Origin of the sequence: Litchfieldella qijiaojingensis, assembly GCF_014651875.1 — a bacterium.
Lineage (GTDB): Bacteria > Pseudomonadota > Gammaproteobacteria > Pseudomonadales > Halomonadaceae > Litchfieldella > Litchfieldella qijiaojingensis.
Genome location: NZ_BMXS01000009.1, coordinates 57,672 through 115,342 on the forward strand (window position 1 = coordinate 57,672; position 57,671 = coordinate 115,342).

The following is a 57,671-nucleotide window of genomic DNA, read 5'->3' on the forward strand; positions in this document are numbered from 1 at the left end:
AGAAAATCACGCAGCGCCTCGCGCTCTGTTTCCAGCGCATCGTCGATCAAGGCGCACACGTCACGTTCGGAAAGTTGGCCCTCACGGGCGGCACGCCGCTTGCGGCCACCACTGGGCTGGCGTTCGGCGGTACGGTAGCGCAGCAGGTAGGCGACGACTTCGCCCATCTCGGTCATGTTCATGAAGCAACATCCTGTGAAAAGCGTAGCGAAGGCGTCACCATTCCCTCGATGCGACGACCATCGTCGAGCGTGATCGCGAAAGGCTCGGCCTCGATGCCAACCGTCAGGCGCTCATCGAGCAGTTGGGTATCGACGTAGGTATTGAGCAATTGGGCCAGGCAATCGCCCTCCTCGAAGCGGTGCCAACCTTCGCTGAGGGCCTGAGGCAGTGACAACGGCGCTTCACTCAAGCGCTCGCGCAGGGCCGGACCGCGTGCTTCCAGGAAGCGCGCCAGCAGCGGATCCTCTGGGCTAGCGTCGTCGTGTTCGTCGAACACCAGTGCCGTTGCGCTTTTCTCGGCTCGTCGGGTCTCGATCAACGGAATCAACGGTTCGACACGGGGCATGGCGGCAGCCAGGCCAAACGGCATCATCCGCCCGACCAGGGCATCGCGCAGCGCGGCTTGCAGAGGCGTACCCAGCAAGCGCCGCGAGAGGTCGGCGAAATCGATCACACCCATCGATTGGATGCGCCCCTCCGCGATATCGGAAAGCAATTCGGAAAGCCGTCGCGAGAGGTTCTCGATGGCAGTGAGCACTCGCCCGATGGCGCCCGACAGCATGCGCAGGTCCCAGTCATCTTCCTGGTCTTCGCACCACCGCTCGAAACGCTTCGTTACCTCTGGAGTGGTCAGTTGCGAGCGCGCACCAAGCAAGGTGTTCTGAATCGTCGACAGCGCGTTGTGATAGTGGCGTTCATTATCTAGAAACCCGCTGAGCTTGCCTTCACGAGTAGGGTTCTCGCGGATCCGGCGCAGTTCCTGGGTCAAGGAACGAATCGCCATCAGGATCTGGTTGGTGATATCGGGTATGCGTGCGAAATCGCCACGCGCCAGTGCAGCAAGTACCTTGGCGGCGTCGTACTCCGAGTACAGCAGATCCTCGACCTGACTGGCCAGGGTCACCGCCTGGCGACCACTCGGTGTCAGGCGTACCTGGCCGGTCTGGCCCTGCTTCTCGATCAAGGCGGTACGCTTGGTACTACGAACTCCACGGCTGGCGTCACTCGCTTCCTGGTGACTATCCCCATGACGAAAATGCAACTCGCTGGGGGTTGAAAGCAGGTTGACCACGAAGGCCAGATCATCGGCCGGCAAAGCCGGATAATGCTCACGCAACTGGGCGAGACAGCGCGTCTGAGAGACGAACGCACTGTTGGTGGCAAAATCCACGTCGAGCAGATAGTCGAGCAGCAGGCAGCCGAGGTCCAGCCAATAGCCGTCACGCAGGCCGCGGCGCTGCTCCTGGCTGACCTGCACGAACGGCGACCCCGGCTCATGGGCGCTGTCGTGCAGGTCGATCAGCCGCGTGGTGGCGACAAGTAGCTTGCTCCAGGCGGTCATGGGTCATCCCTGAGGCCAAAACCGCCATTATGCCAAGGGAGATGCGACGGGTCATGGACGATTCTCGCCCACGCTCGCGCATACCCCGCTTATGGGCAGAGCGCTGCCCTCACCAGGACTCAGCGAACGGACGCACATCCAGCTCGAAGGTCCAGGCCGAGCGGTGCTGCCGAGTGAGAAACCAGATGCTATCGGCGATGGCGTCGGCATCGAGGAAAAACTCGTCGGGCTTGTCCGGCATCGCCTGACGGGTGCGAGGCAGGTCGATCACTCCATCGATCACCACGTAGGCGACATGGATGTTTTCGGGGCCAAGTTGGCGAGCCAGCGATTGTGCCAAACTACGCTGTGCCGCCTTTGCCGAAGCGAAGGGGGCCGTGGCTGCCCGACCGCGCCATGCCGCCGATGCCCCGGTGACGATAAGGCTCGCCTGGTCGTGCTCGCGCAACTGACCCAACACCGCCTGAGTAGCCACCAACAAGCCGTAGCAATTCACTCGCCATGTCGTCTCGAATTCATCCAGTGACACATCCTCGGCGCTCTTGAATACCCCGGCTCCAGCGTTGTAAAGCAACACCGAAACCGGCCCTAGTTCCTGGCGGATACGCGTGAAAACTTCCGTCGCCTGTTCGCTGTCGCTGGCGTCGTACTGGTAGGCATGAGTTCCGGGGTTCTCAGCTTCCCATTCCTTCAACCTGTCGAGATTTCGCGACAGCATGGCAACGTCATAACCTTCGCGGGTAAAGCGACGCGCTAGTGCGAGGCCGTTGCCTGGCCCGATGCCGATGATTGCACAGACCTTGTTCATACGGAGTCTCCTTGCGCTATGAGCCGGCGAGATGCTCGAGGAACCAGCGGCCGGCATGCTCCTGCACCTCCTCCAGCTTGCCTGGTTCTTCGAATAGGTGGGTGGCGCCGGGCACGATGACCAGCTCGCAAGGGGCTTGCATGCGCGCCCTCGCCTGCTCGTTGAGATCGATGACCGGCTCATCATGGCCGCCAACCAGCAATAGCGTCGGCGCTTCTACCCGTGGCAGATAGTCGCCAGCCAGGTCCGGCCGGCCACCCCGCGACACCACGGCTCTGACCTTGTCGGACCGCTGGGCAGCGGCAATCAGCGCGGCTGCCGCGCCGGTGCTGGCACCGAACAAGCCGATGTTCAGCCCATGTGTCCGAGAAGCCTGGGCAACCCAGTCGACGGCACCGGTCATGCGTTTGCCGATCAGCTCGATATCGAAGCGCAGTTCACGCGTGCGCTCGTCGATCACGTTTTCCTCGGCTGTCAGCAAGTCGAACAACAAGGTCGCCAACCCCTGCTCACTGAGGTAGCGCGCTACCATTTGATTGCGGGAGCTGAAGCGGCTGCTGCCGCTACCATGAGCGAATACCACGATGCCTGTCGCGACCTCGGGGACGATCAAGTCGCCTTCCAGGTCGACTCCGGCGGCCTGCAACACGATACTGAAACGAGAAGTCGCCATGACAGCTCCTCCTCTTTGGTGAAGTTGTGACAGAAAACTTGCACTGAAAAGTGTAGCGTCGCCCCCTGGCTCTCGCTCAAGGGCGGCTACGTTCTACCTGAACTTTCCCCCCTCCCGATTCCCCCGGCGATCAAATGCGCTGTGCGTAGGGGTTCGGGAATGGCACCGTTGATCGAGGTTTCGCGTATCACCTTGGCAGCCTCTTCACGGCTGAGCCCCATGCGTTGAACGTAAACGCCAGCCAGCGCTTCCATCGGGCCGAGCCGTTCGACCAGCGCCCACTTGCGGGCGCCGCCAGGAATACACTCGAGCAATGCCTGGCGCATGGCGTCACGGCGTGGTGCATGGCGGGCAACCACCAGCACCGGAAGGCCAAGCGCCGTGTGCAATCGTGGCACATCGACCACATTGAAGCCTGCCAGGGCAATTCCCTGCAGCAGCACTAGCTGAAGATGCTCGACGAACTTGGACTCGTGCACCAGGCGCGTCAGTTCCCGGGTGCTGTTCGCCCCATCGCGCCGCACCTTGCCTGACATCACCCCCTCCAATCGCAGGCCGGAGTAGACCACGCCGACGACGGGCACGTCGCCACGATGCTCGCGCGGAAACGGACAGTCGTCGAAGCCGACGATATGCGAAAAGGATCTGGGTCGTATGAACGTCATCGTCATGAATTGCCGGTGGCATTTTTGGAAGTGCTGAATAAATCGACGAGCGACCTCAAGCGCAAGGCGCACGGAGCACAGGAACCGGAGCATATGGGGTATATGTGAGGCTTCCGAGCACCGCGCAACGCAGCGATTGAGCCGCGCAGGCATTTATTCGGTACTTCCTTTTGGTATGCTGATGTTTCCATCATGGCAAGGGAGTGCCGCAGCATGATCCAACAGACACTACAACAGGTTTTCGGCTACGACGACTTCCGGCCCGGCCAGCGCGAAGTGATCGAGGCCGTGGTCGCCGAACGCTCGGCAGCAGCGATCTTTCCTACCGGTTCCGGCAAGTCGCTGTGCTATCAATTGCCGGCCCTGCATTTGCCGCACTTGACCCTAGTGGTTTCACCGCTGCTGGCATTGATGCAGGATCAGCTGACGTTCTTGGCCCGGCATGGCATCGCGGCGGCAAGCATTGACTCCAGCCAGAGTCGTGAAGAGGCCGCCGCGGTCATGGACGGCGTCAAACGCGGCGAGATCCGTATCCTGATGATCTCGGTGGAGCGCCTCAAGAACGAGCGCTTTCGTGCCTTCATCGAGCGCGTGCCGATTTCGCTGCTGGTAGTCGACGAGGCCCACTGTATCTCCGAGTGGGGCCACAACTTCCGCCCCGACTACCTTAAACTGCCCGACTATCAGCGCCAGTTCGCCATCCCCCAGGTGCTGTTGCTCACTGCGACGGCTACCTCGCGGGTGATCGCCGATATGCGCGAGCGTTTCGGGATCTCGGCGGAAGATGTCATCACCACTGGTTTCTATCGGCCCAATCTCGACCTGCAGGTAGCACCAGTCCCCGCCAAACAGCGCGCCAGTACTCTGGTCGATTGGCTGCGGCCGCGCCTCGATGCCGCCACACCCCAACCCACTATCGTCTACGTGACCCTGCAGAAGACCGCCGAACAGCTTACCGCCTATCTCGGCAAGGCCGGACTCCCGGCTTGCGCCTACCACGCCGGGCTGGGTAACGAAGAGCGCGAACGAATCCAGCGTGAGTTCATGGCTGGCCGGGTGAACTGCATCGTCGCCACCATCGCCTTCGGCATGGGCATCGACAAGGCAGACATCCGCAACGTGGTGCACTTCGACCTGCCCAAATCGGTCGAGAACTACAGCCAGGAGATCGGCCGCGCCGGGCGCGACGGCCAACGCGCCGAATGCCTGGTGTTGGGGGGTCGCGATACCCTTGGAGTGCTGGAGAACTTCATCTACGGTGACACTCCCGAACTCGCGGGTATTCGCCGTGTGATCGATGAATTGCAGGCCGTCGCCACGAACGAGCCCAATGGCCAATGGGAGCTGATGCTAGGCGCGCTCTCGCAGCAAGCCGATATCCGCCCGCTGCCACTCAAGACGTTGCTGGTACAACTCGAACTGCACGGCATCATCGCCCCACGCTATACCTACTTCGCCGAGTACCGCTTCAAGTTCCTGATCGATCCCGAGACCCTGATCGCCGGTTTCGACGGCGAGCGGCGCGACTTCGTGGCGGCTATCGTCGAAGCCAGCGTGCGAGCCAAGACCTGGTGCAGCCTGGATTTCGACGCTCTCTACCGACTTGGCCAGGACCGCGGCCTGGATACCCGGCGTGCCCGAGTAATCACGGCGCTGGAGTATTTCAACGACAAGAGCTGGATCCAACTGGAAAGCAAGCAGATGACCGAGGTCTACCAAGTGCTTGCGCCTGACGCTGATCCGGCACGGCTGGCCGACCGGCTTCATGGTTACTTCCAGGACAAGGAGCGTGCCGAGGTCGCCCGTATCCATGCCATGCTCGAGCTGTTCGAGAGCGACACCTGCCTGAGTCAGCGTCTGGCCTGCCACTTCGGCGATGAGCGTGCACCCGAACATTGCGGTCACTGTTCCGTGTGTCGCGGTCAGGTTGCCAGGCTGCCCGAAACCACCGACCTTCCACCGCTTGATTCGCACGCCCCGGATGCCTTGTGCCAGCCACTAATAGAGCGCTATCGCGAATGCCAGGGCTCCGAACCCTCGCCAGCGCTGTTGACCCGCTTCCTGTGCGGCATCACCACGCCATTACTCACCCGGCTCAAGGCCAGGCAGTTGCCCAGTTTCGCGGCGCTGGAAGCCTATTCCTATGCAGAGGTTCAGGATTGGTTGGAGATCAATCATCGGTAGGTGAAGTGAGGGTCTGAAGACTAGGCGGCAACTGCGATTCCCCCATCAGGTAGATATCGATATGGCGTGCGACGTCACGCCCTTCGCCGATCGCCCAGACCACTAGCGAGGCTCCGCGGCGGGCATCGCCACTGGCGAAGACGCCATCCAGATTGGTCATCATGGTCTCATCGGCGGCCAGCGTGCCGTTATCATCGAGCTTTAGCCCTTGGTCAACGAATGCCTGGGCCTGGGCGCCCTGAAAGCCAATAGCGATCAGCACCAGGTCGGCGGGAATACGGATATCCTCCTCGAGTACCGTCTTGTCCTTGCGCCGCCCTTGGGCGTCGAGGGTCCATTTGACGCGCTCGGTGATCAGCGCATCCACGACGCCATCGCCATCGTCGTCGACGAAAGCAGTGACATTGAGCGCGAACAGCGCCCGGCCACCCTCTTCCAGAGCATAGGTCTGCTCGTAGATGCGCGGCTGCCATGGCCAGGGATTGTCGGTGGGTCGGGTCGGCGGCGGTTGTTCGCGGACACTGATCTGCGCCACGTCAAGCGCACCCTGGCGATGCGCGGTGGCCACGCAGTCGGCACCGGTGTCGCCCCCGCCCAGTACCACCACTCGCTTGCCATGGGCGTCGATCGTTGGGTTGCCGCGACCTGCCTGGTGGCGATTCTCGGCGGTGAGATAAGGCATACCGTAGTGAATGCCTGCCAGTTCGCGCCCGGGTACCGTGACATCGCGATGCTGCTGGGCGCCAATCGCCAGGCACACCGCATCGAAACGTTCACGCAACTGTGCCAATGACATCGCAGGGCCGATTTCGACCCCAGTGCGGAACTCGATACCTTCTTTGCGCAGTTGGTCGAGCCGCCGCTCGACCTGATGCTTGGCGAACTTGAAGTCGGGGATACCCAGTGTCATCAACCCGCCAAGCGCTTCGTCGCGTTCGAATACCGTGACCCGGTGCCCGGCACGGTTGAGTTGCTGGGCGCACGCCAGCCCGGCCGGGCCGCTGCCGACCACCGCCACCCGCTTGCCGGTGCGTCGTAGCGGCGGTTCGGGGCGGATCCAACCCATCTCCCAACCACGGTCGACGATCGCCCGCTCGAGACTCTTGATGGCCACGGCATCGGCGTTATAGGCCAGCGTACAGGCCGGCTCGCATGGTGCCGGACAGGTATAGCCGGTGAACTCGGGAAAATTGTTGGTGGCATGCAGGCGTGCGAGGGCCTCGCGCCAGCGCCCACGCACCACCAGGTCGTTCCATTCCGGGATCAGGTTGCCGATCGGGCAGCCGCCCATGCAGGTCGGTACGCCGCAATCCATGCAGCGCTCGCCCTGCTGACGCAGGTGTTCTTCCCGCCAGCTCGGTGCATAGATCTCGCGGTAGTCACCGATACGCTCGTGCGGATCGCGCTTGCCGATCGGCTCGCGCGAATGCCTGAGAAAACCGTCGGGATGATTCTCGTCCATCAGGCTACCTCCCGGGCCGCCGCCGGAGGTGCGACACGGATGTCGCGCCCCCGCGCCAGTTCGCGGCCCACCACCTCGGCATAGGCCTCGGGCACGACCTTGACCAGCTTCGCCAAGCTTGCGGACCAGTCATCGAGCAGTTGCTTTGCGCGGCGGCTGCCGGTGTAGGCGTAGTGGTTTTCCAGCAGACGTTGCACCAAGGCAAAGTCACGCGCCTCTTTCACGGTTTGCAACCCCACCCGCTCGGCATTGACCCGTTCGGCCAAGTCGCCCTGCTCGTCGAACAGGTAGGCTTCGCCACCGCTCATGCCAGCAGCGAAGTTCTTGCCGCACGGACCGAGAATCAACGCCACGCCCCCGGTCATGTACTCGCAACCGTGATCGCCGACGCCCTCGACCACGGCCAGTGCACCGGAGTTGCGTACGCAGAAGCGCTCGCCGGCCAAGCCATTGATGTAGGCCTCGCCACTGGTGGCACCGAACAGTGCGACATTGCCGATGATGACGTTGTCAGCGGCGGAGTAACCAGCCTGCGGCGGGGTGCGCACGCTGATCCGGCCGCCCGACAGCCCCTTGCCAAGATAGTCGTTGGCATCGCCGGTCAAATGCAGGCTGATGCCCTGGGCGACGAAGGCCCCGAAGCTCTGGCCAGCAGAGCCTTGCAGATGAATGCAGGTAGTATCGTCGGCGGGCATGGCCGGTGCGTAGCGCTTGACCAGCGCCGAGGAAAGCAGGGTTCCGACAGTGCGATCGCGATTGCATACCTTGGTCTCGATACGCACCGGCTCACCACGCTCGAGTGCTGGCGCGGCTTGGGCGATCAGGCGTTGGTCGAGCTTGCCCTCAAGCTGGTGGTTCTGTTCGCGTGTCTTGTAAGGGGTATCGGTAGACTCCACCTGAGCCAGCAACTCACCGACATCCAACGCGATGCCTCGGGGATGCGTCACCTCGCGCGGACGCAGGCGATCGACACGTCCGATCATGTCCTGCAACGAAGCAAAGCCAAGCGCGGCCATGATCTCGCGTAGCTCCTCAGCAACGAAGCGCAGATAGGTGATGATGTGCTCGGCCTCGCCATCGAAGCGTTCGCGCAGCCTGGGATCCTGGGTCGCCACGCCCACCGAGCAGGTGTTGCAGTGGCACTTGCGCAGCAGCAGGCAGCCGACGACGACCATCGGCGCAGTGCCGAAACCGAACTCCTCGGCGCCCAACAGTGCCGCCATGGCCACGTCACGACCGGTCTTCATGCCACCGTCGGTACGCACGGTGATGCGCGAGCGCAGGTTGTTGGCCATCAGCACCCGGTGGGTTTCGGCCAGCCCCAGTTCCCACGGCGTGCCGGTATGCTTGATCGACGTTTTCTTGGCCGCCCCGGTGCCGCCGGCGTCGCCGGAGATCAGCACCGCATCGGCTCGCGCCTTGGCCACGCCGGCGGCAATGGTGCCGACATTGGCCTTGGAAACCAGCTTGACGTGGATCTCGGCCTCGGGATTGGCGCACTTGAGATCGTGGATCAACTGGGCCAGATCCTCGATCGAATAGATATCGTGATGCGGTGGTGGCGAAATCAGCCCGACCCCGGGCACCGTGAAGCGGACCTCGGCGATCGCCTCGTCGACCTTGCCTCCAGGCAATTCGCCGCCCTCACCCGGCTTGGCGCCCTGGGCCATCTTGATCTCGATCTGACGGGCACTGGCCAGGTAGTGCGCGGTGACCCCGAAGCGCCCCGAGGCACATTGCTTCATCGAGTTTTCGGCCTCGGTACCGAAGCGCTCGACCTGCTCTCCTCCCTCCCCACTGCCGGCCTTGCCTCCGATACGGTTCATGGCGATCGCCATAACTTCATGGGCCTCGCGAGACAGGGCACCGAACGACATCGAGCCAGTGCCGAAACGCTTGAGAATCGATTCGACCGGCTCGACCTCTTCGAGCGGAATCGAACGCTGCGGCTCGATATCGAAATCGAGCAGACCGCGCAACGTCTGCAAGCAGCGGCTCTGGTCGTTGATGGCTTCGGCGAAGCACCGGTAGCTCTCGGCATCGTTGTGGCGGGCCGCCTGCTGCAGGTAGCCGATGGTGCGCGGATTCCACTGATGCCATTCACCATCGCGCCGCCAGTAGAAATCGCCACCCTGCAACAACCGCAGGTTGCCGGCGATACGGTCGCTGTAGGCGACTGCATGGGCCTGCTCGGTTTCATCCTCGATCGTAGCGAGCCCGACACCAGGAATGTACGCCGGAGTCCCCGTGAAGCAGTCGTCGACCAATGATGGGGCCAGGCCGATGCATTCGAAGGTCTGCGCGCCTTTGTAGCTCTCCAGCGTGGAAATCCCCATCTTGGCCATGACCTTGAGCAGGCCGTCCTCAATGGCGAGACGATAGGTATGGCGTGCCGCGGCGCTGCTCTCGACGCCGGAGAGTGCGCCCTCGACCTGCAGATGTTCGAGGCTGCGATAGGCCAGCCACGGATAAATGGCATCTGCGCCATAACCAACCAGAGTACAGTAGTGATGCACCGCATAGGGCTCGCCACTGCACAGCACCAGTGAGGCTCGGGTGCGTTTGCCGGCCCGGATCAAGCCATGGTGGACGGCACCGACTGCCAGCAATGAGGGAACGGCAACCCGTTCGGGCCCCACCTGGCGATCGTCGAGAACCAATAGGGTAGCGCTGGCATCGACGGCGGCCTCGGCGTCGCGGCGCAGGCGTTCGATCACTGCGGCTAAGCCCTGGCCCGGTGGATAGGTGATGTCGATCGTTTGTGCGCGCAGACCCTCGCGATCGAGTCTGGCAAGGGTCGCGAACTCCCGATCATCGAGGATTGGGCTCTCGAGCCGTAACCTTCGGCAATGCTCCGGGGTCTCGCCCAGCAGGTTGCTCTGATAGCCGAGGTGACCGCTCAGCGAGGTGACCAGCGCCTCGCGCAGGTAATCCAGTGGCGGGTTGGTAACCTGGGCGAAGAGTTGATGGAAGTAGGCGAACAGCGGCTTGCGCTGGGCCGACAAGGCGGCCAACGGGGTATCGTTACCCATCGCGCCCAGTGGGTCCTTGCCGGATTCGGCCATCGGCGCCATCAGCACACGAAGCCCCTCGAGCGTGTAGCCGAAAGCGCATTGATAGGCGGCGAGTGTCGCCGGGTCGAGTGCATCGATGACGGGCTCGGGGGCACCGTCGAGGAGATCGGCGAGCCTGACCCGATGCCTGGCCAACCACTCGGCATAGGGAGCGGCGTGGGCCAAGTGATGGAAGACCTCATCCTCGGGAATGATGCGTCCTTCACGGGTATCGGCCAGGAATAGTTGGCCCGGACGCAGCCGCCCTTGCATCACGATCTCGCCGAACTCGGTGTCTAGCGTACCGCTCTCGCTGGCCATGATCAGCTTGTCGTCACGGGTCAGACAGTATCGGCAGGGGCGCAGGCCATTACGGTCGATGACCGCCCCAAGCACATCGCCATCCGTGGCCACGACGAGCGCTGGCCCATCCCACGGCTCCATGAGGGAAGCATGGTAGTCATAGAAAGCCCGACGTTCCGGGGCCATCGCCGGGTCCTTCTCCCAGGCCTCGGGAATCAGCATGCGCAACGCATGAGGTAGAGAACGACCACCGGCCAGCAGCAGTTCCAGTACGTGATCGAATTCGGCGGAATCGCTCTGGCCGTCTTCGGCCAGAACCGGCTTGATCCGCGCAATATCGGTGCCAAAACGCGGGCTCTCCAGCAACGCCTCGCGTGCGCGCATCCAGTTGACATTACCGCGCAAGGTGTTGAACTCGCCATTATGCACGAGGGCGCGATAGGGATGAGCGAGTTCCCAGGCCCCTAGGGTATTGGTAGAAAATCTCGAGTGCACCAGTACCAGCGAGCTTTCCACCCGTGCATCGCACAGGTCCGCATAGTAGCCAGCCAACTGGGCACAGGTCAGCAAGCCCTTGTAGACGATACGCCGCCGATCCAGGCTGCAGATATAGAACAGGTTGGCTCCCTCGCCACTCAGGCCTCGCTGGCGGACACGATTCTGGATCTCGCAGCGCAACACATAAAGGCCGACATCCAATGCCTCGGGCGACATGGGTTTCTCGGGCGCGATGAAACACTGTTCCACCACGGGTTCGGAATCCAGCGCGGTGCGCCCCAGCCCTCGGTGGTTGGTGGGAACGTGACGCCAGGCCAGGAGCCGATAGCCCTGCGACTTGATGACTGATTCCATCAGTCGCTTGATAGCGGAGCATCGCGCTTTGTCCTGGGGAAGGAAAAGCTGGCCTACACCATAGCTACCGGCGCTGGGTAGGCCGGGGATGGCTGCGGCGAAAAAGCGGTGCGGCACCTGCAACAGTATTCCAGCGCCGTCACCGGTATTTTCCTCGGCGCCACGCGCCCCACGGTGATCGAGATTACGCAGCATGCGCAATCCATCCTCGATCAGGTCATGCGTGGCCTGGCCACGCACGTTGACCAGCGCACCAACACCGCAGTTGGCATAACCGGCGCGAGGGTCGAAGGACGCCTTGCGGGTCTTGCCTGCCGGGTATCGCATGAATGTCGCTACCCCCGCCTAATGGCTTCGCATTTTTTCCATACTAGGACATCTGGCGCCAACGCTGCAGGCCGAACACCAACAGGTGTACCGGCAGGTAGATGGCCACCGGCCACAACAGCATCAGCCCGATCAGGTAGAGCAGCGGGTCGAGGCTATCTTGGGGCTGACCGAAAGGACCATGCACCCAGTTGATATTGCGTTCTGGATCGGTGAAGAGATAAGTCAGGGGGATCGCAATCCAGGTCAGGGCGGTCTGCCACAAGATGGCGCGCCGGTCGAACCCCAGCCGCCACACCGCGAAGCCCGCCACCAGTGGCAGGATCAGATGATAGAGCGACAGTGCCCGTGTCACCGGAGGGTGCTCTGGATCGAACATGTATTCGGTGCCGCCGATGGGATGCACACCGGTCAACCATGCAGTTCCTACGTCCACCGCCCATAACAGGCCCACCAGCAATACCGACAGCAATTGCATCGACAGCAATCGCCGGCTCTCGGTCCACAACCCCACCAGAATCAGGAAGTTGGCCAGGTTACACAGCCAGAAGAAGTTCTGGTGGCCGAGCAGCACCACGTAGGTCGGCGCCCAGCCGAGAATCCAAGCGGTAAACGCCAGCTTGAGCCATAGCGGTATGCGATGTCTCACCGGCATATCAGGATGCCTCCTCGCCTATCCCATGGCGCTTGAGCTTATTGGCGATGGTGGTGTGCGATACACCCAGCCGCCTGGCCAACAGGCGGCTGGAGGGATATTGGGGATAAAGCGCTGTCAGCACACGCTTTTCCACCTCGCCGAGAATGTCGGCCAAACTGCCGTCCAGATCGATACCGGACAGGCCCGGTGTCGGCCCCACATCGGGCAGGCGCAGGTGCGAGGGTTCGATCGTCGTTCCTTCGCACAGCGACACCGCCTGGAACAACACATTCTCGAGTTGACGCACATTGCCGGGCCAGTGATAGGAGGACAGTCGCGCCAGTGCCGCGGGAGAGAGCCTGGGCAAAGGGCAGCCGATCTGACGTGAAGCACGATCGATGAAATGGTTGGCCAGTTCCTCGATGCCATCGAGACAGTCGCGCAGCGGTGGTACCTGTACCGAGAGCACGTTCAGGCGATGATAGAGATCCTGGCGGAACCGCCCGGCGGTGCACAGCGCCGGAAGATCCTGCTGGGTAGCACAGATCACCCGCACATCCAGGAAGGTTTCTTCGTCGCTACCCACACGCCGGAAGCCACCATCCTGCAAGAAGCGCAATAGTTTGACCTGGAGACGGGGGCTCATCTCTCCAACCTCGTCGAGGAAGATGGTGCCGCCGGCGGTAAGCTCCAGCAACCCCAGCTTGCCTTCCGGGCGGGCGCCCTCGAAGGCACCGGGGGCATAGCCGAACAGCTCGGTTTCGGCCATTGACTCCGGCAGCCCCGCACAGTTGAGCGCCATGAACGGCGCCTGCCCTCGAGGACTGGCCAAATGGCAGGCACGGGCCAGCAACTCCTTACCAGTACCGGTTTCGCCCTCGATCAACAGCGGCGCGTCCAGCGGCGCCATGCGCCTTGCCTCGCGGATCAAGGCGGCCAGTCGTGGGCTCGACTGGAAGATCGCCTCGAAGCCCCGCAATTCCTGACGCTGCACATGATAGATACGCTCACCGATGCGGTCAGCACGGTGCAGGGTGACCACCGCTCCCGCCAACGAGGCCACATCGTCGTCGTTCTCGCTGTGCAAGGGGGCGATATCGGCCAGATAGGTAGCTTCCCCCAACTTCAGGCGCAAACCGTTGACCCTGGCATTGTTGCGGCGTATCAACTCGGGCAGGTCAAGATCGGGCAGGTAACGGTCGAGCGACAATCCCGGCACCTCATCCACACGCACGCCAAGCATCTGTCCGGCCACACGGTTGGCGGCCACGATATGCCCTTCCATATCGATCGACATCACCGGATCCGACAGCGATGACAGCAAGGCATCGAGTTCCAGATGGCGCCGCTCGCTGGGCATCAGACTGACGCGCTTGACGCTGAACACGCCGGGGATGGTTTCCAGGGTTGGCTTGAGAGTTGCCAGTTGCGCATTGAGCAGGTGCGGCAAGTGCAGATAGATGGTATTACCGTGATCCCCACCAACCTCGCCACGCGCGACGTTGACGCCATAGTCAGCGAAGTGGGAAACGATGTCGCGCAGGATGCCGATTCGATTCTGACAATGGAACTTGAGGCGCATGAAGTGATCTTTTTCGTCAAGGGGACGTGACTCAACTGTCAACATAGCGTGACAGGCATGCTCACTCAATCTCGGGAGTTCAACTCGTTCGCCTTCATTTCCTTTGATGATCTCCTTTCTGTAAGAAAATCCTTACACTTACGACTTCTCTTGGCATGCCTCGGAACCACGAGATCACTTCCCCCAACGCCAGCTCCCTCTATGCTGGAGAACATTCCCTTTCATATCACAACATCCTGGGAGGCTCGCGATGAAAAAGTCGACCAAATACCAGGCCCGGATGCCGGATGCCAACGGTCACATCGCCTACAGCGATCAGGAGCATGCCACCTGGAAGGCGCTGATGGAGCGCCAGATGGCGATCATCGAAGGGCGAGTATGTCAGGAATACCTCGATGGGATGGAACGCTTGGCCCTACCTATCGACCATATCCCTCAACTCGCCGAGGTGGATCGGGTGCTCCTCGAGACCACCGGCTGGCAGACCGCCCAGGTGCCGGCGCTGATCCCCTTCGATACCTTCTTCGAATTGCTGGCCAGTCGACGCTTCCCGGTAGCAACCTTCATTCGCACCCCCGAAGAACTCGACTACCTTCAAGAGCCGGACATCTTCCATGAGCTTTTCGGCCATTGTCCGATGCTCGCCAACCCCGACTTCGCCGAATTCACCGCCACCTACGGCAAGCTCGGGCTGGCGGCCAGCAAGCAGGAACGCGTCTACCTGGCCAGGCTGTACTGGATGACCGTGGAGTTCGGCCTGGTGGATACGCCTCAAGGCCGGAGAATCTATGGCGGCGGCATCATCTCCTCGCCCAAGGAGACATTGTACGCACTATCCGACGTCCCCGAGCATTACCCATTCGATCCACTCGATGCGATGCGCACGCCCTACCGCATCGACATCCTGCAACCGCTCTACTACGTGCTTGACGGCCTGCATACCCTGCACGACCTTTCTAGGCAGGATCTCATGGCCTTGGCGCACCAGGCCATGGCACTGGGCTTGTATCCGCCCAAGTTCCCGCCGAAGCCAAGCGAGCCGCAAGCCGCCAACGCTTGAGCCAGGGCAATTGATACCCCTACCACCAACTGACGACGAATCAGGAGACCCTATGAGCGATCTGACTCAACAACAATGCGAAGCTTGCGACTGGGATGCCCCGCGCGTGACGGAAGCCGAGATCGAAGAGTACAAGAAGCAGATTCCCGAGTGGCAGATCGTCGAACACGATGGCATCATGCAACTGGAGCGGACTTTCAAGTTCCGCAACTTCAAGCAAGCCCTCGATTTCACCAACAGAGTAGGCGAAATCGCCGAGGAAGCTGGCCATCATCCGGGGCTTCTGACCGAGTGGGGCAAGGTCACGGTCACCTGGTGGTCCCACAAGATCAAGGGCCTGCACAAGAACGACTTCATCATGGCAGCCAAAACCGACGAGGTAGCAGCGTAAATGTTCGAGCAGATTCAGCGGGTGCCCGGGGATGCCATCCTCGGGCTTATCGAGGCCTTCAACAAGGATACCAACCCCAACAAGGTCGACCTGGGGGTAGGCGTCTACCGCGATGCCAAAGGCACCACGCCGATCATGCGGGCCGTCAAGGAGGCCGAGGCGCTGCTGCTGAAGAATGAGACCACCAAGAGCTATATCGGCTCGCATGGTGATCCACGTTACGGCAATATGATCCTGCCCATGGTGCTGGGCGAGGATTCTCCGATCCTGGCCGCCGGTCGCGCCAGTGCCACCCAGTCGCCCGGCGGCACTGGAGCGTTGCGCCTGGCAGCGGATTTCATCCACAGCCAATTGCCCGGCAAGGGCATCTGGGTCAGTGATCCCACCTGGCCGAACCATTTGGGCATCTTCCAGGCTGCCGGCCTCAAGCTCAGCAAATACCCCTATGTCGATGCCGAAAACCGTCTGGATTTCGACGGCATGCTCGCCGCGCTCAAGCAGATCCCGGTGGGCGACGTGGTGGTGCTGCACGCCTGCTGCCATAACCCGTCGGGTTTCGACCTGTCCCACGAGCAGTGGCACGACGTGCTGAAAGTAGTGCAAGAGCGTGAACTGTTGCCCTTGGTCGACTTCGCCTACCAAGGCTTCGGCGATGGCCTTGAGGAGGATGCCTTCGGCGTTCGTCTGCTGGCCGAGAATCTCGACGAGATGCTGATCACCAGTTCCTGTTCGAAAAACTTCGGGCTCTATCGGGAGCGTACCGGCTGCATGATCATGGTGGCCAGGAACAACGAACAGATGGAGAACGTGCGCTCGCAAATGGCGATCGTCGCTCGCGAGAACTACTCCAACCCGCCCGCTCACGGTGCCGCCATCGTCACCGAGATCCTCGAGTCCGCCGAGCTGGCGGCGCAGTGGCGCGAGGAACTCACCGAGATGCGTGACCGGATCAACGGCTTGCGCCGCGACTTCGTCGAGGCACTGGCGCCTTACGGTCTGGACAAGAAATACGCCTGTGTCGGCGAACAGCGCGGCATGTTCTCCTACACCGGCCTGACCCCGGAGCAGGTGGACCGTCTGCGCGACGAATTCGGCATCTACATGGTGCGTTCGGGCCGCGCCAACGTGGCGGGACTAGCCAACGAAAACCTGCCTTACGTGGCCAAGGCCATCGCCGCGGTGAACGATTGATCGCGATGCAGGGACCGTAACGTCCAACGCCCGGGAGAGATCCCGGGCGTTTTCGTTGATGCAGTAATGTCGGATCAGGCCACTACTGGGTGACGGCGCCTTCTGCGTCTCCCGAAACTTCCGCGTCGGCTCCGAGTTCCAGACGATTCGTCACTTCCTCTTCGGTATCCATTGCGGTATCGACGGCGGTCTCACCAGTGTCAGTCACTTCGTCGATCAGCTCATCGGCGTCACTGCCACCGCTTGCTTCAACGTCACCTTCGACAGAGGCTTCCGCCGAGGCACGGCCATCCTGGTCATGTCCCGCAGTCGCCGTGTTGCCCTCCACGGATGCTGCGGTTCCGACATCCGCCGATCCACCGGCCGCCATTGCTCCAGTGGCATCGCTGGCTGCCGATGCCTCGCTCCCGATTTCGGCCGCTACGGCCTGTGCCTCCCGCTCATGGAAGTAGGTCACCATGGCACCGGATGCCAACCCCGCGATGGCGATTCCCAAGGCAAGTGTCTTCAGGTTCATAGATCCTCCGTGGATCCCGCGCGATCCTCACACGGGCAATAGTGCATTCCGAATGATGGCTAATCGGGGCCTGCCGCCCTGTCAGCCAGCGCCCATCCCTGGGCCGGCGACATCCTTGGTGAAACGAAGCCTCCTACGTCCCTCTCCTGGCCGGTTTGGCGACCTGGCCTACCCGAGCCGCAGATACTCACTCCTTTAAAGCATCTCGCCATCCTTTGATGATTGCGCATCCCTCGCATTGGCCAACTTCGTTCCTTATCGGGCAGAGCGATCATGCCACTGCCCTACACCTGCCATTGCGAACAGCATGCCAAGGACAAAAAAATCACAGCAAAAACAAAAGGTTATTTAAGAACAGCGTTTCTTATCGGTGCGGACGGCGAATACGGAACGGAAAAATCTGTTGCAGAACGACGACCTTGTAAAAAGCGACAAATAAAAGCCAATGAAATCAGCATGTTAATGTGTCGCAAAAAACAGACGGCCTTGCCGCGGATAGCGGCAAGGCCGTCAATGAGGGAAGTCTGAGGATCGTCAGGCAGCGTCGTAGCGCGTGACATCCAGACCGTTGGGGTCGATCTCCGGCCGACGCCCCGCCATCAGATCGGCAAGCAGATGACCACTGCCGCAGCTCATGGTCCAGCCCAGTGTGCCATGGCCGGTATTGAGCCACAGGTTGTCATACCGAGTTGCGCCAATGATCGGCGTGGAGTCAGGCGTCATGGGGCGCAAACCAGTCCAGAACTCGGCCTTTTCGACATCGCCGCCTTCCGGGAATACATCGCGCACCACCATGCTGATGGTAGCACGACGCTTCTCCAGCAGGCTCAGGTCATAGGAGGCCAGCTCGGCGGTGCCGCCCACCCGGATCCGATTGTCGAAGCGCGAGATTGCCACCTTGAAGGTCTCGTCCATCACCGTGGACTGAGGTGCCCCTCCGTCGTCGGTCACCGGCACAGTCAGACTGTAACCCTTGACCGGATAGATCGGCAGACGAATGCCCAGGTCCTTGACCAGGAACTTGGAGAAGCTGCCCATGCACACTACATAGGCGTCGGCACTCAGCTTGTCGGCGTTGGTCACCACCGACTCGATACGCCCGCCACTGTGCTCGAGGCGTTGGATCTCGATCCCGAAGCGGAAATTCACACCCAGCCGCTCACGGCAGTAGTCGGCCAGACGGTTGGTGAACAGGTAGCAGTCGCCGGTCTGGTCGTCGGGCAAATGCAGCCCGCCCACGAACTTGCCGGGCACCCGTGCCAACGCCGGCTCCACCGCCTGAATTTCCTTGGCATCGAGCAGCTTGTGGCGCACCCCGCATTGCTCGAGTACCTTCATATCCTTGCTCGCCGCCGCCACTTGGCTGTCGTAACGGAATAGCTGCAACAGGCCGCGCTGGCGGTCCTCGTAGCGAATGCCGGTCTCTTCGCGCAAGGCATTGATGCAGCTGCGGCTGTATTCGGCGATACGCACCATGCGTTCCTTGTTGACGGCATAGCGCTCGGGAGTGCAGTTGCCGAACATCTGCATCATGAAGCGCGCCATGGGAGGATCCATCTTGGGTTGGATCTTCAGCGGTGCATGTTCCTGGAACATCCACTTGACCGCCTTCTGGGGAATGCCAGGCGCCGCCCAAGGCGAGGAGAAACCGAAGGATACCTGGCCAGCGTTGCCATAACTGGTTTCCATGGCCGGGCTGGACTGACGGTCGACGACCGTGACCTCATGCCCCTGCCGCGCCAGATAGTACGCGCTGGTGACACCCACCACCCCACTACCGAGAACCAGTACCTTCATTGCCTTTCCCCTCTTGTTGGTCGTTGTCGCGAGGCCGCGAATCGATGCTCGCAGTATAAAGAGGAGAAGGATGAAATTATTCTGAATTTTAATAGAAAACTAGGCTATGAATTCAAATTTTCAGCAGAAAACCAGATTAACTTTTTAAAGAACACTGTTTTAAATACTATTCCACCACCCTGAATCTTGCGGAATGTATCCCCCATCGATAGAGCTGCCAGGCCAAGATCCCAGCCAGCGCGTTGCCTACCGCGGCACCAGCCGCAAGCCCGGTCACTCCGGACAATTGCGCCCCCAACCACAGGCATGGCAGGTAACAGACGAACAGCCGCACCCCGGACATCAACATCGCCCCCAACGGCCAGCCCAAGGCATTGCCGGCTGACACCACCAGCATGCAGATCCCCAGCAAGGCATAACTCGGCAGCATGAAACGCATCAACATCGCCAGATCGTTGCGTACTTCCGGACTCCCCGACAACGCCAACGCTACCCAAGGCGCAGCAACGGCCAGTATCACCCCGATCACCAACTGCCATATAACCACCACCTTGAACGCCAAATGCATCAAGCGCTCGACCTGGGCCCAATCGCCCGCTCCGTAACAACGCCCCAACCAAGGCGGCAGCGACATGGTCAAGGCCAGGACTACCATCAAGGAAACGGTTTCCAGCCGACTCGCCAATCCCCAGGCAGCGACCGTCGTCTCCCCTAACGTTGCGACGACACTGATAGCCAGCATAGCGGCCAACGGTGGCATCAACTGGCCGATCATCGCCGGCCCAGCGATACCGGCGAAGGATAGTGCCGAACGCCTAGCCTCTGCGACCAAGCCATGTCGCGCCAACCAATCGGTGGCTCTCAAGCGGGAGCTCAATATCGTCAAACCAGTGAGAAAAGCCGACACCGTAGCCCAGGCGGCGCCAGGCAACCCCAACCCTTGCCAAGGACCAATACCGAAGATCAGCAGCGGGTCCAATAGCAGGTTGACCAGACTGGTCAAGACCATCAGCTTTCCCGGTAGTCGCGTATCGCCATGCGCGCGGAACAGGCTATAGCCGAAATAGAGCACTGCCCCCAGCCACGCCGCCAGCAACTGCGGCCCCCAATAACCACCGATCAGAGTCAGGGTGCCTTCGTCGGCGCCTAGACGCAGGAAAATCGGTCGGTGCGCCACCCACAGGCCCGTGGCCAATCCCCCGATGAGGATAGTTCCAGTCAACAGCACCAGGCTGCCCAGACGTCGGGCCCGAGCCGGATCACCGCCCCCCAGGGTTCGCGAGATCAGAGCGGCGATGGCGATGCCCAGTCCGACCTGAACGCCGATGATCAGAAAGGACAAGGGAAAGGTGAAGGATTGCGCCGCCAGTGGCGCCGTGCCCAGGCGCGCAATGAAGGCACTATCGACGAGTTGGAAGCCCAGCAGCGACAAGATGCCAATGGCCATCGGCCAGGTCTGGCACCATAGCTGGCGACCCAGCGTACGAGAAGCAGGAACGGACAACGACACAGTGTCTCCCGTCGGGCTCAGGAGGCCCAATTGTACGCGAGTGTCATCAACTGTCCCGAATATCGGTGGTGACCGTGACCAGTCCGCTCAGCAGCTTCTGGGTATCCGTGGCACTCATTGGCTTGAAGTGGTAATAGCCCTGCACCAGGTCACAGCCCATTTCGCACACCAGCTCGAGCTGTTCCTCGTTCTCCACACCTTCGGCAACCACTTCCAGGCCAAGACGATGGCCGATGAAGACGGTCGCGGCCATGATGGCGCGATCGCTAGGGTCATGGGGCGCATCCCGCACGAAAGTGCGGTCGATCTTCAATGCCGTGACGGGGAACAGTTTCAGATAACTCAGGGACGAGTAGCCGGTGCCGAAATCATCGATGGCGATCTTCATGCCACGGTGATACAGCCGCCGCAGCACGTTGAGTACGCGGTCATCGGCCTGGATCAGCACGTTCTCGGTGAGCTCGATACCGATCTCCCGAGGGGACAACTGAAACTCTTGCATGCAAGTCTCGAGAGTTTCGAACACCTTGAGGTTTGCCACCTGCTTGCCGGATAGATTGATATCGATGCGATAGTCGCCGAGCCCAACCGCTTTCCACTGCGCCTGCTGGCGGCAGGCCTCGCGCACGACCCACTCGCCGATACGGTGAATAAGATTGGAACGCTCAGCCACTGGAATGAATTCGCTGGGCGACACTACGCCTCCCTCGGAAGGAAACCAGCGTATCAAGGCCTCTAGGTTTTCGATGCGCCCGCTCCTGGCTGCCACCTGGGGTTGATAATAAAGCGCTAGCTCGCCTCGGCGCATCGCGTACTGCAGACGTTCGGCCAGTTGGTGCTGGCGAACCAGTTCATCGTGAATCTGTTGCTCGAAGAACCAGTAACGATTGGGCCCCGAAAGTTTTGCCCGATTCTTGGCAACGTCAGCGTTATGGATAAGGTCTCGAGCACAGGAACCGTTGTCGGGAAACAGACTGACCCCCAGGCTCGCCGTGACATGCAGCTCATGCGTGTCCAGTTGGAAGGGAATGGCAAAGGCATCGACCACCTTATCGATCAAGCGCAGTACATCGCTAGTACTGTGTAGATGGGGGAAAGCCATGGCGAATTCATCGCTGCCGAAGCGCGACAGTAGATCGGCACCCCGCTGGCAACGACGTAGCCGCTTGGCCACCTCGGACAACAAGGCATCGCCTTGCTCATAGCCCTGGGCATCATTGATCTCGGCAAAGCGGTCCAGGTCGATGACGATGACCGCCACGCATTCCTTCTGATGCCGACACTTGTCCACGAACTCCTCGAGCTCGGCTTCGAAGGTACGACGGTTGGGCAGGTGAGTCAGGCTATCGAAGCGAGTGACGAAATCGAGATCGCGTCGTGCCTGCTTCTGGACGGAGAGGTCGACGTCGACACAAAACATCAGGGGATCTTTTGTATGCTCGCCCAGCATCACGTGGTGCGAGAATACGGCCACCGGTGCACCGCTCTTGTGCTTGAGCTCCAGTTCGCCGGCGGGAATCTCGACGCCCTGCTTGACCCAGGCATAGTGAGCCGCAATCACCCCCTGACGCATCGTATCGGGAATGATCAAGTCCTCCAACAGCCTGCCAAAGGCTTCGTCCGGCAGGTAACCATAGAGGCGGGTGCTGGCCTCATTCCAGTAAATCACCCGACGATGACGGTCATAGCCCTGCACGGCCACCTTCGGCAGGCTTTCCAGCAAGGCACGAAAACGCTGCTCACTCTCACTATGGCGACGCTGGGCAACCTGCAATTCGTTGGCCACGGGGAGGCTGACAACGTGGCCACGTTGCAACCAGACACGCCACGTGACCAACACGGACAACAAGATCCCGACGCCCGGCAGAATCGCCGTCCAGGACGGTAGGCTGTCGATCAGCCACCAGATCATCAACGCACTGACCGTCAACGACATGGCAAGCCACCCGGCTATACGCCTCTGGTGCTGCTTGTCGGTCATGCGTGCCCCTCGTGAATTCCCTGCCGGCATTCTTGTTCACTCGACGATTGTTGCGTGAGGCAATTCTACACATCGGTGTCTCATAGCCCCAACTGCCGGTACTCATCTCATCCCGGCTACCCTCTTCCTCCTCTTCATCCTTGACGCTTCATGCTGCAAGGCCACGGTGGCCTCGGACATTCCAATGACAAGCCCCGTATCGCGATAACCAGATTCCTACCACTAACGGGCATGGCACCTTCATACAACATAGACCTTTTCCAGCACTATACCCACCAATAAAAAGATACATTTATTGACATTTGTTTTCGTTAGTTTTCATTCTTTTCTATGTTGCTCCTGTGGAGCTACTTTCAGCCATTCGGCTGGAAATCAAACCAAGAGGAAATCGTCATGAAACAGGAAAGTCTCAAGCACGGCTACGATGTGTCCGCTATCGCCTTCGATATCGATCACGGCTACTGGTCACCCCAAGTTCATAGCGATCTGGCATGCCAGAACTGGAGCCTGGCGGACATCCGCCAGCGCATTGACCTGGAGGCCTGGCAAGGCTTCCTCACCGACCTGCCGCGCGACCCCTACGTCAACCTGCGCTGGAAGCGGATGTCATGGCTCAACCTCACCGATGACGACGATGTAAAGGTCATGGGCGAATGTCCCATGGCGCAAGGCGGGATGTTCAACGACGCCGATAGCATGGCGGACAAGCTGCGCTACTATGAGGGGCTGGATCCGGCATTCGTCGAACGCAGCGATGTCAAGGCGTTCGTGCGTGCCTGGGCCAAGCTGTGGGGGATCGGCCCGAAGGAGCCGATCCTGATGCAGATCACGGGGGTACGCAGCAAAGGCCAGCACGATCCCCTGCAGGGTCAGGGCATTCACGCTGATGGCTGCAAGTATCTCAGCATCATGGTGATCAACCGGGAGAACGTGACGGGGGCCACCAGTCATCTCTACGCCGACAAGGCCGGTGCCCAGACATTGGACGAAAGGGTATTGAATCCAGGGGAAGTCCTGCACATCCGTGATGACAAGCTCTTTCACTCGGCGGGCGTCATGAGTCAGGAAGATCCAGACAAGCCCTTCGAACGCTTCATCATCATCATCAACAGTTGCTTCGTGGACGGCTTCCAGAACCGCATGCTGCGTCGTCACTTCCCCGACGCCGTACTCAACCCGGTGTTCTGACCTCATGTGAACACCCCAGGCATGCCAATAAAAAACGCTCTCGGGGGGACTCCCCCTCGAGAGCGCCTGGCACATATCAAGATGCCACTCTGGAAGCGCTTTCTACTGGCGGATGCCCTCAAAGGTCACATACAACTCCACCTCATGCATGACCTCGGGGAAATCGCTCATGTCGATACCGAAATCACCCAACGCCAGGGAGGTGCTGCCTTCGAAACCGGCACGATAGTTACCCCAGGGGTCATCCCCTGCCCCCACCAAAGTCACCGGCATCTCGATCTCGCGAGTTTCACCGTGCAGGGTCAGTTCGCCGGTCAATACGCCTTCTCCGTCACCGCTGGGCTCGAAGCCGCTGGAAACGAATGTAGCGGTGGGATACTGGCTGGCATCCAGAAAATCATCGCTCAGGATATGTTTATCACGCTCGGCATGATTGGTATCGAGGCTGGCCACATCGACCTCGACGTTGACGTTGGAGGCCTCTAGATCTTCCGGGTCATAGCTGAATTCACCGCTGAAGTCGCGGAAGGTACCGAGAATATAGGAAAAACCCAGATGACTGATCTTGAACTGAATGAAGGCGTGTTGGCCATTCTCGGTATCGATCACGTAGTCGGCGGCCTGGGCCTGCGCCATGGGAACCAGAGCGGCGGCCGTCAGCGCGGCGATTGTGGTCTTTTTCAACATACGAGCGTCTCCTTGCGATTTGAACCTTCAGGTGAATGCCACCACTTCCTTAGAGGGTGATTACAAACTACTGCGCTCGGCCATGCTGTGTTGAAATCAGCCTCGTGCGCGAGTCCGATCAAAATGCTCATTTACAAACTCGTAAACTCCGCTTTTTCGGCTGATTTCGCCTTGTCTGGCCGTCGCTCGTCACTTTTGTAAACACCCTCTTAGCGGCGACTGAAACGGGGTGACACCATGCGCAGCAAGGTGTCGTGGCGATCGAGCCAATGATGCTTGAGAGCCGCCACGCTGTGACCGGCGGCGAGAATCATCAATGCCAGTGCACTGTACCAGTGCACGGTTCCGGCCACGGTTGCCTGGTTGGGCAAACCATGAATCAGGGCAGGCACCTCGAACCAGTCAAAGACACTGATGCCGCGGCCGTCGGCGGTGGAAATCAAGTAACCACTGACCAGCACCACCAGCATCAATACATAGAGCCCGATATGGCCCAGGTGGGCGGCAAGGCGCTCCATGACACTTCCTTGAGCGCGGGGCGTCGGATGCAAGCCACGCCAAACTATGCGCAGCAGCGTCGCCGCCAACAGCACCATGCCCAGTGAGCGATGCCACCAGGGTGCCAGGTTGTACCAACTGTCATAGTAACCAAGGCCGGTCATCCACCAGCCCAGGAGGAACAGGCCAACGACTGCAAGCGCGCTCAGCCAATGCAGCACGATGCTGACCAAGCCCCAGCCATGTCGAGAATTACGCCACATATTCCTTATCCCTGTGCATTGCGTACCCGCGAGGATACGCATTCCCTGGTGGCGACACAGCCAAAAAATGGTGAAAGGATCATTCACATTAGAGAAACAATGGCCAGACTTGGGGAAGCGCTGAATAAACCGACGAGCAGACTCAAGCGCAAGGCGCACGGAGCACAGGAACCGGAGCATATGGGGTTATATGTGAGGATCCGCCGGTCCGACGCTTCGGCACCGCGCAACGCAGCGATTGAGCCGCGCAGGCATTTATTCAGTGTTTCCTGGGGCCTGGCCATATTCTCTATCGGCAGGTCACAGCGTCTCCAGCACCTTGAGCAGCAGCTTCGCTGCCGGTGCGCTCGACGCCGGGTTCTGCCCGGTCACCAGCAACCCGTCGCGTACCTGGAATGGCGCAAAGTCATGCTCGCTGCGCACGTAGTGGGCGCCCTTGGACTTCAAGGCATCCTCGAGCAGGTGCGGCACCACGTCGGTCAGCCCCACCGCAGCTTCCTCGCTGTTGGAGAAGCCGGTAACTTCACGCCCCCTGACCAATGGGGCTCCTGTCTCGTCACGCGCATTGAGCAATACCGTCGGCGCATGACAGACGGCAGCGACAGGTTTGTCGTTGGCGATGAACGCCTCGATCAGGCGCAGGGAGTCGGCATTGTCGGTCAGGTCCCACAAGGGCCCATGTCCGCCCGGATAGAAGACGGCGTCGAAATCGTCGGCATCGACATCACCGAGCCTGACGGTATTGGCGAGTTGTGCTTTGGCTTGCTCGTCGGCCTCGAAGCGACGAGTGTCGTCGGTCATGGCGTCTGGCTGGGTGGAGTTGGGATCCACCGGCGGCTGTCCGCCCTTGGGCGATGCCAGAGTGACCTCCGCACCAGCATCCTGGAACACATAGTAGGGTGCCGCGAACTCCTCGAGCCAGAAACCGGTCTTGTGGCCGGTATCGCCCATCTCATCGTGAGAGGTCAGGACCATCAGAATCTTCATCGTCACGCTCCTTGAAAAGGGATATGTGAACTACCCCACCCCTGAATAAATGACGGCACCAGTCAAAGGTTCAAGGGGTCGCCGACGAATCCCGCCTCCTAACGCACGACGCCCCGGTTACGGGGCGTCGTATAACGATGACGAGGAAATATTCAGCGTAACGCATCAAGCCCACGCGCAAGGTCGCCCTTGAGGTCGTCGAGATCCTCGAGCCCCACGGCCACCCGAACCAAGCCTTCGGCAATGCCCGCCGAGACTTTCTGCTCTTCGGTGAGGCGTCCATGGGTGGTGGTACCCGGATGGGTGATGGTGGTCTTGACGTCACCCAGATTGCCGGTGATCGACATGATCCGCGTGGCATCGATCACCGACCAGGCTACCTCGCGTCCACCTTCGACCTCGAAGCCGAGCACCGCGCCATAGGCCTGCTGCTGTCGGCTGGCCAAGTCATGCTGAGGGTGACTTTTCAGGCCACTGTAGTGCACACGAGTCACCGCCGGGTGCGCTTCCAGCCACTCGGCCATGGCCATGGCATTGGCGCAATGGGCCCGCATACGCAGGTTCAATGTCTCTAGTCCCTTGAGGAAAATCCAGGCATTGAAGGGGCTCATGCAGGGACCGCAGGTGCGCACCACGCCAAACAGTTCCTCGAGTTCCTTGTCGGGCCCGACCACGGCACCCCCAACGGCACGTCCCTGCCCATCCAGGTACTTGGTGGCCGAGTGGATCACCAAGTCGGCACCAAGATCCAAAGGACGCTGCAACGCCGGTGTCAAGAAACAGTTGTCGATGGCCAACCAGGCACCATGGCGATGGGCGATCTCAGCCAGGGCGGCAATGTCCACCACTTCGGAGAGCGGGTTGGATGGCGTTTCGGCGAACAGCAAGCGGGTTCGCGGAGTGATCGCCGCTTCCCAGGCCTCCAGGTTCGACAGTTCCACATAGCGGGTCGTGATCCCGAACTTACCCAGGTACTTGTCGAACAGGCTCACTGTGGAGCCGAATAGCGAGCGCGAAGCCACGATCTCGTCGCCGGCCGCGAGCAGCGCCAAGGCCGTGGATAGGATCGCCGCCATGCCGGAACTGGTCGCCACGCAGCGCTCGCCGCCTTCCATCACCGCCAGACGCTTTTCGAAATTGCGCACCGTGGGGTTGGTGAAGCGCGAGTAGATATTGCCTGGCTCCTCGCCGCTGAACTTGCGTGCGGCTTCAGCCGCACTGCCATAGACGAAGCTCGAGGTCGGGAAGATCGGCTCGCCATGCTCCTGCTCGTGGGTCCGAGCATGGCCGGCACGAATGGACTGGGTCGCCAGCGCCCAGTCTCGGGCGGGATCGTCCCGATCGTGCTCGTGTTGTTTGGAATCGTCGTTCATGGCTGCCCCCGCTCAGTCGAGATCGTCATCCTGATTGTGCATGCCGACCAAGGCATGATCACCGACATTCTGCAATTTGGCGGCATCGTTGCGCGAGGCTTCGAGATCCGCCAGATAGGATTCATCGATATCGCCGGTGATGTAGCGACCATCGAACACCGAGCAGTCGAACTGCTCTAGAGCCGGATTGACGGCATGGCAGGCAGCCTTCAGATCCTCGAGATCCTGGTAGAAGATACGATCGGCGCCGATCAGCTCGCCGACCTCCGCCTCGCTGCGGCCATGGGCGATCAACTCGTTCGCGGCGGGCATGTCGATGCCATAGACGTTGGGATAGCGTACCGGCGGTGCCGCCGAAGCGAAATAGACCTTGTTGGCACCAGCCTCGCGGGCCATCTGGATGATCTGCTTGCAGGTGGTACCGCGCACGATGGAGTCATCGACCAGCAGCACGTTCTTGCCCTGGAACTCGATATCGATGGCGTTGAGCTTCTGGCGCACCGACTTCTTGCGCTGAGTCTGGCCGGGCATGATGAAGGTCCGCCCGATGTAGCGGTTCTTCATGAAGCCCTCGCGATAGGTCACGCCCAGGTGCTGGGCCAGTTCCAGTGCCGAGGTGCGCGACGTGTCGGGAATCGGGATCACCACGTCGATGTCGTGCTCGGGCCATTCGCTCTTGATGCGATCGCCGAGCTTGCGGCCCATTTCCATGCGCGTGCCGTAGACATAGGCCCCATCGAGAATCGAGTCCGGACGTGCCAGGTAGACATGCTCGAAGATGCACGGTGCCAGCACCGGCCGATCGGCGCACTGCTGGGTGTGGATGTTGCCGTCCATGTCGACGAACACCGCCTCGCCCGGCGCCAGGTCGCGATGGAACTCGAAGCCGCCGACATCCAGTGCCACCGACTCGGAAGCGATCATCACGTCTTGCTTGCCGCCCTCGTTGCGCGAACCGAAGACCACCGGCCGGATACCGTTGGGGTCGCGGAAAGCCACCATGCCGAAGCCGTTGATGATTGCCACCGCGGCATAACCGCCACGACAGCGGCGATGCACGCGGCGCACGGCATCGAAAATGTCCTCAGGATTGAGGTGGTGGCCCTGCTTGCCCAACTCGTGAGCGAAGACATTGAGCAGCACCTCGGAATCCGAACTGGTATTGATGTGCCGCAGATCAGTGGAGAACAACTCCTGCTTGAGCTGGTCGGAGTTGGTCAGGTTGCCGTTATGCGCCAGCGAGATACCGTAGGGGGAATTGACGTAGAACGGCTGCGATTCGGCCTCGCTCGAGGAGCCGGCAGTGGGATAGCGTACGTGTCCAATCCCCAGATTGCCCTTGAGGCGCGCCATGTGCCGGGTATGAAAGACATCACGCACCAGGCCGTTGCTCTTGCGCAGCAGGAAGCGTCCCTCGTGCCATGTCATCATGCCGGCGGCATCCTGCCCTCGGTGCTGGAGGACTGTCAGGGCGTCATACAGCGCCTGGTTGACCGCCTGATTGGCCATGAGGCCCACGATACCGCACATTCCGCCTTACCTCGCTTGCAATGGAAACCCGGTACCGCTCGTGCGGTACCGTCGTAAATGGTCAGAGGCTGTCCACCTCTTCGCTGTCGTTACCGACATCCGGCAACGGGATGTCACGCCATTCCACGGAGCGCTCCGGGTCGCTTTGTTCCCAGGCCTCAACCTGGTCGACCACCCAGTCGCGCAGTTGTTCGAAACTTGGCCGCAGTTCCGCTTGCTGCCAGGCCTGGAGCTGCGCCAGCGGCGTCAGCGAAATCAGGACCGTCGCCAGAACCAGGATCGCCGCCCCGCGCAAGGCCCCGAACAGAGTACCGGCCATGCGGTTGAAGAAGCCCATCCCAACCCACTCCACCGCAGCATGCACCAGGCGAATGACGATCCCACACAGCATGATGACAACGAAGATCACCAGGATGAAGGCCAGCACCAGACGCCCGTCGGGGTTATCGATGAAACCGCTGAACATGTCGGCTACCGGCTCGGCGAAGACCCGAGCCGCCAGCAGAGCGATGATCCATGCCGCCAGCCCCAACCCCTCGCGTATTAGTCCGCGAGTGAAACCGGCCATCATCGAAATGGCCAGCACCGCCAGAAAAATCCAGTCGAGCCAAGTCAGACTCATTCGCCCTCCCGGATTCGCACCAGCAGGCCTTGGATGTTGGCGCGTTCCTTGAGCTCGGTACGCGCCCGCTCACCTGCTTCGGAACTGTCATAGGGGCCGACATAGACACTGGTCAGCCCTCCCTCGCGCTGACGGCGATAGGCATTGAATCCCTGCTCGTTGAGCTTCGCCTCCAGACGTTCGGCATTGCCCGGCTCGCCGAAGCTGCCGGCTTGCACGGCCCATTCACCAGCACTGGCCGCGGGGATGGGAGACTTGGCCTCACGACGCTGTTCGGCAGCCCGCGCCAGCTCGGCGATGGGGTCCACGGTTTCGGGTTGCACTTCCGCGGGAGGTGCGCTCTTTTCGGAAGCCGGCTCCTCGGCCGGGGGAACCTGTACTGTCTCCGCCTCGTTCTCGCGCGACTCTTCCTCCTCCGAGGTTGCCTCGACACTACCTCGAGGGTCGACAAGCGGGCGCGGCTCATCGATCCTGCCCAAGGTAGAAGGAAGTTCGGGATCTGACACCGGAGTACGCTCGACCTCGATAGGTTGCTCAATGGTAAGCACTGGCTGTGGGCGCTCTTCGCGCGGTGCCGGCTCGTCGAACAGCATCGGCACGAAGATCACCGCCAACGCGATGATGATCACCGCGCCGCTGAGCCGCTCACGCATTCCGTATTTCATCGTGCCCCCTCCTCCGCAGCCGCGATTCCCACCAGGCCAACACCTCGGCCACGGTAAAGAACGATCCGCATACCAGAGCCTCATCGTCTTCGCCAAGTTCATCGGCCAGCCACTCGGCGCCGGACGTGGGTGATACCGCCCGGTACAGGACTCGCTGACCATGGGCCTCCAACGTAGCGGCCAAGTCGTCGGCACTGCGTGAGCGTTCACCATCCAGGCCCACCGCCACCCAGGCATCCAGCGTCCCGGCAAGCGCTTCGATGACACCATCGGCATCCTTGTCCGCCAGCATGCCCAGCAAACCGATTCTTCGTCCCGCACAGGGTCGCTCGGCCAAGCGAGCCGCCAGGTAACCGGCGGCATGAGGATTATGGCCCACATCCAGGCACCAATTGCCCAGCCACTGCATGCGCCCAGGAAGCGTCACCGCCGCCAAGGCACGTCGACAAGCCACCTCGTCCAGTGACACGCCAGCAAGCGCCAGGGCCTGCAACGCCGTGGCGGCATTATCCAGTGGCAAACCGGGATCGGGGAGCTCCTTCAGGCGCACGGGGCAGCCGCTGACATCCAACCCCTGCCACTCCCAGGCCTTGGCCTCCCCCACGCGATGAAACCGTTCGCCCAGCGCATGCACTTCGGCACCCAACGCATCAGCCACTTCGCGCACACTAGCCGGCAAGACCGTACTACCGAGCACCGCCGGACGTCCGGCACGCAGAATCCCGGCCTTCTCGCGGCCGATGCCTTCGAGATCGGTACCCAGAAAAACAGCATGATCCTGGGCCACGGTGGTTACCACGCCGACATCGGCGTCGAGGATATTGACGGCGTCCAGTCGCCCCCCCAAGCCGACCTCGAGTATCGCCAGGTCCGGTCGACGCTCGGCGATACTCCACAACGCACCGAGCGTACCGGCCTCGAAATACGTCAGGCTGATCGGCTCACCGGCCAGGCGAGCTTCCTCGACCCGTTCGAAACCACGGATCAAGGTGGCATCATCGGCCTCTTGGCCATCAAGACGCAGGCGCTCGTTGTAGCGCAACAGATGTGGCGAGGTATAGGTTGCCGTTGACAGTCCATGAGCCTGAGCGAGGGCCTCCAGCATAGCGACCGTCGAGCCCTTGCCGTTGGTACCCGCAACCGTGACCAGACGGGTAGCGAGCGGCGCATCGAACAACCCCATGCGACGACCGACCCGTGCCACGCGCTCGAGCCCCAGATCGATGCTGACGGGATGCTGGCGTTCCAGGCGGACCAACCAGGCATCCAGACTCAATGACGAGGAAGACGCTTCAGGCATCGGTAACTCGTCGTCAGCGTTCTTGGCTGACGTCTTCGGCGACATCGCCACCTGCCTGTTCGGCGACGTCGACCAGGTCCGGTTCATGCTCTTCCGGCATGCCAGAAACCGGCAGATGCGTCAGCTTGCGCAGCACGCGGCCAAGGCGGTCGCGCATCTCGCTACGGTGCACGATCATGTCCACGGTGCCATGCTCGAGCAGAAACTCACTGCGCTGGAAACCTTCGGGGAGCTGCTCGCGCACGGTTTGTTCGATGACCCTTGGGCCGGCAAAGCCGATCAACGCATTGGGCTCGGCCACGTTGAGATCGCCGAGCATCGCCAGTGAGGCCGAAACACCACCATAAACGGGATCGGTCAAAACCGAGATATAAGGCACTCCGGCTTGTTTGAGTCGTTCCAGCGCCGCTGACGTCTTGGCCATCTGCATCAGCGAGAACAACGCTTCCTGCATGCGGGCGCCGCCGGAAGCGGAAAAGCAGATCAGCGGGATTTTCTCTTCCAGCGCCAGACTTGCGGCACGCACGAACTTCTCGCCGACCACCGCGCCCATGGAACCGCCCATGAACGTGAACTCGAACGCCACCGCCACCACCGGCATACCGTCGAGGCTGCCGCGCATGGCGATCAGGGCGTCGTTCTCATTGGTCTCTTTCTGTGCCGCTGAGAGGCGATCCTTGTACTTCTTGGAATCGCGAAACTTGAGACGGTCCACCGGCTGCAGGTCGGTGGCGATCTCCTCGCGTCCCTCGCTATCCAAAAACCAGTCGAGACGCTTGCGTGCGGTCAGCCGCAGGTGGTGCTCACACTTGGGGCAGACGCTATGGTGCTTCTCGAGTTCGGGGAGGTAAAGCACCGCCTCGCATTTCGGGCACTTGCGCCACAGTCCGTCCGGCACGCTGGTGCGACGGTCCTTGCGCTGAATGCGCCCCACGGACGGTACGATCTTGTCTAGCCAGCTCATATCAGAACGCTTCCGTTATCCTGTCGCGACCCCGTATCGTCCGGGGCCATCGTGAAGTCGGTAGGCAATGCCGACACCTCAGGCATCCAATGCGCGACGCATCTCGCCGAGCACCGCTTTCAAGGCCGGTGCGATGGAAACCGGGTCGTCGACGCCTTCGGCGATGCGGCTCACCAGGGCACTGCCGACCACCACGCCATCGGCGATCCGACCGACCGCTGCCGCAGAGGCGCCGTCACGGATACCGAAGCCGACGCACAGCGGCAGCTCGGTCAAGCGCCGGAGTGGGGCCAACTGGCGGTCGACGGCCTCGACGTCCAAGGTCGCAGCGCCGGTCACACCCTTGAGCGAAACGTAATACAGATAACCTTCGCCATGGGCACATATTGTAGCGGCACGCGACTCCGAGGTGGTAGGGGCAACCAGGAAGATCGATGCCAGCCCCTGCTCCTTGAGCAAAGGGCCGAACTCATCGGCCTCCTCGGGCGGCATGTCGACGGTCAGCACACCATCGACGCCGGCGGCTGCCGCCTGCTCGGCGAAGACCCGATAGCCCAGACGCTCGATGGGGTTGAGATAGCCCATCAGCACTACCGGCGTCTCCTGGTCGGCCTCACGGAACTCACGCACCATCTCGAACAGGTGCGAGAGGCGAGTGCCGTGCTTCAGGGCCCGTTCGCAGGCCTTCTGGATCACCGGGCCATCGGCCATCGGATCGGAAAACGGGACTCCCAGCTCGATGATGTCGGCGCCGGCCTCGACCAGGGCATGCATGAAGCCCACGGTATGCTCCGGCGACGGATCGCCGGCGGTAATATACGGAATCAGCGCGGTGCGGCCCTGCTCCTTGAGGGCAGCAAAACGTTGGTCGATACGGTTCATTCTTGCCCTCTCAAAATTCCACGCCGTCAATCTTGGCCACTGTCAGAATATCCTTGTCGCCACGCCCGGACAGGTTGACGATGATGTGCTGGTCGGGACGCATGGTCGGGGCCAGCACCTTGGCATGCGCCAGGGCATGAGCGGATTCCAGCGCCGGCATGATGCCCTCGAGCCGGGTCAACTCGCGAAACGCCTCGAGCACCTTGTCATCGTTGGCGGCCACGTACTCGACACGACCGACATCCTTCCACAAAGCGTGTTCGGGACCGACCCCGGGGTAGTCGAGGCCCGCCGAGATCGAGTGGGTATCGATGATCTGCCCACCTTCATCCGACATCAGGTAGGTGCGATTGCCGTGCAGCACCCCTTGGGGAGCATTGGAGGTCAGCGGTGCCGCGTGACGACCGGTTTCGATGCCATCACCACCGGCCTCGACGCCATACATCTTGACTTTCTCGTCCTCGACGAACGGGTAGAACAGCCCCATGGCGTTGGAACCGCCACCTACACAGGCCACCAAGGCATCCGGCAAGCGGCCGATCTGCTTGAGCGACTGCTCGCGCGCCTCGCGGCCAATCACGGCGCTGAAGTCACGGACCAGCATCGGATACGGATGCGGGCCGGCAACGGTGCCGATGACATAGAAGGTGTCGTCGACGTTGGTGACCCAGTCGCGCAATGCTTCGTTCATGGCATCCTTGAGCGTGCGCGAGCCAGACTCCACGGGAATAACCTTGGCACCCAGCAAATGCATACGATAGACGTTGAGCTTCTGACGCTCGACGTCCTCGGCGCCCATGTAGACCTCGCACTTGAGCCCCAAGCGTGCCGCCACGGTAGCGGTAGCCACACCGTGCTGACCGGCGCCGGTCTCGGCGATCACCCGCGGCTTGCCGCTCTTCTTGGCCAGCAGTGCTTGGCCGATGGTGTTGTTCACCTTGTGAGCACCGGTATGGTTCAGGTCCTCGCGCTTGAGCCAGATCTGCGCCCCACCCAGTTGAGCCGACCAGCGCTCGGCATGATACAGCGGTGACGGGCGGCCCACGTAGTAGGCCAGATCACGGTCGAATTCCGCCTGAAAGTCGGGATCGTCGCGAAGACTGAGATAGGTCTTCTCGAGTTCCTCCAAGGCGAAGCTCAACGTTTCCGAGACGAACCGGCCGCCATAAGGGCCAAAATGGCCTCGTGCGTCGGGCAGTCGGGTCAGGTCGCTGAACTTGGTCACGAAGACACCTCACAGGGTCGCTTGGTCTTAGGTTTTGTCCAAAAAGTCGGTCGATTGAGCTAGGAATACCTGGCGCAAAAAGTCGTCGATACGGTGCGGGTCCTTAATGCCGGGGGCACGCTCGACACCACCGGAAACATCCACCGCGAATGGCCGTACGGCGCGGATCGCCTGGGCGACGTTGGCCGGGGTCAAACCTCCCGCGAGAATAACAGGTTTTGCCAGGTTTGCGGGGATTCGCGACCAGTCGAAGGTCTTGCCAGTGCCGCCGGGCATGTCGGGGCGATAGGCATCTAGGAGTAGCGCCTGTGCACCTTGGTAAGCCTCGGCCATGGCATGCAGGTCGAGGTCATCGCGCATGCGCAAGGCCTTGAGCCAGGGGCGTGTAAACGAGGCACAGAAGGCGGGGGACTCATCGCCGTGGAACTGCAGCAGATCCAGATGCGCGCTTGCCCGCTCGATCAGCGAGGCCTCCTGGTCGACGAACAGCCCTACCCGGGTGACGAATGCCGGCACCCGCGCGGCGAGTTCGGCCAGTCGCGCCTCGTCGATGGCACGCTTGCTTCCCGGCCAGAGCACGAAGCCCAAGGCATCGGCGCCCGCCGCCACGGCGGCATCGACGTCTTCCGGGCGAGTCAGCCCGCAGATCTTCACACGGGTACGGTGCAGTGGGTTAGACATGGCGGTCACTCCTGGTCAGAAGGCTGATGCCGGCCGATCTCGGCCAAGCCCTCGGAGGTTTCGCTTTCCGCCGCCTTCGGCAGGCCGCGACGATAGCGAACCCAAGGGCAGTCGGGCAATTCGCGTTCGCCGGTCCATTCGCCGAGAAAAGCAAGCAGATTGGGCCCCAGGGGCTCACGCGGCAGGACGAAGCGTTCGTCGTAGATCGAATCGACGAAATGCAGACCACATCCCGGCGCCGTGACGCTGGCCAGTGTGCGGTCCTTCAGTTCGAGCAGGTTCTCGATATAGTTCTCGCCACGTTCGCTTCGCCCCACATCGACCAAGGCGCCGACGATGTTGCGAATCATGTGGTGCAGGAATGCGTTGGCCTGGACGTCGATCACTACCAACGGACCATGACGATGCACCTCGATGAAATGCAGATGACGCCAGGCGCTTTTCGACTGGCACCCAGCCGCGCGGAAACTGGAAAAGTCGTGCTCGCCTACCAGTGCCTGCGCGGCACGGTGCATGGCGGGAGCATCCAGCGGGTCGCGACACCAGGTGGCATTGGCACGCTCCAGCACTGGGCGGCTGGGCTGATTGAGGATCACGTAGCGGTAGCGGCGCGCCACTGCCATGAAACGCGCATGAAAATCATCGGCCACAGGCGCCACCCAGCGAAGCGCAATATCGCGTGGCAGGTTGGCATTGCCGCCGAACACCCAGGCCTTCTCCGAGCGCCCGACCGGCGCATCGAAATGCACGATCTGGCGGGTGGCATGCACACCGCTGTCGGTGCGTCCACTGCAGTGAACCGTGACCGGCTCTCCCGCAACCTTGCCAAGCGCCCGTTCGACCTCGGCCTGCACCGAGGGCGCATGCTTCAGGCGCTGCCATCCGCAATAGGCGCTTCCGTCGTATTCCACACCGAGGGCCAAGCGGCCGGTGAGGTGTTGTGTATCGTCGAGTGACTCGAACAGGGGCATGGCTCAATCGAGGTTATGCTGCGCGATCGGAACCCGCGCTTTCGCCTGGAGCGATGCCTCCGGGGAAGCGGCGGTGGGGCCTCTATTATCCAGATGCAAAGGCTCGAACGCCACCTCCGCGACCTCCCACTGGACGCCGTGCTGCGACGAGGCGGCATTCCGGCCGCTATCGAACACGGTCTCGAGGCGAATACATGCCCAAACAGCGAAATGCCTCCCTAGGGGAGGCATTTCGTATCATTGCCGAGTCGCACCGCTGGCTTACTGCTCGCGCAGGATTCTCAGCATGCGCTTGAGCGGCTCGGCAGCGCCCCACAATAGCTGGTCGCCCACCGAGAAGGCCGACAGATACTCACCCCCCATGGCGAGCTTGCGCAGGCGCCCCACCGGGATATCCATGGTGCCGGTCACGGCGGCCGGCGTCAGGCTGGCGAGCGTGGCTTCCTTGTCGTTGGGAATCAGCTTGACCCAGTCATTGTGCTTGGCGATGCGATCCTCGATCTCGTCGATCGGCACATCGCGCTTGAGCTTGATGGTGAATGCCTGGCTATGCGAGCGCATGGCACCGATCCGCACGCACAGGCCATCGATGGGCACGGGATTGTCGCTGCGACCGAGGATCTTGTTGGACTCGACGCTGCCCTTCCACTCTTCCTTGCTCTGGCCGTTCTCCATTGGCTTGTCGATCCATGGCAGCAGACTGCCAGCCAACGGCGCTCCGAAGTTGTCGACCGGGAAGTCGCCACCACGCATGGCCGCGGTGACCCGGCGGTCGATATCCAGGATAGCGCTGGCCGGATCGGCGAGTTCGCTCTTGACGCTATCTCGCAAGACGCCCATCTGCTCGAGCAGTTCGCGCATGTGCTTGGCACCGGAACCGGAAGCGGCCTGATAGGTCATGGAGGTCATCCATTCGACCAGATCGGCCTCGAACAGCCCCCCCAAGCCCAACAGCATCAGGCTCACGGTACAGTTGCCGCCGACGAAGGTCTTGCCACCTTTCGCCAACTGGGCATCGATGACGTGCCGGTTGACCGGGTCGAGCACGATGGTCGACTCATCCGCCATGCGAAGCGTGCTGGCGGCATCGATCCAGTAACCTTTCCAGCCGGACTGACGCAGGTCCTTGTAGACCTTCTCGGTGTAGTCGCCGCCCTGGCAAGTCACGACCACGTCCAGTGCCTTGAGCTCGTCGAGGTCTAAGGCATCCTTGAGCGAGGGCACGTCCACACCGATGTCGGGGCCCGGCTGACCGACCTGGGACGTGGTGAAGAACACTGGCTCGATTCCAGCGAAATCGTTGTCCTCACGCATGCGCTGCATGAGCACGGAGCCCACCATCCCACGCCAACCGACGAAACCGACTTTCAACATGTGAAGTCCTCCTGAAATCTGTGTTAACCCGTCATTATACATGACGGAAAGCGGCTAGCACGGCTTCGCCCATTTCGGATGTGGAAACCTGGCGGGTTCCCGGGTAGGCGATATCGGCCGTACGCAAGCCGTCGTCGAGCACTTTACCGACCGCCCCTTCGATCCGCGCGGCCAACTCTGGCTCATCGAGTGAATAACGCAGCATCATGGCCACCGAGAGGATGGTCGCCAGCGGATTGGCGAGGTTCTGGCCAGCGATGTCCGGAGCACTGCCGTGGCACGGCTCGTACATGCCCTGCCCGCTCTCGTTGAGCGAGGCCGAAGGCAGCATACCAATGGAGCCGGTGAGCATCGCTGCAGCATCGGACAGAATATCACCGAACATGTTACCGGTGACGATGACGTCGAACTGCTTGGGGGCACGCACCAGTTGCATGGCAGCGTTGTCGACATACATGTGCGAAAGCTCGACGTCGGGATACTCCGGCGCCAGACGCTCCATGATCTCGCGCCACAGAATGGTGACCTCGAGCACGTTGGCCTTGTCCACCGAACACAGCTTCTTGTCACGCTTGCGGGCCATCTCGAAGGCCACGCGGCCGATGCGCTCGATCTCGGACTCCGAGTAGATGTAGGTATTGAAACCCACACGCTGCCCGTCACGCTCTTCGATCCCGCGCGGCTGGCCAAAATAGATGCCACCGGTCAGCTCGCGCACGATCATGATATCCAACCCGGATACCACCTCGGGCTTGAGACTCGAAGCCTCGGCCAATTGAGGATAGAGGATCGCAGGACGCAAGTTGCCGAACAGGCCGAGGTGCTTGCGCAACCCCAGCAAGCCCTTTTCAGGCCGCTTGGACAGATCCTCGATCTTGTCCCACTTCGGACCGCCCACAGCACCCAGCAGGATGGCATCGGATGCCTTGGCCTTTTCCAGGGTCGCCGCCGGCAGCGGCTCGCCGTGAACATCGTAGGCGGAGCCCCCTACCAGGCCCTCCTCGATGGTCACATCCAAGCCCTGCTCCTGGCAGGCCTCCAGAACCTTGACCGCCTCACGGGTGATTTCCGGGCCTATACCGTCGCCCGGCAGAACGAGAATCTTGCGGCTCATGCGTCGTGGCTCTCTTTATCTGGCGATGATGTAGCGCTTTCCCTGCGCGATTGCCCCGAGGGGCGTTCCTTGCTGTGTCCAGCGTTGTGGTTATTAAAACCTAGATCATAGGTGCTTCTCTAAGGCGCCTGGCGGAACAACCAAGGCCGTGCTTCGCGGTGACGCTGCTCGAAGGAACGAATCGCCGGCTCATCCTGCAGGGTCAGGCCGATATCGTCGAGCCCTTCGAGCAGGCAGTGCTTGCGGAACCCGTCCACCGAAAACTCGATGAGCTCACCCTCGGGCGTCACGATGCGCTGATGCTCGAGATCGATATCGAGGCTATAGCCTTCGTTGGCTTCCACAGCCTTGAAGAGCCGGTCGACCGTTTCCTCGTCGAGGGTGATCAGCAGGATGCCGTTCTTGAACGAGTTGTTATAGAAGATATCGGCGAAGCTCGGCGCAATCACCACGCGGAAACCGAAATCAGCCAGCGCCCAGGGCGCATGCTCGCGAGAGCTGCCACAACCGAAGTTGCGGCGTGCCAACAAGATACTGGCGCCTTGGTAGCGATCCTGGTTGAGCACGAAGCCCGGGTTGAGCGGGCGCTTACTGACGTCCTGGCCGGGATAGCCCTCGTCCAGATAGCGCAGCTCGTCGAACAGATTGACACCGAAACCGGTGCGCTTGATCGACTTCAGGAATTGCTTGGGAATGATCAGGTCGGTGTCGACGTTGGCGCGGTCGAGCGGCGCCACGAGGCCCTGATGACGTTCGAATTTCTGCATGCTTCAGGCCTCCTGCACGGGTGCGACGTCAGCGAATTGACGCACGTCAACGAAATGACCGGCGATAGCGGCAGCAGCGGCCATCGCCGGGCTGACCAAGTGGGTACGCCCACCGTAGCCCTGGCGCCCCTCGAAGTTGCGGTTCGAGGTCGAGGCACAGTGCTCGCCGGGTTCCAGTTTGTCGGCATTCATCGCCAGGCACATCGAGCAGCCCGGCTCGCGCCATTCGAAACCGGCCTCGAGGAAGAGCTTGTCGAGCCCCTCGGCCTCGGCCTGGCGCTTCACCAGGCCGGAGCCCGGTACCACCATGGCCAGTTTGATGCTGTCGGCAACCTTCTTGCCCTTGGCCACCTTGGCGGCCTCGCGCAGGTCTTCGATGCGCCCATTGGTACAGGAGCCGATGAACACCTTGTCGAGCCGGATGTCGGTGATCCTCTGCTTCGGCGCGAGCCCCATGTACTCCAGGGCCCGCACATAGCTGCGCTGGACGGTCTCGTCGGGGGCCTCGGCCGGATCGGGCACCTCGCCGGATATGCCGGTGACCATCTCGGGACTGGTGCCCCACGAAACCTGCGGTTCGATCTCGGAGGCATCGATCTCGACCACCTTGTCGAACACCGCATCATCGTCGGAAACCAGGTTGCGCCAATTGGCCACCGCGGCGTCCCACTGCTCGCCACTGGGGGCGAAGGGGCGGTTGCGCAAGTACTCGATGGTGGTGTCGTCGACGCCGATCAGGCCCACCCGGGCGCCGGCTTCGATGGCCATGTTGCACACCGTCATGCGGCCTTCCATCGACAGCTCGCGGATGGCGCTACCGGCGAACTCGATGGCATAGCCAGTGCCTCCGGCGGTACCGATGCGGCCGATCACCGCCAGCACGATATCCTTGGCCGTCACGCCGGTACCCAGCTTGCCCTCGACCCGGACCTGCATGTTCTTCATCTTCTGTGCCAACAGACACTGGGTCGCCAGCACGTGCTCGACCTCGGAGGTACCGATGCCATGGGACAGCGCCGCAAAGGCACCATGGGTAGCGGTATGGGAATCACCGCAGACCACTGTCATGCCCGGCAGCGTGGCGCCCTGCTCGGGCCCCACCACGTGAACGATACCTTGGCGGGCGTCGTTGATGCGGAACTCCTCGATGCCGAAGGCTTCGCAGTTGTCGTCGAGCGTCTGTACCTGGATCAACGACACCGGGTCCTTGATGCCAGTGTTGCCCTCGGCACGCTCGGCCAAGGTGGTAGGTACGTTGTGATCGGGCGTGGCCAGGTTGGCGTCCAGACGCCATGGCTTGCGACCCGCCAGGCGCAAGCCCTCGAAAGCCTGCGGTGATGTCACTTCGTGCAGCAACTGCCGATCGATATAGATCAAGGCGGTGCCGTCGTCGCGCTCCTTGACCAGGTGCTGCGACCACAACTTGTCATAAAGCGTCTGGCCTGCCATCGGTTTCCTCCCAGGGGGCCTTCATGCCGGGCCCTTCATTCATCGTGACAACGAGAGTAGAATCCGAGACCCATAAAATCAATTCATGTTCTTTATCCTTTGGATTCCACAATGGAATAATAGTGAAACATCTTCTCTACAAGCCCTGAAGCCATGGATACCCAAAGCCTACAAGCCTTCCTTGCCGTCGCCGACAGCGGCTCCTTCTCACTGGCCGGCGAACATCTCCATCTTACACAGCCGGCGGTGAGCAAGCGCATCGCCACCCTGGAGGATCAGGTCGGCGCCAAATTGTTCGACCGCATCGGTCGCCGCGTGTCCCTGACCGAGGCCGGCCACCTGCTGTTACCACGCGCTCGTCAGATCCTGGTGATGGTCGATGATAGTCGCCGCGCGCTCTCCAACCTGGCCGGCGATGTGGCCGGCAGCCTGACCATGGCCACCAGCCACCACATCGGCCTGCACCGTCTGCCACCACTGCTCAAGGCCTACACCCAGGCACACCCCGAGGTACGCATGGACATGCGCTTCCTGGACTCCGAGCAAGCCTATCAGGGGGTGCTCGACGGCGACCTGGAAATCGCCGTGGTGACGCTTGCGCCAGTCCCCGATCCGCAACTGACCGTAGCCCCGGTATGGGTCGACCGTTTACGTTTCGTATGCGGCCATGACCATCCACTTGCTTCGCTCGACCCCTTGCCGTTGTCAACACTGTCGAGCTTCGATGCGGTCCTGCCGGGTCACCTGACCTTCACCCGCGGCATCGTGGTCGACACCTTCGCCCGCGACGGCCTCAAGGTGAACGTGGCACTGTCCACCAACTACCTCGAGACACTCAAGATGATGGTCACCATCGGCCTCGGCTGGAGCGTACTGCCGGAAACGCTGATCGACGAAGAGGTCCATGTGCTGCCTATCGAGCACCGCCCCATCGAGCGGCCACTGGGTTATCTGGTGCACAAGAGCCGCACCCTGTCGAACGCCGCTCGTTCGATGCTGACGATGCTCGACGAGGCACGCACGCCTGAAGCCAGGGCATGGTCGTGAGCAAGCGAATCGCCTGCTTGTCGGAGATGGCAAGGTTGCCTAGGATGCTAACTTTTGCTTAGGAATCCTTAGCCCATGCCCAGCAGGGACACGCTCAGCGCCGACACCACCTCCGACGACAGCACCTCTTCACGCCAGGTGGTGGCGGGCATGGCGATTCTTGCCGGCTTGATGCTACAAATCGCACGCTTCGCCGATGCGCCCTTCGATGCCAATCTGATCGGTTACGCCTTCTGGATGGCGGCACTGTTGCTGTGGCGTGACCTCGATCCGCGCACCCGGCTCCAGGCTGGGGGACTTTCCGTCATCGGTCTGGTACTGCTTGTCATCAGTCAGTTCCACTATCGCGCCGAGATCGACTGGCTCGGCATCCTGACTGGCAACACCTATGTGGTGGCCATGCTGGTAGGGGTGAGCTTCCTCGGCCTGATCGGCGGTCGGAAAGCTCCTGGCGGCGGTCGAACCAGCACTGGCGTGCGAGGCGTAGTCAATACCTGGTTGAGCGTCCATCTGCTCGGAGCGATCCTCAACCTGTCATCAGTGTTCATGGTCGGCGATCACATCAAGGCCCGTGGTCGGCTGGAGACGGCTCAACTGTTGACCCTCAACCGTGGCCTGTCGAGCGCCGCTTTCTGGTCGCCGTTCTTCGCCTCGATGGGGGTGGCGATGAGCGTCGCGCCGGAGATGGCTTATGGCGGCATCCTGATTTTCGGCCTACCGCTGGCGCTTTTGGCCGGCCTGATCACCCGATTCGAGATACCACGCCGCTTCGTTCTCGACGACACCGAGGGCTTCACGTTATCGCCGGCCAGCCTGCTGCTGCCGGTGGCAATGGCTGCGCTGGTGATGCTGTTCCACTACATCATCACACCCTCGCTTTCCATCGTCAGCATCATCACCTTCCTGATCCCCAGCGTGGCGCTGCTGTTCAACCTGCCCCGCGGCCTGGCCTGGCCCGTGAGGCGTACCCTGCAGCACGCTCGTACCCGGCTGCCGGCCATGCGCGGCGAGGTCACGCTGTTCTTGTCCGCGGGGTTGTTCACGCTGGGACTATCGACTTTCACGCGGGCGGCTACCGGCAATCAATGGGTGCTGTTCGACGAGTTCGGTGTGCTCGAAGCCTCGATCAGCTACGTGGCGATCGTGGTCAGCGCCGTGGCGGGGTTGCACCCGATCATCGGCGTCTCGGCGTTGGCCTCGATGCTCGATCCCGACACCACCAATCACACCCTGCTGGGCTTCGTGTCACTGGCAGCCTGGGGAGTGGGGGCCGCCGTCGGCCCCCTATCGGGCATCAACCTGTCGCTGCAGGGGCGATACGACATCAGCGGCTATCGCCTGATGAAGCTCAATATCCCCTACGCGCTGATGATGTCATGCTTGGTGTTCGCTGCCATTGCCCTGATGGACACCATTTTTAGCCGTTAGCCACTGGTCGCCAGATCATTATCCGGGGCGCGCGAGAAGTAACGGTGGCCACACTGATGACACGGATCTAGCCGAGCCACGTTTTCCAGTTGGACGTGCGCGCCGCAGTGCACGCAGGCCATGCGCCCGGGCGCGGCGATTTCGCCCTCGCAATAGTCGGCCCGAGCGGCTTCCAGATCGTCATCGAGGCGCGCCTTGTCGACGATCGAACGATCGGCGATCGACAGCAGCGCCTCCGTGACCTTGCGTGAAAGTACCGACAGGTCGATTCCCAACCAACTGGCCACACCCTCACCGCCGGCGGCCAGATAACGGCGCATGTCCTTGAGATCGCGCTCGACCCAAGCACGCAACAGCGACAACTCATCCTTGGTAAACTCTGCCAGCTCAGCCTCGAACTCCACCGCTTCGTCGAGGTCCTTCTGCAGGTTTTCCCACGACAGCTCATCCGCGCCCTCCTTCAGGCGCGAAAGCACGCGCTCATAGCCTTGGCGCATCCGATGTTCGCGTTGTTCCCTGTTCTCGCTCATGACGTTCTCCCGGTTCCAGCCTGGTCACGGGGCCCCTACCTGCAAGCGCCCCACTGCGGTATGCTTAGTCACCATTTAGACGCTATCTTCTCGTGCCTTCAAGGATTTCCGTTCACGAACGACATTTCCGGCCGAGATTGACACGACCGATCGCCCCTTGGCGTCGCCCCGGTACGCAAGCCGCGCCCGGGCAGTCGCCATTCCAACGCAAGGTGCCTATTAAGACCGATGGACGCACAGTACAAGCCCCACGAAACCGAACGCGACGCCCAGCAGTTCTGGGACAAGAACCAGTGCTTCAAGGCGGTGGAAGATGCCAGCCGCGAGAAGTTCTACTGCCTGTCGATGTTCCCCTACCCCAGCGGCAAACTGCACATGGGGCATGTGCGCAACTACACCATCGGTGATGTGGTGTCGCGCTTCCAGCGCATGCAGGGCAAGAACGTGCTGCAACCCATGGGTTGGGACGCCTTCGGCATGCCAGCGGAAAACGCCGCGATCCAGAACCGCGTACCGCCAGCCAAGTGGACATTCGACAACATCGACTACATGCGTCGCCAGCTGAAGGCGCTGGGCTTCGCCTACGACTGGGATCGTGAGTTCGCCACCTGCGACGCCGACTACTACCGCTGGGAGCAGTGGTTCTTCACCAAGCTGGTGGAAAAAGGCCTGGTCTACAAGAAGATGGCCGCCGTCAACTGGGACCCGGTGGATCAGACGGTGCTGGCCAACGAGCAGGTCATAGACGGTCGTGGCTGGCGCAGTGGCGCCTTGGTCGAGCGCAAGGAGATCCCGCTGTGGTTCCTCAAGATCACCGATTACGCCGAGGAACTGTTGGCCGATCTCGACAAGGTCGACTGGCCCGAGCAGGTCAAGACCATGCAGCGCAACTGGATCGGCAAATCGAAAGGCGTGGAGATGAACTTCGATATCGCCGACCACAACGGTGACGCCTTCGAGCCGCTACGCATCTATACCACCCGCCCCGACACTCTGATGGGGGTGACCTACATGGCCGTGGCCGCCGGCCACCCGCTGGCGCGCAAGGCTGCCGAAGACAATCCGCAGTTGGCCGACTTCCTCGAAGAGTGCAACCGAGTGGGCACCTCCGAGGCCGAGCTCGCCACCGTGGAGAAAAAGGGCATGGATACCGGTTACCAGGCCGTCCATCCCATCAGCGGGCGCCGGGTGCCGGTGTATGTCGCCAACTTCGTGCTCATGGAGTACGGCACGGGGGCGGTGATGGCAGTACCAGGCCATGACCAGCGCGACTGGGAGTTCGCCACCAAGTATGGCTTGCCGATCGAGGCGGTGATCGCCGACGAGAACGGCCAGGCCCCGGATCTCTCGCAGGGCGCCCATGTGGAATACGGCATCCTGATCAATTCCGGTGAGTTCGACGGCCTCGACTTCCAGCCGGCCTTCGACGCCATTGCCGCGCATCTCGAGGAGCAGGGCCATGGCGAGGTCAAGATCAACTTCCGCCTGCGCGACTGGGGCGTGGCCCGCCAGCGCTACTGGGGCGCGCCGATTCCGGTCAAGTACGGCCCCGAGGGCCAGACCGTGCCGCTCAGCGATGACGAACTGCCGGTCGAGCTGCCGATGGAGGTCACCGTCGATGCTTCGGGCTCACCGCTGAAGAAGATGCCAGCCTTCTATGACCTGGGTGACGGCTGGACCCGTGAAACCGATACCTTCGACACCTTCATGGAGTCGTCCTGGTATTACGCGCGCTTCTGCTGCGCCGACAACAAGGACGCCATGCTCGACGAGCGCGGCGACTACTGGCTGCCGGTGGATCTCTACATCGGCGGCATCGAACACGCCATCCTGCACCTGCTCTACGCGCGTTTCTTCCACAAGCTGATGCGTGACTTCGGCCTGGTGAAATCCGATGAGCCCTTCCAGCAACTGCTGACCCAAGGCATGGTGATCGCCGAGACCTTCTACCGCCCCACCGCGAATGGCGGCAAGGAGTGGTTCAACCCGGTGGACGTCGATGTCAAGCGTGACGAGAAAGGGCGTCCGGTGAGTGCGACCCTAATCCAGGACGGCAAGCCGGTGGAGATGGGCGGCATCGAAAAGATGTCCAAGTCGAAGAACAACGGCGTCGACCCACAAGCCATGATCGACCGCTTCGGAGCCGACACGGTGCGCCTGTTCATGATGTTCGCCGCTCCGCCAGAACAGTCGCTGGAGTGGTCGGATTCCGGTGTCGAGGGCGCCCACCGCTTCCTCAAGCGCTTGTGGCGACTGGTCGCCGAACACCTCGAGGCTGGCACGCCTGGAACGCTGGATGCGAACGCCCTTGACAACGATCAGAAGGCGCTGCGTCGCAAGACCCACGAAACCATCAGCAAGGCCAGCGACGACATTGGCAGACGCACCACCTTCAACACCGCCATCGCCGCGGTGATGGAGCTGAGCAATACCCTGGCCCGCTTCGACGACACCAGCCCCCAGGGCTTGGCCGTGGCCCGCGAAGCCGTGGAAGCCTGCGTGCTGCTGCTGGCACCGATCACGCCGCATGCCTGCCACGCACTGTGGCGCGAACTGGGCCACGACGAGCCGGTAATCGACGCCGCCTGGCCCAAGGTCGACGAATCGGCGCTTACCAAGGACAACATTGAGCTGGTGGTGCAGGTCAACGGCAAGCTGCGCGCACGACTCGACGTTCCCGCCGATGCCGACAAGGCCACCATCGAAAGCCAGGCCATGACCGCCGAGAACGTGCAACGGCACGTCGAGGGCAAGACGGTCCGCAAGGTGATCGTGGTACCCGGCAAGCTGGTCAATATCGTGGTTGGCTGATCCAACATGGTAAGGGAGCACCCATGAAGCGCCGAGACTTTCTGCATCTTTCGCTGGCCGGCATCGCGGCGATGGGGCTTTCCGGCTGTGGCTTTCGGCTGCGCGGCCTCGGCTCCTCGGGGCCGACCCTGGAGGCCCTGGCCCTGAACGCCGCCGACAGCGATCTGGCACCGGTGGTGCGAGAGTCCCTCGAGAGTGCCGGCACCCGGCTCGACGTAAACGCTGCTCTTCGCCTCAACCTGGGGCAGGAGCGTTTCCGGGAAATCTCTCTGACCCATGGCGATGCCGGCAGTCAGGACACCGAGTTGCAACTCACCGCCCCCTTCTCGGTGCAACGCGCCGCCGATGGGGCCTACTTGCTCAATCAGCAACAGCTCGATGTCTCGACCACCTTCAGCGTCAGCGACGATGACCTGCTGGCCCAGGACGATATTCGCAGCGAGGCTCGCGAACGCCTGCGCCGGGATGCCGCCCGCCAGTTGATCGAGCGGTTGCGCCCCTTGGCGGAACGGTGACAGGGCGACCCCCATGAAAGTCTTTCCTGACAAGCTCCCCGCTGAACTGGCCAAGAAGCTCCCACCGGTGGTGATCATCGCCGGCGACGAGCCCTTGGTCCATATGGAAGCCTGCGACGCGGTGCGCACCAAGGCACGCGAACAGGGCATCGAGGAACGCGAGGTGTTGCACGTCGAAAACGGCTTCCAGTGGGGCCGGCTGCTCGAATCCGCCGCCAGCATGTCGCTATTCGCCTCGAGCAAGTTGATCGAGCTGCGCCTGGGGAATCAGTCTCCGGGGCAGGAAGGCAGCAAGATTCTGGAAGCTTATGCCGAACGTCTCCAGGACAGCGACAACGTGCTGTTGATCGCCGCCGCCAAGCTCGACCGCAAGATACAGCAGAGCAAGTGGTTCAAGACCCTCGACAAGGCCGGTTTTTTTGTTCCGGTGTGGCCAGTGGACCATCAGAGGCTAGGGTTTTGGCTGCGCGACCGAGCCGGCCGCTACGGGCTGACCTTAGACATGGACGCCGCCCGTCTGCTCGGCGAGCGCACCGAGGGCAACCTGCTGGCTGCCGACCAGGAATTGCAGAAGCTGGCTCTGCTGATGCCTCCCGGCGCGCGCCTGGATGCCGCCACCATCGCCGGCGGGGTCGAGGACAGCGCGCGATTCGACATCTTCACCCTGGCCGATGCCTGCCTGCGCGGGGAGCGCGAACGAGTTTCGCGCATCGTGCGTGGCCTGCGTGGCGAGGGGGTGGAGCCCACGTTGATTCTCTGGGCGCTGACCCGTGAACTGCGCACCCTGCTCTCGCTCTACCAGCACCTCGACCAAGGCCAGAGCTTCGAACACGCCTGCAAGGCCCAGAAACCACCGATCTTCGACAAGCGCCGCCCCGCCTATCAACAAGCGCTCAACCGTCTGCCGATCAAGCGCTTGCACAAGCTTTTGTTGTTCGCCCAGCGCCTCGACCTGGCGATCAAGGGCGCAAGTGACATTCCGCTCTGGGACGGCCTGCACGACCTGGCGCTGACGCTCGCCGGCGGACGCGGGTTGCTGGCGGAATCGCCTCATTCCTACAAAATCGGCTGATATCCCGACAATGCCTGCATGAGATCGAATAGTCGTGTCGTTCGAGACAAGATAAGCTCCTCGACAAATCATGACGCCACACGGCTATTTATTTCTATTTTTATTCCATCGGGATCTGCAACGACAATGCCGGAGTCTGACCGGGAAATCACTTGACCTCCCAGGCTCATAATCGTTGAGTCAAGATCTTCTCTGACGACCGTACTGAACCCCAGCCGTGTGCCGGCTGAAACCGGATTTTCCCCCGAGGCAGGATAAATCTCAAAGACAACATCACCAATTTTCGAAGAATAATGCAGTGGTCCATTACCATGCTTCTCCTTCTTGAACCTCAGACCAAGGGCTTCATAGAACAATTTCGACTGTTCAACATCCGATACACGGACAACCACTAAGTCAAGGGAAGTCATGATGTCTCCAGCAGGGCATGAAGTAAAGTTGGATGGTATAGTCAGAAATAGACCAGTCACGTGTTTACCAAGCCGGCATGGTAGGCTTGGAAACACTCACGCCTGGAAGGCTCCGGCAAGCCAAGTGCGCGAGCTGCCGGCAAGAGAGTACCATCCACGAATTGATCGAATTCACTCTGCGAATTCCAGACATCCACGATACGCCACCCTCCCGATACCGCACCACATGAATGAAACATGATGCCGCTCGGCGGTCCGTTTGACGCGAGACTCGCTCCGAGCTTTTCGTATGTCTTTTCTGAGACATCAGAAAACTCGATCATGGTAACTATTGGCATGTATTGCTTCCCATTGGAGGTCTTGCTCATTCGCTACCCGGTGCCGGAAACTGCTGGTAGCTAATCAACGACCCTGGATAGATCATTAGCGTAGCTGCCCGATACACAGTAACGCAGTGATTGAGTCGCGCAGGCATTTATTCAGCGCTTCCCTAACACTCGACCGTGGCCAATGGCCAGTTATGCCATGTCTTGCGCATGCGGTTCAACAGGCAGACGAAGCGAGATCCAGTCGTCTCAACGGCTTCGTAGCGAAGGTGAGACGATGGATCCCGCCGGCTATTGGCGTTTTTCTCGGAACCAGCGTCTGGTCACTTGCCGGCTTGCCCCGCGGTTCGGCTCGATATGCCGGTGACCAGTGCCGCAACAGCCACCCAGTACATCGATATCCCCGAAACGCAGGCTATCCGAAAAACGCATCCCCTGCCGAAAAGCCGGCGCATCAATCGCTCTATAAGTCCACACCGTGTTGAAACCGCGCTACTATTGGGCCGAGCGACCGCTTCAAAGCTGCAGGACACATTGGCATTGATCGCCGGAGGACCTTCAAATCGAAGCCCCGTAGGCTCTGGCCAAAGCCACACAAGTTCATGAGACGGAAACCGTGTTGAGGCTGCTCATGGCTTAACTTGGGTGGATTGAGAAAAAGCTGGACGATCCGATGCTGCACAGATGGGAATTCCCCGGCAAATGGAATCGCCCGCTCCGGACAGGGACCGGAAAGGACGACAACAACGTTACTCCGAAGAGCAGCACAGTATGTCTGAAATATCGACGTTTTCACCAAGACCAGGTTCTTCGGTCGAAAGATACATTCGCTCTATCGGCCGGTACTATATCGGTGCCGCCATAATCATGACCCTGCTCATTGGAGCGACATATTTAACGGTCAAGATCGCGCTTGACCGCCATGCGCTACAGCAGGAAATCAGCTTCCTTACCAGCCGCCAGTTCATCCGGTTTCAGCAACTTGCCAATCAGACACGGGCGGTCATGAGCGCATCCGCCGATCCCGATCTGCCTGAATACATCGTCCAGCCGATGCTTGACGATGTACGCACGGCCATTGCCGATATCCGAACCATAATGAATCGGCTGAAGACCATGCACAGGCGCCTCAACAAAAATCTCCTGGAGCGGATCAACCCCCAGGACTCAGCAGACGAAGACCTCTACCTCGATCTCAACCGACGGCTCGAGGTTTTTCTCTCGCGCGCCGAAAGAGTGGTCAGCGCCAGCCGCGAAGACCGGCGGCGACGATACACCTTCTGGGGACCGATCGACTTCGCCGTCTCGGCCGACAGCTTCCTCATGCGCCATTTCAACGATCTTATTCAACACTCCCACAACCGCAGCGGCGCCAGCATCGGCAACGCGGTATCGATCAGTACCGTCCTTCTTCTCATGCTCGCTGCGATTTTCATCCTGGCAAGCGTTTTCCTGTTCTATCCGCTGCTGAAAAAATTGCGTAGCGAACACCGCCGGAAAATGGACTTCGAGCACGAACTCACCCATCTTGCCCAGACGGACGAGCTCACCGCGCTCAAGAACCGCTCCTTTTTCAATTCAGCACTCCGCGGTCTGCTCCGCCGCTTCAAAAGGGATGGCACCGGCTTTTCCATACTGCTCGTCGACCTGGACCACTTCAAGGCGATCAACGACAGCTTTGGCCATCCGACCGGCGATGCCATACTTCTCCATGTCGCACGTATTTTCCGCAACGTCTTCCGCGCCGACGACATCATTGCCCGCATCGGCGGCGACGAATTCGCCGTTCTGATGCCTGGGATCGACGATGAAGCCCGTCTCAACGCCATGGCCGATCGACTCGTTATGGCGATAGCGGCGGATTTCCCTTTCGAGGACAACACGCTCCGGACATCGGCCAGCGTGGGCGGTGCCATTGTCCCCATTCATGCAACGGATGAATCCGGCCTCGTCCGTGTCGCCGACCTCGCGCTCTATGCCGCCAAGACCGAGCGGAACAACGCCGTCATCTTCGACGAAACCTCACTCGCCTCGCGGCTGGAACAGAGTGAATTGGCCGCGACCCTCGCCTGCGCGGCCGACCGCGACGAGTTCATCGTGCACTATCAGCCCAAGGTTGGCCTGAGGAAGGGAGACCACCTCGGGTTCGAGGCGCTCGTCCGGTGGAATCACCCTAAACTTGGCTTGCTCGCACCGGGCGCTTTTCTGCCGTTGATGGAAGACCCGCGCCTCATCGGCGACATGACCCGCGCCGTGGCAAGGGGCGTATGCCGCGACCTCAAGGCATGGAAAGAGGCGGGATTTTTGTCAGGTCCCATCGCCATCAATCTGCCGGAGGCACTTCTGATCAACGAGAACGGGTTCGAAATACTCGCTTCGGCCATCCGCGAGTATGACCTCGATTGGCACGACCTGACCATCGAAGTGACGGAGGACGTTTTCCTCAACCGATATGCCGAGCGCATACTTGCATCGATGACGCGCTTCCGCGAACAGAATGTATCCATTGCCCTCGATGATTTCGGAACCGGCTTTGCTTCACTCTTGCATCTGCGTGACTTCCCCTTCGATGAGTTGAAAATCGATCGCGGTTTTGTCGCCGATATCGGCCTGGACAGCCGGTCCGAACAGATCATCCGCGCGATGGTCGATCTGTCGCGCAATTTAGGCAAGCGCTGCGTGGCGGAAGGCATCGAAACCGAAGCGCAGCGCGACTTCCTTCTGGAGGCGGGCTGCGAAATCGGCCAGGGATACCTGTTCGCCAAACCGATGCCGGGTAGCGAAGTCAAAGAGCGCTGGTTCAAGCAATCCGGTACTGACCGGCGCCGGCATGGCACTGAATTGCCCGATTCCGCAACGCGCATGGTGGACGCCAATATATCGACCTTGGATACGCGCTGACGGCACCGATGGCGGAATTCGGGTGATATCGAATAAAAAGGAAAAACGGATGAAACTGCTGTTGAAAGGGCTTTGTTTGGCAGTAACCATGACGGCCGCCAGCGCCCAGGACGACGCTGTTGCCGACCCAGGTCTCGCGGTCGACGTCGTGCATTATTGGATATCGAAGAGCGAGTCCGCAGCACTAGACGTTTACAGACAGGCCTGGACGGAGGCCGGTAACCGTTGGGCGGATCTGCCGGTCGAAAACGAAGCCGCCTTGAAGAGGATCGTCAGCGATCGCATTGCCAACGGATACCCGCCGGCGGTAACGCAGTGGAATGTGGACGAGGGTGCCAGAGAACTGCCCGAGATGGGTATCGTCAATGACATCGAACCGGTCGTGCGGGAGGACCATTGGCGCGATCGGCTGCCCAGCTTCGTGCTCGAACGCATCAGCTACCAGGAAAAAGTGTACTTCGCACCGTCGGATATTCACGTAGAAAACTGGCTCTGGACCAGCCAGAAGATCTTCGATGAACTTGGCCTCGAGACGCCCGAGACCTGGGACGACATCTTTGCGGCTGCCGACCGAATCGCGGCAGCGGGCTACCGACCTATCGCCCTTGGCTCGGCTCCTTGGGAAATCGCGTTGATCTTCCACAACATCATGTATTACGCGATGGGCCCTGAGGAGTATGCGAGGGTTTTCAATGGCGATGCGGAAGCCGTGCTCGACCCGCGGATGCTGGATGCACTCGATCTGTTGCGCCGTGTATCCCGTTATGTCGAACCGCCGGAGGCCCGTGCGGGCAAGAACTGGGCGGACGCCACCGCGATGATCGGGCGCGGTGAGGCCGGCATGCAATTCATGGGCGATTGGGCAAAGGGCGAACTCGTTTCCCTCGGTTATACCGCCGACCGAGACTTCGGTTGCAACCTCACACCTGGCACGTCGATCACCTATTTCATGGTGATCGATGCCTTTGCCTTCCCGCTGACCACCCGCGAGGGCGAAACCCAAGCGCAACAGGCTTTCGCCCGCATGGTGCTTGACCCCAATAATCAGGTCGCGTTCAGCCGCCTCAAGGGCTCGCTGCCGGTACGAACCGACGTCGACCCCCGCGGGCTCGACCGCTGCGGGCAGTTGGGGCTGCAGCGGATCCTGGATGAAAAACACGAGGCCAGCGTGCACTCGAGGGCAATGCCGTCACATGAGATGGTCGCCTGGATCAGCATACTCGCCGAGTTTTTTGATGACAAAACCATCTCCAGCCGGACCGCCCAGCAGCGCTTGTATCAGGTCGTCAACGTGGGCTAAGCAGGCCACTGGCACAGAAACGGCACTCATTCGATGATTGCGCTCGCCGCTTCGACCGGACGAAACGGCAGGCGATAGTGGAAACTCATTTTCGTCGAGTCAAGAAAAAAGCGAAGGTTCCGATGAAACCGTTATTGAGCACCCTCTTTTTCGCAACAGCCATGATGGCCGCGAGTTCGCAAGAGCCTGCCATCGCCGGCGAGGGCAGTACAGTCGACGTCGTGCATTTCTGGATATCGAAGAGCGAATCCACGGCACTCGACGTTTACAGACAAGCCTGGGCCGGTGCCGGAAACCGCTGGGTGGATCTACCGGCGGCGGACAAGGTAGCGGTACAGCGCATTGTCAGTGACCGCATTGCCAATGGCTACCCGCCAGCCGTAATGCAGTGGAACGCGAACGAGGGCTCCCATGAATTACCGGAAATGGGGATCGTTCAAGATATCGATCCTGTAGCACAGGAGGATCACTGGCGCGATGTGCTCCCCGGCTTTGTTCTCGACCGGATTACCTACAAGGACGAGGTGTATTTCGCCCCATCGAATATTCACGCCGAAAACTGGCTGTGGACCAGCCAGAAGATATTCGATGAGCTGGGGCTGGAAACGCCTCAGACGTGGGGCGACATATTCACTGCAGCCGACCGGATCAAAGCGGCGGGACATCTGCCTGTTGCAATAGGCTCCGGCTCTTGGGAAGTTTCGCTGCTCTTCAATGACATCATGTACTACACGATGGGGGACGTGGGGTATTCACGGATCATCGGCGCGGATGCGGAAGCCGTGCTCGACCCGCGTATGCTGGATGCGCTCGATATGCTGCGGCGTCTGTCCCGTTATGCCGAATCGCCGGCGGCACGGGCGGACAAGACCTGGGCCGACGCGACCGCCATGGTCGGGCGCGGCGAGGCCGGTATGCAATTCATGGGCGACTGGGCAAAGGGCGAGCTCGTTTCCCTCGGTTATACCGCCGACCGGGACTTCGGGTGCAACCTCGCGCCCGGCACGTCGATCGCCTATTTCACGGTGATCGATGCCTTTGCCTTCCCGCTGACCACCCGCGAGGGTGAGACCCAAGCGCAACAGGCGTTCGCCCGCATGGTGCTCGACCCCGACAATCAGGTCGCGTTCAGCCGCATCAAAGGCTCGCTGCCGGTACGGACCGACATCGATCCCACCGGACTCGATCGCTGCGGTCAACTGGGGCTAAAGATGATCATGAACGACAATCGCAGGGTCAGCGCACAATCGATGGCCATGCCCACGCAAATGTCGGAAGGCTGGATAGGGATCCTGACCGATTTCTTCAATGACGAGACCATGTCCAGCCAGACCGCTCAGCAGCGTCTGTATCAGGTGATCAAGCAAGGCTGAGCAGACCACTGGCGCAGAAACGGCTCGCATTTGATGATCAGCTCACCGCTTCGACATCTCCGAATGCGGTCGTCAGTCATCATTCTCTGCGAGCCACCAACAGGCCCACTCCAGCACTTGCCAATAGCCCAGCACAACAACGGTTGAACAATTGCCGCATGGCCGGGCGCGAGAACCAGTGTCGCAGGAACGCCCCGAAACATGCATAAGCCGCTATCGCCACCCACTCCAGTATCAGGAACAAGGCTCCCAGCACGAAGAATTGCCAAGCGACATTACCCGCGGGTTCAACGAACTGAGGAAGAAAGGCCGTGAATATGAGAATTGCCTTGGGATTACCCGCCGCCAACAGGAATTCCTGCCTGGCCAGCCCAAACAATTTCATATTCTTCATCGGTGCCATGTCTCCCTTGGACGCATCAGCAATCCACAACTGAAAGGCCAGCCAGAACAGATAGCAGGCACCAACCACCTTGACGATGAAGAAAAGCTGTTCCGATGCATGCAATACGGTTGCCAAGCCTGATGCGGCGAGAACGATCATGATCACGAATGCCATTAGCCTGCCGATACCGGCCAGGCATGCGGTCCGGACCCCGTAATGCTTGGCATTGCTCATTGACATGAGATTGTTCGGCCCCGGCGCCATGTTCAAAGCAAAGCATGCCGGAACGAATAACAGCAGAGTCATCATGTTCATGTTGTCATTTCCTTCTGAACATTAAATAGAGGGGCTTCTGCCCCTCTATCAAAGCCGGTCGAGCCGAAACAGTTCCTGAAAACCAAGCTCTACCATGGAAAGCGGTTTCAGTCATCAAGACTACAGGTAGAATACGTAGCCTGTTCCAGGGAGTCTTCGATCAGGCCACTTGCCGGCATGCCCCGCAGATCTGCTCGAAAGGACAGGGAGCGAGCATCAATGGAACATCACGGTCCGGTTCTGGCAGTGCTTCCATTTCCCACGGCCAGCGACCGCCAGACGACAGAATAAGGCCCAGCCGCTCCCCCTCAGGACCACGACGTTCCTCAACAAAGAATGGCACAAAGCCGAGCCTCGCGTACAAGAGCAAACCTGCTCACTCAACTCTGCGATGGCTAAGCACATGTTTCTCCCCACATTCAGCTCAGAGCTGTTACACCTTGACCCTATAGTTGAGATCGCGCGCCTCGTCTCCGGTCATTCCCCGGAATCCCCAGCAGTGAGCTGGCTGCTCATTGATTGTGATTTCCACGTCGACCGGTGAAATGCCAACCTCAGAATGGATTCTCGAGAACAACTCCTTGATCAAGGCCTTCTGGGTCTCGACCGACCTGCCCCGCATCATGTTTATCTCGATCACAGTGTAGGATGCGGTACGCCCACCGGGATAATAGAAGTCATCCGCATCCATCGGGATGAACCGATGAGCTCTTTTATCCTCCGGCATTCCAAGCACGGACTGCATACAGCCGTGGATGACATCCGAAAGTTTGGACTTGATCGGGTTGAGGTGTTCCTTGATTCCGTATACGAGGATCATTATCACTCCAACAAAGCATGAAAATTTTAAACATTTTAGCCCAACAAGAAAAAACCTCGTTATATCACCGAAAACCCACTATCTATAAAGACTAAATTTTCTTGTAAATTCACGCAAAATCTCTGTCTCTCCAAACAAGCATATCCCAAGATATTCCAAGTCACTTTCTCGGGTCTCTCTCGTCAGTGCTTGCTGGGCAACAGAGCCCCCTTCCATCATGGTATGAGCAAAATCGGTAAATTTGATACCTCTAGAAACAGCTTCCTCCCTTAGCCTTCTAATTTTATTTGAATTGTCCGCCTTCAGCACGATGAAGGGATAGTGCGAAATGCCGGGATGGACATTCTCATCATTATCAACATAATCAACAAATTTGGCCTCACCATGGCCTAACAGACTAGGCAAACCGACACTCAGATGCCCCAAGACATTCAACGTTCGCCCCAGATCCATTTTCTTGTTCAAGATGGCAATGAATCTTTTTTCATTTTCATCTGGCAGTTCACTCATAACTCACCCTTACATACGACCAGCATACTATCCATTCATCATTGGCAAGAACGAGGGCCTGGGTAAGCGAAGCACTCCGTTGCCCATCCGCAATCCCAATGTCCTTGAATTGCTCCAGCTTAGCGGAGTTGCCATCCCGTTTCAGGATCGGCTTATTCTTCTGGATCAACGCAACTCGACGCTAGCCACGCCCTCGCCTGGTATGCCGCGTGCCTAGCGGGCCGGCGGCAGGTAAACTGGTCGTCACATTCTCTTAGCGAAAGGATTCACGGCAGATCATGGGCAGTTCTCCCCCGCTCTACCTGCAGATTCAGCAGCACCTGCTGGAGAAGATCCACGGCGGCGACTGGCCGGCACATCATCAGATTCCGCCGGAGGAGCAGTTGGCGCGGGATTTCGGCGTCAGCCGCATGACGGCCAACAAGGCGATCCGCGACCTGGTGCAGCAGGGTTATCTGACCCGCCAGCCGGGGCTCGGCACCTTCGTCACCGACCGCAAGGCGGAGTCGTCGCTTGTCGACGTGCATAACATCGCCGAGGAGGTGCGCGGGCGCGGGCATGACTATAGCAACGACGTGCTGCGCTGCGAGGCCATCGAGGCCGATGACGAGGTTGCCCTACGTCTAGGCGTGCGTCTGGGCACACGCGTTTTCCATACATTGATCGTGCACCGCGAGAACGGTATCCCCATTCAGCTCGAGAACCGCTTCGTCAATCCGCGCTGGGTTCCCGACTACCTGGAGACCGACTTTTCACTGCACACGCCCAACGAGGTGCTGGTAGCGGCCTGCCCCATCACCGATGTCGAACACGTGGTCGAAGCGGTGCTGG

Annotated in this window: 50 protein-coding genes (2 of these 50 cut by a window edge); 15 read left to right on the plus strand and 35 right to left on the minus strand. The window is 60.7% G+C overall.

The window, feature by feature from the left end; all coding sequences use genetic code 11:
* The 5 genes from IE093_RS10295 to IE093_RS10315 all read right to left on the minus strand — a co-directional run.
* A protein-coding gene (locus IE093_RS10295; protein ID WP_229803470.1) for a hypothetical protein crosses the window boundary here: on the minus strand, positions 1-182 show its 5' portion. Its footprint begins 769 nt before the window's first position; 182 of the gene's 951 nt are visible here — the first part of the coding sequence; its start codon is at positions 180-182; its stop codon lies beyond the left edge, outside the window.
* Positions 179-1,564 (minus strand): hypothetical protein, encoded by a 1,386-nt coding sequence (locus tag IE093_RS10300; protein WP_189468821.1) that lies wholly within the window; start codon positions 1,562-1,564, stop codon positions 179-181. The genes IE093_RS10295 and IE093_RS10300 overlap by 4 nt, the downstream gene beginning before the upstream one ends.
* Before the next feature lie 109 nt (positions 1,565-1,673).
* Complete coding sequence (locus tag IE093_RS10305) at positions 1,674-2,372, minus strand: SDR family NAD(P)-dependent oxidoreductase (protein ID WP_189468823.1); 699 nt, start codon at positions 2,370-2,372, stop codon at positions 1,674-1,676.
* Positions 2,373-2,388: 16 nt separating this feature from the next.
* A complete protein-coding gene (locus IE093_RS10310; RefSeq protein WP_189468825.1) occupies positions 2,389-3,045 on the minus strand; it encodes a dienelactone hydrolase family protein in 657 nt (218 codons plus the stop codon).
* Positions 3,046-3,131: 86 nt separating this feature from the next.
* The gene (locus tag IE093_RS10315; RefSeq protein ID WP_189468827.1) at positions 3,132-3,710 is read right to left on the minus strand and encodes an endonuclease dU; all 579 of its coding nucleotides are present in this window, start codon (positions 3,708-3,710) and stop codon (positions 3,132-3,134) included.
* Positions 3,711-3,923: 213 nt separating this feature from the next.
* Between IE093_RS10315 and IE093_RS10320 the strand changes: the two genes are divergently transcribed.
* A complete protein-coding gene (locus IE093_RS10320) occupies positions 3,924-5,894 on the plus strand; it encodes a RecQ family ATP-dependent DNA helicase (RefSeq protein ID WP_189468829.1) in 1,971 nt (656 codons plus the stop codon).
* On the opposite strand, the gene IE093_RS10325 is transcribed toward IE093_RS10320, so the two are convergent.
* Genes IE093_RS10325 through IE093_RS10340 form a run of 4 tightly spaced genes read right to left on the minus strand, consistent with a single transcriptional unit; the run spans position 5,881 to position 14,110 of the window.
* Positions 5,881-7,356 carry a glutamate synthase subunit beta gene (locus IE093_RS10325; protein ID WP_189468831.1) on the minus strand — a complete coding sequence of 492 codons (1,476 nt, stop codon included), beginning with the start codon at positions 7,354-7,356 and terminating at the stop codon, positions 5,881-5,883. The two genes, IE093_RS10320 and IE093_RS10325, sit on opposite strands and share 14 nt — an antisense overlap.
* The gene (gene gltB, locus IE093_RS10330) at positions 7,356-11,891 is read right to left on the minus strand and encodes a glutamate synthase large subunit (protein ID WP_189468833.1); all 4,536 of its coding nucleotides are present in this window, start codon (positions 11,889-11,891) and stop codon (positions 7,356-7,358) included. Before gltB ends, IE093_RS10325 begins: the two co-directional genes overlap by 1 nt.
* Before the next feature lie 43 nt (positions 11,892-11,934).
* Entirely contained in the window at positions 11,935-12,546 is a 612-nt protein-coding gene (locus tag IE093_RS10335) for a hypothetical protein (RefSeq protein WP_189468835.1), read from the minus strand.
* Position 12,547: 1 nt separating this feature from the next.
* Entirely contained in the window at positions 12,548-14,110 is a 1,563-nt protein-coding gene (locus tag IE093_RS10340) for a sigma-54-dependent transcriptional regulator (protein ID WP_189468837.1), read from the minus strand.
* Positions 14,111-14,360: 250 nt separating this feature from the next.
* Between IE093_RS10340 and phhA the strand changes: the two genes are divergently transcribed.
* From phhA to IE093_RS10355, 3 genes are read left to right on the plus strand one after another with little or no spacing between them, the layout of a single operon-like run.
* Positions 14,361-15,170 (plus strand): phenylalanine 4-monooxygenase, encoded by an 810-nt coding sequence (phhA, locus tag IE093_RS10345; protein ID WP_189468839.1) that lies wholly within the window; start codon positions 14,361-14,363, stop codon positions 15,168-15,170.
* A gap of 52 nt (positions 15,171-15,222) precedes the next feature.
* Positions 15,223-15,561 (plus strand): 4a-hydroxytetrahydrobiopterin dehydratase, encoded by a 339-nt coding sequence (locus tag IE093_RS10350; protein WP_189468841.1) that lies wholly within the window; start codon positions 15,223-15,225, stop codon positions 15,559-15,561.
* Positions 15,562-16,752 (plus strand): amino acid aminotransferase, encoded by a 1,191-nt coding sequence (locus IE093_RS10355; protein ID WP_189468843.1) that lies wholly within the window; start codon positions 15,562-15,564, stop codon positions 16,750-16,752.
* Between the two features lie 82 nt (positions 16,753-16,834).
* On the opposite strand, the gene IE093_RS10360 is transcribed toward IE093_RS10355, so the two are convergent.
* Entirely contained in the window at positions 16,835-17,269 is a 435-nt protein-coding gene (locus tag IE093_RS10360) for a hypothetical protein (RefSeq protein ID WP_189468845.1), read from the minus strand.
* Between the two features lie 273 nt (positions 17,270-17,542).
* Between IE093_RS10360 and IE093_RS10365 the strand changes: the two genes are divergently transcribed.
* Complete coding sequence (locus IE093_RS10365) at positions 17,543-17,797, plus strand: hypothetical protein (RefSeq protein WP_189468847.1); 255 nt, start codon at positions 17,543-17,545, stop codon at positions 17,795-17,797.
* A gap of 6 nt (positions 17,798-17,803) precedes the next feature.
* Here the strand turns inward: IE093_RS10365 and IE093_RS10370 are convergent, their stop codons facing one another.
* The 3 genes from IE093_RS10370 to IE093_RS10380 form a co-directional block, all read right to left on the minus strand.
* On the minus strand, positions 17,804-19,066 hold the full coding sequence (locus IE093_RS10370; RefSeq protein ID WP_189468849.1) for a D-amino acid dehydrogenase: 1,263 nt from the start codon (positions 19,064-19,066) through the stop codon (positions 17,804-17,806).
* A gap of 166 nt (positions 19,067-19,232) precedes the next feature.
* Positions 19,233-20,513 carry an MATE family efflux transporter gene (locus tag IE093_RS10375; protein ID WP_189469005.1) on the minus strand — a complete coding sequence of 427 codons (1,281 nt, stop codon included), beginning with the start codon at positions 20,511-20,513 and terminating at the stop codon, positions 19,233-19,235.
* A gap of 109 nt (positions 20,514-20,622) precedes the next feature.
* Positions 20,623-22,557, minus strand: coding sequence for a putative bifunctional diguanylate cyclase/phosphodiesterase (locus IE093_RS10380; protein WP_229803472.1), 1,935 nt, complete (start codon positions 22,555-22,557; stop codon positions 20,623-20,625).
* A 393-nt stretch (positions 22,558-22,950) separates the two neighbouring features.
* Between IE093_RS10380 and IE093_RS10385 the strand changes: the two genes are divergently transcribed.
* Positions 22,951-23,745 carry a 2OG-Fe dioxygenase family protein gene (locus tag IE093_RS10385; protein WP_189468851.1) on the plus strand — a complete coding sequence of 265 codons (795 nt, stop codon included), beginning with the start codon at positions 22,951-22,953 and terminating at the stop codon, positions 23,743-23,745.
* Positions 23,746-23,847: 102 nt separating this feature from the next.
* Here the strand turns inward: IE093_RS10385 and IE093_RS10390 are convergent, their stop codons facing one another.
* From IE093_RS10390 to leuC, 17 genes are all read right to left on the minus strand, one after another.
* Positions 23,848-24,432: a YceI family protein gene (locus IE093_RS10390; protein ID WP_189468853.1), complete on the minus strand. Its 585-nt coding sequence runs from the start codon at positions 24,430-24,432 to the stop codon at positions 23,848-23,850.
* A gap of 209 nt (positions 24,433-24,641) precedes the next feature.
* Positions 24,642-25,193, minus strand: coding sequence for a cytochrome b (locus IE093_RS10395; RefSeq protein WP_189468855.1), 552 nt, complete (start codon positions 25,191-25,193; stop codon positions 24,642-24,644).
* A 300-nt stretch (positions 25,194-25,493) separates the two neighbouring features.
* On the minus strand, positions 25,494-26,180 hold the full coding sequence (locus tag IE093_RS10400; protein ID WP_189468857.1) for a type 1 glutamine amidotransferase domain-containing protein: 687 nt from the start codon (positions 26,178-26,180) through the stop codon (positions 25,494-25,496).
* Positions 26,181-26,332: 152 nt separating this feature from the next.
* On the minus strand, positions 26,333-27,553 hold the full coding sequence (locus IE093_RS10405; protein WP_189468858.1) for an O-succinylhomoserine sulfhydrylase: 1,221 nt from the start codon (positions 27,551-27,553) through the stop codon (positions 26,333-26,335).
* A 12-nt stretch (positions 27,554-27,565) separates the two neighbouring features.
* Complete coding sequence (gene purF, locus IE093_RS10410) at positions 27,566-29,083, minus strand: amidophosphoribosyltransferase (RefSeq protein ID WP_189468860.1); 1,518 nt, start codon at positions 29,081-29,083, stop codon at positions 27,566-27,568.
* Between the two features lie 61 nt (positions 29,084-29,144).
* Positions 29,145-29,705: a CvpA family protein gene (locus tag IE093_RS10415; protein ID WP_189468862.1), complete on the minus strand. Its 561-nt coding sequence runs from the start codon at positions 29,703-29,705 to the stop codon at positions 29,145-29,147.
* The gene (locus tag IE093_RS10420; RefSeq protein ID WP_189468864.1) at positions 29,702-30,370 is read right to left on the minus strand and encodes an SPOR domain-containing protein; all 669 of its coding nucleotides are present in this window, start codon (positions 30,368-30,370) and stop codon (positions 29,702-29,704) included. Before IE093_RS10420 ends, IE093_RS10415 begins: the two co-directional genes overlap by 4 nt.
* A complete protein-coding gene (gene folC, locus IE093_RS10425; RefSeq protein WP_189468866.1) occupies positions 30,351-31,670 on the minus strand; it encodes a bifunctional tetrahydrofolate synthase/dihydrofolate synthase in 1,320 nt (439 codons plus the stop codon). Before folC ends, IE093_RS10420 begins: the two co-directional genes overlap by 20 nt.
* A 13-nt stretch (positions 31,671-31,683) precedes the next feature.
* Positions 31,684-32,634, minus strand: a complete 951-nt coding sequence (gene accD, locus IE093_RS10430; protein ID WP_189468868.1) for an acetyl-CoA carboxylase, carboxyltransferase subunit beta — start codon at positions 32,632-32,634, stop codon at positions 31,684-31,686.
* 78 nt (positions 32,635-32,712) lie between these two features.
* On the minus strand, positions 32,713-33,516 hold the full coding sequence (gene trpA / locus IE093_RS10435; protein WP_189468870.1) for a tryptophan synthase subunit alpha: 804 nt from the start codon (positions 33,514-33,516) through the stop codon (positions 32,713-32,715).
* Between the two features lie 10 nt (positions 33,517-33,526).
* Positions 33,527-34,741 carry a tryptophan synthase subunit beta gene (gene trpB, locus IE093_RS10440; protein ID WP_189468872.1) on the minus strand — a complete coding sequence of 405 codons (1,215 nt, stop codon included), beginning with the start codon at positions 34,739-34,741 and terminating at the stop codon, positions 33,527-33,529.
* Positions 34,742-34,768: 27 nt separating this feature from the next.
* Positions 34,769-35,422, minus strand: coding sequence for a phosphoribosylanthranilate isomerase (locus IE093_RS10445; protein WP_189468874.1), 654 nt, complete (start codon positions 35,420-35,422; stop codon positions 34,769-34,771).
* A 5-nt stretch (positions 35,423-35,427) separates the two neighbouring features.
* Complete coding sequence (gene truA / locus IE093_RS10450) at positions 35,428-36,393, minus strand: tRNA pseudouridine(38-40) synthase TruA (protein ID WP_189468876.1); 966 nt, start codon at positions 36,391-36,393, stop codon at positions 35,428-35,430.
* Between the two features lie 261 nt (positions 36,394-36,654).
* Entirely contained in the window at positions 36,655-37,767 is a 1,113-nt protein-coding gene (asd, locus tag IE093_RS10455) for an aspartate-semialdehyde dehydrogenase (protein WP_189468879.1), read from the minus strand.
* A 34-nt stretch (positions 37,768-37,801) separates the two neighbouring features.
* Entirely contained in the window at positions 37,802-38,881 is a 1,080-nt protein-coding gene (leuB, locus tag IE093_RS10460) for a 3-isopropylmalate dehydrogenase (RefSeq protein ID WP_189468881.1), read from the minus strand.
* A gap of 119 nt (positions 38,882-39,000) precedes the next feature.
* Positions 39,001-39,648, minus strand: a complete 648-nt coding sequence (gene leuD / locus IE093_RS10465) for a 3-isopropylmalate dehydratase small subunit (protein WP_189468883.1) — start codon at positions 39,646-39,648, stop codon at positions 39,001-39,003.
* A 3-nt stretch (positions 39,649-39,651) separates the two neighbouring features.
* Positions 39,652-41,097 carry a 3-isopropylmalate dehydratase large subunit gene (gene leuC / locus IE093_RS10470; protein WP_189468885.1) on the minus strand — a complete coding sequence of 482 codons (1,446 nt, stop codon included), beginning with the start codon at positions 41,095-41,097 and terminating at the stop codon, positions 39,652-39,654.
* Positions 41,098-41,250: 153 nt separating this feature from the next.
* Here leuC and IE093_RS10475 point away from each other — a divergent pair, with 153 nt between their 5' ends.
* Both IE093_RS10475 and IE093_RS10480 read left to right on the plus strand, forming a co-directional pair.
* On the plus strand, positions 41,251-42,144 hold the full coding sequence (locus IE093_RS10475; protein ID WP_189468887.1) for a LysR family transcriptional regulator: 894 nt from the start codon (positions 41,251-41,253) through the stop codon (positions 42,142-42,144).
* 75 nt (positions 42,145-42,219) lie between these two features.
* Positions 42,220-43,572 (plus strand): hypothetical protein, encoded by a 1,353-nt coding sequence (locus IE093_RS10480; RefSeq protein ID WP_229803474.1) that lies wholly within the window; start codon positions 42,220-42,222, stop codon positions 43,570-43,572.
* Here the strand turns inward: IE093_RS10480 and IE093_RS10485 are convergent.
* On the minus strand, positions 43,569-44,102 hold the full coding sequence (locus tag IE093_RS10485) for a zinc ribbon-containing protein (RefSeq protein WP_189468889.1): 534 nt from the start codon (positions 44,100-44,102) through the stop codon (positions 43,569-43,571). The genes IE093_RS10480 and IE093_RS10485 overlap by 4 nt on opposite strands.
* Positions 44,103-44,330: 228 nt before the next feature.
* On the opposite strand from IE093_RS10485, the gene leuS reads away from it, so the two are divergent.
* The 3 genes from leuS to holA are packed head-to-tail and all read left to right on the plus strand — an operon-like array spanning position 44,331 to position 48,500.
* Positions 44,331-46,913 (plus strand): leucine--tRNA ligase, encoded by a 2,583-nt coding sequence (gene leuS, locus IE093_RS10490; RefSeq protein WP_189468891.1) that lies wholly within the window; start codon positions 44,331-44,333, stop codon positions 46,911-46,913.
* 23 nt (positions 46,914-46,936) lie between these two features.
* Positions 46,937-47,428 carry an LPS-assembly lipoprotein LptE gene (locus IE093_RS10495; protein ID WP_189468893.1) on the plus strand — a complete coding sequence of 164 codons (492 nt, stop codon included), beginning with the start codon at positions 46,937-46,939 and terminating at the stop codon, positions 47,426-47,428.
* A gap of 13 nt (positions 47,429-47,441) precedes the next feature.
* Positions 47,442-48,500 carry a DNA polymerase III subunit delta gene (holA, locus tag IE093_RS10500; RefSeq protein ID WP_189468894.1) on the plus strand — a complete coding sequence of 353 codons (1,059 nt, stop codon included), beginning with the start codon at positions 47,442-47,444 and terminating at the stop codon, positions 48,498-48,500.
* Between the two features lie 68 nt (positions 48,501-48,568).
* On the opposite strand, the gene IE093_RS10505 is transcribed toward holA, so the two are convergent.
* On the minus strand, positions 48,569-48,910 hold the full coding sequence (locus IE093_RS10505; protein ID WP_189468896.1) for a VOC family protein: 342 nt from the start codon (positions 48,908-48,910) through the stop codon (positions 48,569-48,571).
* Positions 48,911-50,103: 1,193 nt separating this feature from the next.
* Here IE093_RS10505 and IE093_RS10510 point away from each other — a divergent pair.
* The 3 genes from IE093_RS10510 to IE093_RS10520 all read left to right on the plus strand — a co-directional run bounded on the left by IE093_RS10510 (position 50,104) and on the right by IE093_RS10520 (position 54,810).
* The gene (locus tag IE093_RS10510) at positions 50,104-52,137 is read left to right on the plus strand and encodes a putative bifunctional diguanylate cyclase/phosphodiesterase (RefSeq protein WP_229803476.1); all 2,034 of its coding nucleotides are present in this window, start codon (positions 50,104-50,106) and stop codon (positions 52,135-52,137) included.
* 49 nt (positions 52,138-52,186) lie between these two features.
* Positions 52,187-53,437: an ABC transporter substrate-binding protein gene (locus IE093_RS10515; protein ID WP_189468899.1), complete on the plus strand. Its 1,251-nt coding sequence runs from the start codon at positions 52,187-52,189 to the stop codon at positions 53,435-53,437.
* Positions 53,438-53,559: 122 nt separating this feature from the next.
* The gene (locus IE093_RS10520) at positions 53,560-54,810 is read left to right on the plus strand and encodes an ABC transporter substrate-binding protein (protein WP_189468902.1); all 1,251 of its coding nucleotides are present in this window, start codon (positions 53,560-53,562) and stop codon (positions 54,808-54,810) included.
* A 79-nt stretch (positions 54,811-54,889) separates the two neighbouring features.
* Here the strand turns inward: IE093_RS10520 and IE093_RS10525 are convergent, their stop codons facing one another.
* The 3 genes from IE093_RS10525 to IE093_RS10535 form a co-directional block, all read right to left on the minus strand.
* Entirely contained in the window at positions 54,890-55,510 is a 621-nt protein-coding gene (locus tag IE093_RS10525; protein WP_189468904.1) for a LysE family translocator, read from the minus strand.
* Positions 55,511-55,943: 433 nt separating this feature from the next.
* Positions 55,944-56,330 carry a tautomerase family protein gene (locus IE093_RS10530; RefSeq protein WP_189468906.1) on the minus strand — a complete coding sequence of 129 codons (387 nt, stop codon included), beginning with the start codon at positions 56,328-56,330 and terminating at the stop codon, positions 55,944-55,946.
* Between the two features lie 78 nt (positions 56,331-56,408).
* Complete coding sequence (locus IE093_RS10535; protein WP_189468908.1) at positions 56,409-56,840, minus strand: DUF2000 domain-containing protein; 432 nt, start codon at positions 56,838-56,840, stop codon at positions 56,409-56,411.
* Positions 56,841-57,118: 278 nt separating this feature from the next.
* Here IE093_RS10535 and hutC point away from each other — a divergent pair, with 278 nt between their 5' ends.
* Positions 57,119-57,671, plus strand: the 5' portion of a protein-coding gene (hutC, locus tag IE093_RS10540; protein WP_189468910.1) for a histidine utilization repressor. The gene runs 164 nt beyond the window's last position; the window shows 553 of its 717 coding nt (coding positions 1-553); the start codon lies at positions 57,119-57,121; its stop codon lies beyond the right edge, outside the window.

Bases quoted from the DNA above. Each gene is read 5' to 3' on its own strand.
- IE093_RS10300 (WP_189468821.1), bottom strand. From the start codon at position 1,564: ATGACCGCCTGGAGCAAGCTACTTGTCGCCACCACGCGGCTGATCGAC.
- IE093_RS10305 (WP_189468823.1), bottom strand. From the start codon at position 2,372: ATGAACAAGGTCTGTGCAATCATCGGCATCGGGCCAGGCAACGGCCTC.
- IE093_RS10310 (WP_189468825.1), bottom strand. From the start codon at position 3,045: ATGGCGACTTCTCGTTTCAGTATCGTGTTGCAGGCCGCCGGAGTCGAC.
- IE093_RS10315 (WP_189468827.1), bottom strand. From the start codon at position 3,710: ATGACGTTCATACGACCCAGATCCTTTTCGCATATCGTCGGCTTCGAC.
- IE093_RS10320 (WP_189468829.1), top strand. From the start codon at position 3,924: ATGATCCAACAGACACTACAACAGGTTTTCGGCTACGACGACTTCCGG.
- IE093_RS10325 (WP_189468831.1), bottom strand. From the start codon at position 7,356: ATGGACGAGAATCATCCCGACGGTTTTCTCAGGCATTCGCGCGAGCCG.
- gltB (WP_189468833.1), bottom strand. From the start codon at position 11,891: ATGCGATACCCGGCAGGCAAGACCCGCAAGGCGTCCTTCGACCCTCGC.
- IE093_RS10335 (WP_189468835.1), bottom strand. From the start codon at position 12,546: ATGCCGGTGAGACATCGCATACCGCTATGGCTCAAGCTGGCGTTTACC.
- IE093_RS10340 (WP_189468837.1), bottom strand. From the start codon at position 14,110: ATGCGCCTCAAGTTCCATTGTCAGAATCGAATCGGCATCCTGCGCGAC.
- phhA (WP_189468839.1), top strand. From the start codon at position 14,361: ATGAAAAAGTCGACCAAATACCAGGCCCGGATGCCGGATGCCAACGGT.
- IE093_RS10350 (WP_189468841.1), top strand. From the start codon at position 15,223: ATGAGCGATCTGACTCAACAACAATGCGAAGCTTGCGACTGGGATGCC.
- IE093_RS10355 (WP_189468843.1), top strand. From the start codon at position 15,562: ATGTTCGAGCAGATTCAGCGGGTGCCCGGGGATGCCATCCTCGGGCTT.
- IE093_RS10360 (WP_189468845.1), bottom strand. From the start codon at position 17,269: ATGAACCTGAAGACACTTGCCTTGGGAATCGCCATCGCGGGGTTGGCA.
- IE093_RS10365 (WP_189468847.1), top strand. From the start codon at position 17,543: ATGCCACTGCCCTACACCTGCCATTGCGAACAGCATGCCAAGGACAAA.
- IE093_RS10370 (WP_189468849.1), bottom strand. From the start codon at position 19,066: ATGAAGGTACTGGTTCTCGGTAGTGGGGTGGTGGGTGTCACCAGCGCG.
- IE093_RS10375 (WP_189469005.1), bottom strand. From the start codon at position 20,513: ATGGCCATTGGCATCTTGTCGCTGCTGGGCTTCCAACTCGTCGATAGT.
- IE093_RS10380 (WP_229803472.1), bottom strand. From the start codon at position 22,557: ATGACCGACAAGCAGCACCAGAGGCGTATAGCCGGGTGGCTTGCCATG.
- IE093_RS10385 (WP_189468851.1), top strand. From the start codon at position 22,951: ATGAAACAGGAAAGTCTCAAGCACGGCTACGATGTGTCCGCTATCGCC.
- IE093_RS10390 (WP_189468853.1), bottom strand. From the start codon at position 24,432: ATGTTGAAAAAGACCACAATCGCCGCGCTGACGGCCGCCGCTCTGGTT.
- IE093_RS10395 (WP_189468855.1), bottom strand. From the start codon at position 25,193: ATGTGGCGTAATTCTCGACATGGCTGGGGCTTGGTCAGCATCGTGCTG.
- IE093_RS10400 (WP_189468857.1), bottom strand. From the start codon at position 26,180: ATGAAGATTCTGATGGTCCTGACCTCTCACGATGAGATGGGCGATACC.
- IE093_RS10405 (WP_189468858.1), bottom strand. From the start codon at position 27,553: ATGAACGACGATTCCAAACAACACGAGCACGATCGGGACGATCCCGCC.
- purF (WP_189468860.1), bottom strand. From the start codon at position 29,083: ATGTGCGGTATCGTGGGCCTCATGGCCAATCAGGCGGTCAACCAGGCG.
- IE093_RS10415 (WP_189468862.1), bottom strand. From the start codon at position 29,705: ATGAGTCTGACTTGGCTCGACTGGATTTTTCTGGCGGTGCTGGCCATT.
- IE093_RS10420 (WP_189468864.1), bottom strand. From the start codon at position 30,370: ATGAAATACGGAATGCGTGAGCGGCTCAGCGGCGCGGTGATCATCATC.
- folC (WP_189468866.1), bottom strand. From the start codon at position 31,670: ATGCCTGAAGCGTCTTCCTCGTCATTGAGTCTGGATGCCTGGTTGGTC.
- accD (WP_189468868.1), bottom strand. From the start codon at position 32,634: ATGAGCTGGCTAGACAAGATCGTACCGTCCGTGGGGCGCATTCAGCGC.
- trpA (WP_189468870.1), bottom strand. From the start codon at position 33,516: ATGAACCGTATCGACCAACGTTTTGCTGCCCTCAAGGAGCAGGGCCGC.
- IE093_RS10445 (WP_189468874.1), bottom strand. From the start codon at position 35,422: ATGTCTAACCCACTGCACCGTACCCGTGTGAAGATCTGCGGGCTGACT.
- truA (WP_189468876.1), bottom strand. From the start codon at position 36,393: ATGCCCCTGTTCGAGTCACTCGACGATACACAACACCTCACCGGCCGC.
- asd (WP_189468879.1), bottom strand. From the start codon at position 37,767: ATGTTGAAAGTCGGTTTCGTCGGTTGGCGTGGGATGGTGGGCTCCGTG.
- leuB (WP_189468881.1), bottom strand. From the start codon at position 38,881: ATGAGCCGCAAGATTCTCGTTCTGCCGGGCGACGGTATAGGCCCGGAA.
- leuD (WP_189468883.1), bottom strand. From the start codon at position 39,648: ATGCAGAAATTCGAACGTCATCAGGGCCTCGTGGCGCCGCTCGACCGC.
- leuC (WP_189468885.1), bottom strand. From the start codon at position 41,097: ATGGCAGGCCAGACGCTTTATGACAAGTTGTGGTCGCAGCACCTGGTC.
- IE093_RS10475 (WP_189468887.1), top strand. From the start codon at position 41,251: ATGGATACCCAAAGCCTACAAGCCTTCCTTGCCGTCGCCGACAGCGGC.
- IE093_RS10480 (WP_229803474.1), top strand. From the start codon at position 42,220: ATGCCCAGCAGGGACACGCTCAGCGCCGACACCACCTCCGACGACAGC.
- IE093_RS10485 (WP_189468889.1), bottom strand. From the start codon at position 44,102: ATGAGCGAGAACAGGGAACAACGCGAACATCGGATGCGCCAAGGCTAT.
- leuS (WP_189468891.1), top strand. From the start codon at position 44,331: ATGGACGCACAGTACAAGCCCCACGAAACCGAACGCGACGCCCAGCAG.
- IE093_RS10495 (WP_189468893.1), top strand. From the start codon at position 46,937: ATGAAGCGCCGAGACTTTCTGCATCTTTCGCTGGCCGGCATCGCGGCG.
- holA (WP_189468894.1), top strand. From the start codon at position 47,442: ATGAAAGTCTTTCCTGACAAGCTCCCCGCTGAACTGGCCAAGAAGCTC.
- IE093_RS10505 (WP_189468896.1), bottom strand. From the start codon at position 48,910: ATGACTTCCCTTGACTTAGTGGTTGTCCGTGTATCGGATGTTGAACAG.
- IE093_RS10510 (WP_229803476.1), top strand. From the start codon at position 50,104: ATGACCCTGCTCATTGGAGCGACATATTTAACGGTCAAGATCGCGCTT.
- IE093_RS10515 (WP_189468899.1), top strand. From the start codon at position 52,187: ATGAAACTGCTGTTGAAAGGGCTTTGTTTGGCAGTAACCATGACGGCC.
- IE093_RS10520 (WP_189468902.1), top strand. From the start codon at position 53,560: ATGAAACCGTTATTGAGCACCCTCTTTTTCGCAACAGCCATGATGGCC.
- IE093_RS10525 (WP_189468904.1), bottom strand. From the start codon at position 55,510: ATGAACATGATGACTCTGCTGTTATTCGTTCCGGCATGCTTTGCTTTG.
- IE093_RS10530 (WP_189468906.1), bottom strand. From the start codon at position 56,330: ATGATCCTCGTATACGGAATCAAGGAACACCTCAACCCGATCAAGTCC.
- IE093_RS10535 (WP_189468908.1), bottom strand. From the start codon at position 56,840: ATGAGTGAACTGCCAGATGAAAATGAAAAAAGATTCATTGCCATCTTG.